The organism is Olsenella sp. Marseille-QA0557, assembly GCF_965119725.1.
GTDB lineage: Bacteria > Actinomycetota > Coriobacteriia > Coriobacteriales > Atopobiaceae > Coprovicinus > Coprovicinus avistercoris.
On the sequence record NZ_CBCPMI010000001.1, the window covers coordinates 1,556,176 to 1,613,846 of the forward strand.

General features: G+C 50.5%; 49 protein-coding genes (2 of these 49 only partly in view). 44 read left to right on the forward strand and 5 right to left on the reverse strand.

Annotation, left to right across the window (positions count from 1 at the left end):
• The 15 genes from ACQY6Y_RS07080 to ACQY6Y_RS07150 form a co-directional block, all read left to right on the forward strand.
• Positions 1-653 carry the 3' portion of a 3-oxoacyl-ACP synthase III family protein gene (locus ACQY6Y_RS07080; protein ID WP_428379611.1) on the forward strand. The gene continues 361 nt to the left of window position 1, outside the view, so the window shows 653 of its 1,014 coding nt (coding positions 362-1,014); its start codon lies off the left edge, out of view; its stop codon occupies positions 651-653.
• Positions 654-725: 72 nt separating this feature from the next.
• Positions 726-965, forward strand: a complete 240-nt coding sequence (locus ACQY6Y_RS07085; RefSeq protein WP_428379612.1) for an acyl carrier protein — start codon at positions 726-728, stop codon at positions 963-965.
• Positions 966-998: 33 nt separating this feature from the next.
• Positions 999-1,943: an enoyl-[acyl-carrier-protein] reductase FabK gene (fabK, locus tag ACQY6Y_RS07090; RefSeq protein WP_428379613.1), complete on the forward strand. Its 945-nt coding sequence runs from the start codon at positions 999-1,001 to the stop codon at positions 1,941-1,943.
• Entirely contained in the window at positions 1,931-2,863 is a 933-nt protein-coding gene (locus ACQY6Y_RS07095; RefSeq protein ID WP_428379614.1) for an ACP S-malonyltransferase, read from the forward strand. Before fabK ends, ACQY6Y_RS07095 begins: the two co-directional genes overlap by 13 nt.
• Positions 2,860-3,624: a 3-oxoacyl-[acyl-carrier-protein] reductase gene (gene fabG, locus ACQY6Y_RS07100; protein WP_428379615.1), complete on the forward strand. Its 765-nt coding sequence runs from the start codon at positions 2,860-2,862 to the stop codon at positions 3,622-3,624. Before ACQY6Y_RS07095 ends, fabG begins: the two co-directional genes overlap by 4 nt.
• A 39-nt stretch (positions 3,625-3,663) precedes the next feature.
• Positions 3,664-4,908 carry a beta-ketoacyl-ACP synthase II gene (gene fabF, locus ACQY6Y_RS07105; protein WP_428379616.1) on the forward strand — a complete coding sequence of 415 codons (1,245 nt, stop codon included), beginning with the start codon at positions 3,664-3,666 and terminating at the stop codon, positions 4,906-4,908.
• Between the two features lie 8 nt (positions 4,909-4,916).
• The gene (accB, locus tag ACQY6Y_RS07110; RefSeq protein WP_428379617.1) at positions 4,917-5,432 is read left to right on the forward strand and encodes an acetyl-CoA carboxylase biotin carboxyl carrier protein; all 516 of its coding nucleotides are present in this window, start codon (positions 4,917-4,919) and stop codon (positions 5,430-5,432) included.
• A gap of 8 nt (positions 5,433-5,440) precedes the next feature.
• Entirely contained in the window at positions 5,441-5,875 is a 435-nt protein-coding gene (gene fabZ, locus ACQY6Y_RS07115; RefSeq protein WP_428379619.1) for a 3-hydroxyacyl-ACP dehydratase FabZ, read from the forward strand.
• A gap of 2 nt (positions 5,876-5,877) precedes the next feature.
• Positions 5,878-7,215, forward strand: a complete 1,338-nt coding sequence (locus ACQY6Y_RS07120) for an acetyl-CoA carboxylase biotin carboxylase subunit (RefSeq protein WP_428379620.1) — start codon at positions 5,878-5,880, stop codon at positions 7,213-7,215.
• Positions 7,202-9,091 (forward strand): acetyl-CoA carboxylase carboxyl transferase subunit alpha, encoded by a 1,890-nt coding sequence (gene accA, locus ACQY6Y_RS07125; RefSeq protein WP_428379621.1) that lies wholly within the window; start codon positions 7,202-7,204, stop codon positions 9,089-9,091. The genes ACQY6Y_RS07120 and accA overlap by 14 nt, the downstream gene beginning before the upstream one ends.
• Positions 9,085-9,951 carry a DegV family protein gene (locus ACQY6Y_RS07130; RefSeq protein WP_428379622.1) on the forward strand — a complete coding sequence of 289 codons (867 nt, stop codon included), beginning with the start codon at positions 9,085-9,087 and terminating at the stop codon, positions 9,949-9,951. Before accA ends, ACQY6Y_RS07130 begins: the two co-directional genes overlap by 7 nt.
• A gap of 39 nt (positions 9,952-9,990) precedes the next feature.
• Positions 9,991-12,345 carry a replication restart helicase PriA gene (gene priA, locus ACQY6Y_RS07135; protein ID WP_428379623.1) on the forward strand — a complete coding sequence of 785 codons (2,355 nt, stop codon included), beginning with the start codon at positions 9,991-9,993 and terminating at the stop codon, positions 12,343-12,345.
• 136 nt (positions 12,346-12,481) lie between these two features.
• Positions 12,482-13,021 (forward strand): peptide deformylase, encoded by a 540-nt coding sequence (gene def / locus ACQY6Y_RS07140; RefSeq protein WP_428379625.1) that lies wholly within the window; start codon positions 12,482-12,484, stop codon positions 13,019-13,021.
• Positions 13,022-13,031: 10 nt separating this feature from the next.
• The gene (fmt, locus tag ACQY6Y_RS07145; protein WP_428379626.1) at positions 13,032-13,964 is read left to right on the forward strand and encodes a methionyl-tRNA formyltransferase; all 933 of its coding nucleotides are present in this window, start codon (positions 13,032-13,034) and stop codon (positions 13,962-13,964) included.
• On the forward strand, positions 13,949-15,424 hold the full coding sequence (locus tag ACQY6Y_RS07150; RefSeq protein ID WP_428379627.1) for an RsmB/NOP family class I SAM-dependent RNA methyltransferase: 1,476 nt from the start codon (positions 13,949-13,951) through the stop codon (positions 15,422-15,424). Before fmt ends, ACQY6Y_RS07150 begins: the two co-directional genes overlap by 16 nt.
• 50 nt (positions 15,425-15,474) lie before the next feature.
• Here the strand turns inward: ACQY6Y_RS07150 and ACQY6Y_RS07155 are convergent, their stop codons facing one another.
• Entirely contained in the window at positions 15,475-15,723 is a 249-nt protein-coding gene (locus ACQY6Y_RS07155; RefSeq protein WP_428379628.1) for an FmdB family zinc ribbon protein, read from the reverse strand.
• Positions 15,724-15,942: 219 nt separating this feature from the next.
• Here ACQY6Y_RS07155 and ACQY6Y_RS07160 point away from each other — a divergent pair, with 219 nt between their 5' ends.
• A complete protein-coding gene (locus ACQY6Y_RS07160; RefSeq protein ID WP_428379629.1) occupies positions 15,943-16,626 on the forward strand; it encodes an HAD family hydrolase in 684 nt (227 codons plus the stop codon).
• On the forward strand, positions 16,626-17,390 hold the full coding sequence (locus tag ACQY6Y_RS07165) for a thiamine diphosphokinase (RefSeq protein ID WP_428379630.1): 765 nt from the start codon (positions 16,626-16,628) through the stop codon (positions 17,388-17,390). Before ACQY6Y_RS07160 ends, ACQY6Y_RS07165 begins: the two co-directional genes overlap by 1 nt.
• 156 nt (positions 17,391-17,546) lie before the next feature.
• Here ACQY6Y_RS07165 and rpmB read toward each other — a convergent pair whose 3' ends face one another.
• A complete protein-coding gene (rpmB, locus tag ACQY6Y_RS07170; protein WP_428379631.1) occupies positions 17,547-17,735 on the reverse strand; it encodes a 50S ribosomal protein L28 in 189 nt (62 codons plus the stop codon).
• A 313-nt stretch (positions 17,736-18,048) separates the two neighbouring features.
• Here rpmB and ACQY6Y_RS07175 point away from each other — a divergent pair, with 313 nt between their 5' ends.
• From ACQY6Y_RS07175 to ffh, 14 genes are all read left to right on the forward strand, one after another.
• Positions 18,049-18,393, forward strand: a complete 345-nt coding sequence (locus ACQY6Y_RS07175; RefSeq protein ID WP_428379632.1) for an Asp23/Gls24 family envelope stress response protein — start codon at positions 18,049-18,051, stop codon at positions 18,391-18,393.
• Between the two features lie 84 nt (positions 18,394-18,477).
• Positions 18,478-20,163, forward strand: a complete 1,686-nt coding sequence (locus ACQY6Y_RS07180) for a DAK2 domain-containing protein (protein WP_428379633.1) — start codon at positions 18,478-18,480, stop codon at positions 20,161-20,163.
• A gap of 9 nt (positions 20,164-20,172) precedes the next feature.
• Positions 20,173-22,386 carry an ATP-dependent DNA helicase RecG gene (locus ACQY6Y_RS07185; RefSeq protein ID WP_428379634.1) on the forward strand — a complete coding sequence of 738 codons (2,214 nt, stop codon included), beginning with the start codon at positions 20,173-20,175 and terminating at the stop codon, positions 22,384-22,386.
• Positions 22,386-22,970, forward strand: coding sequence for a 16S rRNA (guanine(966)-N(2))-methyltransferase RsmD (gene rsmD, locus ACQY6Y_RS07190; RefSeq protein WP_428379636.1), 585 nt, complete (start codon positions 22,386-22,388; stop codon positions 22,968-22,970). Before ACQY6Y_RS07185 ends, rsmD begins: the two co-directional genes overlap by 1 nt.
• Entirely contained in the window at positions 22,967-23,521 is a 555-nt protein-coding gene (gene coaD / locus ACQY6Y_RS07195; protein ID WP_428379637.1) for a pantetheine-phosphate adenylyltransferase, read from the forward strand. Before rsmD ends, coaD begins: the two co-directional genes overlap by 4 nt.
• 71 nt (positions 23,522-23,592) lie before the next feature.
• A complete protein-coding gene (locus tag ACQY6Y_RS07200) occupies positions 23,593-24,090 on the forward strand; it encodes an ATPase (protein WP_428379638.1) in 498 nt (165 codons plus the stop codon).
• 14 nt (positions 24,091-24,104) lie between these two features.
• Positions 24,105-24,671 (forward strand): YceD family protein, encoded by a 567-nt coding sequence (locus tag ACQY6Y_RS07205; protein WP_428379639.1) that lies wholly within the window; start codon positions 24,105-24,107, stop codon positions 24,669-24,671.
• Positions 24,672-24,817: 146 nt separating this feature from the next.
• Entirely contained in the window at positions 24,818-24,997 is a 180-nt protein-coding gene (rpmF, locus tag ACQY6Y_RS07210; RefSeq protein ID WP_428379640.1) for a 50S ribosomal protein L32, read from the forward strand.
• 99 nt (positions 24,998-25,096) lie between these two features.
• Positions 25,097-26,080, forward strand: coding sequence for a phosphate acyltransferase PlsX (plsX, locus tag ACQY6Y_RS07215; RefSeq protein WP_428379641.1), 984 nt, complete (start codon positions 25,097-25,099; stop codon positions 26,078-26,080).
• 76 nt (positions 26,081-26,156) lie between these two features.
• Positions 26,157-26,393 carry an acyl carrier protein gene (locus tag ACQY6Y_RS07220; RefSeq protein WP_428379642.1) on the forward strand — a complete coding sequence of 79 codons (237 nt, stop codon included), beginning with the start codon at positions 26,157-26,159 and terminating at the stop codon, positions 26,391-26,393.
• Positions 26,394-26,403: 10 nt separating this feature from the next.
• Positions 26,404-27,126, forward strand: a complete 723-nt coding sequence (gene rnc, locus ACQY6Y_RS07225; protein WP_428379643.1) for a ribonuclease III — start codon at positions 26,404-26,406, stop codon at positions 27,124-27,126.
• A 3-nt stretch (positions 27,127-27,129) separates the two neighbouring features.
• Entirely contained in the window at positions 27,130-30,675 is a 3,546-nt protein-coding gene (gene smc, locus ACQY6Y_RS07230) for a chromosome segregation protein SMC (protein ID WP_428379644.1), read from the forward strand.
• The gene (ftsY, locus tag ACQY6Y_RS07235) at positions 30,675-31,580 is read left to right on the forward strand and encodes a signal recognition particle-docking protein FtsY (protein ID WP_428379645.1); all 906 of its coding nucleotides are present in this window, start codon (positions 30,675-30,677) and stop codon (positions 31,578-31,580) included. Before smc ends, ftsY begins: the two co-directional genes overlap by 1 nt.
• Positions 31,581-31,585: 5 nt before the next feature.
• Complete coding sequence (ffh, locus tag ACQY6Y_RS07240) at positions 31,586-32,995, forward strand: signal recognition particle protein (protein ID WP_428379646.1); 1,410 nt, start codon at positions 31,586-31,588, stop codon at positions 32,993-32,995.
• A gap of 80 nt (positions 32,996-33,075) precedes the next feature.
• On the opposite strand, the gene ACQY6Y_RS07245 is transcribed toward ffh, so the two are convergent.
• Positions 33,076-34,614 carry a L,D-transpeptidase family protein gene (locus ACQY6Y_RS07245; protein ID WP_428379647.1) on the reverse strand — a complete coding sequence of 513 codons (1,539 nt, stop codon included), beginning with the start codon at positions 34,612-34,614 and terminating at the stop codon, positions 33,076-33,078.
• Positions 34,615-34,884: 270 nt separating this feature from the next.
• Between ACQY6Y_RS07245 and ACQY6Y_RS07250 the strand changes: the two genes are divergently transcribed.
• A complete protein-coding gene (locus ACQY6Y_RS07250; protein ID WP_428379648.1) occupies positions 34,885-35,697 on the forward strand; it encodes a TrmH family RNA methyltransferase in 813 nt (270 codons plus the stop codon).
• Between the two features lie 127 nt (positions 35,698-35,824).
• Here the strand turns inward: ACQY6Y_RS07250 and ftsH are convergent, their stop codons facing one another.
• Both ftsH and ACQY6Y_RS07260 read right to left on the reverse strand, forming a co-directional pair.
• On the reverse strand, positions 35,825-37,735 hold the full coding sequence (gene ftsH, locus ACQY6Y_RS07255; protein ID WP_428379649.1) for an ATP-dependent zinc metalloprotease FtsH: 1,911 nt from the start codon (positions 37,733-37,735) through the stop codon (positions 35,825-35,827).
• Positions 37,736-37,875: 140 nt separating this feature from the next.
• Complete coding sequence (locus ACQY6Y_RS07260; protein ID WP_428379650.1) at positions 37,876-39,786, reverse strand: fructose-1,6-bisphosphatase; 1,911 nt, start codon at positions 39,784-39,786, stop codon at positions 37,876-37,878.
• 153 nt (positions 39,787-39,939) lie between these two features.
• On the opposite strand from ACQY6Y_RS07260, the gene ACQY6Y_RS07265 reads away from it, so the two are divergent.
• The 12 genes from ACQY6Y_RS07265 to ACQY6Y_RS07320 form a co-directional block, all read left to right on the forward strand.
• On the forward strand, positions 39,940-41,709 hold the full coding sequence (locus tag ACQY6Y_RS07265) for a hypothetical protein (protein ID WP_428379651.1): 1,770 nt from the start codon (positions 39,940-39,942) through the stop codon (positions 41,707-41,709).
• Between the two features lie 419 nt (positions 41,710-42,128).
• Positions 42,129-44,954 (forward strand): isoleucine--tRNA ligase, encoded by a 2,826-nt coding sequence (gene ileS / locus ACQY6Y_RS07270; RefSeq protein WP_428379652.1) that lies wholly within the window; start codon positions 42,129-42,131, stop codon positions 44,952-44,954.
• A gap of 10 nt (positions 44,955-44,964) precedes the next feature.
• Entirely contained in the window at positions 44,965-45,474 is a 510-nt protein-coding gene (lspA, locus tag ACQY6Y_RS07275) for a signal peptidase II (RefSeq protein WP_428379653.1), read from the forward strand.
• A complete protein-coding gene (locus tag ACQY6Y_RS07280) occupies positions 45,467-46,483 on the forward strand; it encodes an RluA family pseudouridine synthase (RefSeq protein WP_428379654.1) in 1,017 nt (338 codons plus the stop codon). The genes lspA and ACQY6Y_RS07280 overlap by 8 nt, the downstream gene beginning before the upstream one ends.
• 56 nt (positions 46,484-46,539) lie before the next feature.
• Positions 46,540-47,847 carry a glycosyltransferase family 2 protein gene (locus ACQY6Y_RS07285; protein ID WP_428379962.1) on the forward strand — a complete coding sequence of 436 codons (1,308 nt, stop codon included), beginning with the start codon at positions 46,540-46,542 and terminating at the stop codon, positions 47,845-47,847.
• 108 nt (positions 47,848-47,955) lie between these two features.
• Entirely contained in the window at positions 47,956-49,467 is a 1,512-nt protein-coding gene (locus tag ACQY6Y_RS07290) for an IMP dehydrogenase (RefSeq protein ID WP_428379655.1), read from the forward strand.
• A gap of 175 nt (positions 49,468-49,642) precedes the next feature.
• Entirely contained in the window at positions 49,643-52,213 is a 2,571-nt protein-coding gene (gene leuS / locus ACQY6Y_RS07295) for a leucine--tRNA ligase (protein WP_428379656.1), read from the forward strand.
• Positions 52,214-52,380: 167 nt separating this feature from the next.
• Entirely contained in the window at positions 52,381-52,881 is a 501-nt protein-coding gene (gene rimP, locus ACQY6Y_RS07300) for a ribosome maturation factor RimP (RefSeq protein ID WP_428379657.1), read from the forward strand.
• Positions 52,882-52,899: 18 nt separating this feature from the next.
• Entirely contained in the window at positions 52,900-54,156 is a 1,257-nt protein-coding gene (nusA, locus tag ACQY6Y_RS07305) for a transcription termination factor NusA (protein ID WP_428379658.1), read from the forward strand.
• 49 nt (positions 54,157-54,205) lie between these two features.
• Positions 54,206-56,911 carry a translation initiation factor IF-2 gene (infB, locus tag ACQY6Y_RS07310; protein WP_428379659.1) on the forward strand — a complete coding sequence of 902 codons (2,706 nt, stop codon included), beginning with the start codon at positions 54,206-54,208 and terminating at the stop codon, positions 56,909-56,911.
• Between the two features lie 11 nt (positions 56,912-56,922).
• Positions 56,923-57,354, forward strand: coding sequence for a 30S ribosome-binding factor RbfA (gene rbfA / locus ACQY6Y_RS07315; protein ID WP_428379660.1), 432 nt, complete (start codon positions 56,923-56,925; stop codon positions 57,352-57,354).
• A protein-coding gene (locus tag ACQY6Y_RS07320) for a DHH family phosphoesterase (RefSeq protein WP_428379661.1) crosses the window boundary here: on the forward strand, positions 57,351-57,671 show its start. The gene runs 711 nt beyond the window's last position; only the first 321 of its 1,032 coding nucleotides appear in the window; the start codon lies at positions 57,351-57,353; its stop codon lies off the right edge, out of view. Before rbfA ends, ACQY6Y_RS07320 begins: the two co-directional genes overlap by 4 nt.

Genomic DNA, 57,671 nt, shown 5'->3' on the forward strand with positions numbered 1-57,671 from the left:
ACGGCTGGTTCGCACGCGGTCGCGCTCGTCGAGTGTTGGTTGTAGCCGCTGAACGCTATACGCGTCTTATGGACTGGCATGATAGGTCCACCTGCGTATTGTTTGGTGATGGCGCATCGGCAGCTGTGCTTGGCGACGGTGGCGAAGGATTTATTTCGGTTCACCTATCTACAAAACCTGATCTTGAGGTGCTTGAGGTGCCAGGTCTTTCTGGATCAAGTCCTTTCAATGTCTCGGAGCCACGACCCTGCACACTCTCTATGCATGGTGGAGAAGTGTTTAAGTATGGTGTGACTTCTATTGTGCAAGAGGTTCGTAAGCTTGCTGCAGATGCAGGCATTACTCCTCAAGATATCGATCATTTTGTATTCCATCAGGCCAATGGGCGCATTCTCGATTCGGCTATCACGCGATTGGGCATAGATGGCGATCGTGTTGTTCGCACCTTGGCAGATACCGGCAACATCTCGAGTGCTTGCATTCCTTTGGCACTGGACAAACTTGTTCGTACAGGAGAGCTTGCTGCTGGAGAGTACGTTGCGATGGTTGGTTTTGGCGCTGGCCTTACAACTGGTTCTTGTTTGTTGCAGTGGGACGAAAAGAGTGCTGGTGCAGCAACGCTTGCCAAAACACCTTCAGATTTATCCGACTAATTAGGGTTCAACAGTGGCGCACCCGGCGTTGCTGTACACGACAGGGGCAGGGCCCCGGAACAGGAGTCAACAATGGCAGATCAGTCCACCTTTGAGCGCATTTGTGAGATCCTTCGCGAGCAGGACGGTGTTGAGGGCGAGCTTACCCCCGAGACCACTCTCGAAGAGGCTGGCCTGGATTCTCTGGCTGTCGTCGAGGCAGTCATGACCTGCGAGACTGAGTTTGACATCGAGATCGATCCAGATGCCAAGCCTGCCACCATTGGTGAATTCGCCGAGATTGTCGACGGCCTTATCGCCGAGAAAAACTAAGAAAACCAACAAGAGTTGAAGTAGGGAAGCGGCATGATTCGTACCCCTTTGTGTGATGCAATAGGAATTGAAAAGCCAGTTTTTCAGGGCGGTATGGCTTGGATTGCTGATGCAAGCCTGGCAAGCGCCGTGTCTAACGCCGGTGGCCTCGGCATTATTTCGGCTATGAACGCCGATGCTGAGTGGCTGCGTAACCAGATTCGTGAGTGCCGTAAGCGCACCGATAAACCCTTTGGCGTAAACATCATGCTCCAGAGCCCCTTTGTTGATGAGGTTGCTCAGGTAGTTGTTGATGAACATGTCGATGTGGTTGTTACAGGTGCTGGTACTCCCAATAAATACATGAAGACCTGGGTTCCGGCTGGTATCAAGGTTGTGCCGGTAGTTGCTTCTGTTGCTCTCGCTCGCTTGGTAGAGCGTGCTGGCGCAACAGCTGTGGTAGCTGAAGGCGGAGAATCAGGAGGCCATGTCGGCGATCTTACAACCATGACACTTGTTCCTCAGGTTGTAGACGCTGTCAACATTCCTGTTATTGCTGCCGGCGGAATCGCTGATGGTCGTGGCGTTGCTGCGGCATTTATGCTGGGCGCTGTAGGTGTTCAAGTTGGCACACGTTTCTTAGTTGCTGATGAGTGCACCGTAAGCGAAGAGTATAAAGAGCGCATTCTGAAGGCTGGTGATATTTCTACTATTGTCACAGGCCGTCGTGATGATCATGCGGTTCGTTGTTTGAAGACGCCGTTTTCCAATAAGTATGCCCGTCTTGAGCGTGAAGGTGTCTCAGCTGAGGAACTCGGTAAACTTGGCGCCGGTTCGCTTCGTAAAGCGGCTGTGGATGGCAACTATGAAGAGGGTAGCTTCATGGCTGGCCAGATCGCCGGTATGGTGAAGAAGCGCGAAAGTGCTGCAGCTATTGTTGATGACCTTCTCGATGGTGCAGAAAAAGTTCTTTCGGAGGCAGGTAAATGGGTAAAGTAGCCTTCCTCTTCTCCGGCCAGGGCGCTCAACATCCTGGTATGGGAAAGGGTCTCTACGATCGTGAGCCTGCTGTCCGTGAGTTGATGGATGCGCTCGATCATGAAATGCCTGGTCTTCTCGAGCTGTGCTTTGATGGCTCAAAAGAAGACCTGCAGAAGACCGAGAATACGCAACCTTGCGTGTTTGCACTTGACCTTGCTTGCGCGCGCGCCCTTGTGGCGCGCGGCATCAAGCCGGAAGCTGTAGCAGGTTTTTCGCTTGGCGAGGTTGCGGCGCTTACCTTTGCTGGGGCTTTGAGCTTAAGTGAGGGCTTTGCGCTTGTCAGGCATCGCGGAGAGCTTATGGCTCAGGCTTCTGAGCAAAATCCTGGTGGTATGCGTGCTGTAGTGAAGCTCGATGCCTCTACCATTGAGGAGCTTGCCGAGCGGGCAGGTGATTGTTGGCCTGTCAATTACAACAGTGCTCAACAAACTTCTGTAGCAGGTTTACCTGAGGGTTTAGAGCGCCTTGATGTGCTTGTACGTGAGGCTGGCGGCAGGAGCTTGCCGGTAAAGGTGTCCGGCGCGTTCCATAGTCCACTTATGCTTCCTGCAACCGAAGGGCTGCGTGCATGGCTTTCGGAGCATTCTCTTGCACCAACGCAAACGACGGTTATTGCAAATGTCACTGCTGAGCCTTATCCCGTCGAGATTGCAGAGATGAATGAGCTGCTTGCGTCTCAGGCATCACATCCTGTCCGCTGGCAACAAACAGTAGAAATGCTGGTTTCTCAGGGATTTGATTCATTCATTGAGTGCGGTCCTGGCAAGACGCTCACTGGCCTTGTGAGTAGAACTGCTCCTGATGTATGGGCTCAGCCTGCCGAAACACCAGAGCAACTTGATAAGGTGCTTGAGCACCTGGAGGGGAGCCAAGCATGAGTGAAGGAGCTCTTGAACGCGACACATCACGTCGCGTTGCGCTCGTAACGGGCGGTTCTCGCGGTATTGGTCGTGAAACTGCCTTGGCACTTGCTACCGATGGCTATGACGTTGCTATCGTGTATGCAGGTAATGCAGAGCGCGCTCAAGCTGTTGTGGATGAGCTTGGCGACCTTGGTGCCTGTGCTCGCGCTTATCGTTGCGACGTTTCCAATGCTGAAGAAGTGGATGCTTGCGTAAAGCAAGTGCTTGCTGATTTTGGAAGCGTTTGGACACTGGTAAACAATGCAGGCGTTACTGCAGATGGCCTTTTGCTTCGCATGTCCGAAGATGACTTTGATCGCGTTATCAAAGTCAACCTTAAGGGTACGTTTCTGATGACAAAGGCGCTTACCAGGCAATTTATGCGTCAGCGCGGCGGTCATATCATCAATGTAAGCTCCGTTGTTGGCGTTATGGGCAATGCTGGCCAGGCAAACTACGCCGCTTCGAAGGCTGGTGTCATTGGATTTACAAAATCTGTTGCCCGTGAGCTTGCTGGCCGTGGCGTTACTGCCAATGTGGTAGCACCTGGCTTTGTTCGCACAGATATGACGGCCAAACTTTCCGATTCAATTATTGCTTCTTATGAGGGACAGATTCCTCTGGGCCGCCTCTGTGACCCAGATGCCATCGCGAATGCTATTGCATTTCTCGCGAGCGACGCAGCAGACTACATCACCGGTGTGGTTTTGCCCGTCGATGGCGGAATGAGCATGTAGAGTTTTGCGGCACGGTCGCGGTAGGTTAGGAGAAAATACATGGAGCGCAGAGTCGCCATTACCGGTTTGGGAGCCATTACACCTGTAGGTAATACAGCAGCTGAGAGCTGGGAGTCGCTTAAGGCTGGTAAATCAGGTATTGGCCCTATTACGAAGTTCGATGCTTCGAATCAGCGAGTAAAAGTTGCTGCCGAGGTAAAAAACTTCGATGCTCGTGAGGTTTTTGGCGTTGCTGAGGCTCGCCGTAACGACCCCTTCGTCCATTATGCAATCGTTGCTGCCAATGAGGCTGTTGCTGATGCTGGTCTTGATGGCGAAGACGTGATAGACCGAGAGCGTCTGGGCGTATATGTTGGCTCAGGTGTTGGTGGTATTGAGTCAACGGTAGTAAACGAGGACGCACTGGTTAAGAGCGGCCCCAATCGTGTTTCTCCCTTTAGTATTCCAGCCATGATTTCCAATATGGCTGCAGGCCAAATTGCTATTCGCCATAAATGCTATGGTCCTACCCTTCCGGTAGTTACCGCGTGTGCCACCTCTACGCATGCGATCGGCGAGGCATTCCGCGCAATTAAGCATGGCTATGCTGACGCCATCATTGCGGGTGGCTCTGAGGCTCCTATCGTTCCTGTTGCGGTGGCTGGCTTTGCAAATGCCAAGGCTTTAACGCGCAATCCTGATCCTGCAACGGCATGCCGTCCGTTTGACGCAAATCGTGATGGCTTTGTCATGGGCGAAGGTGCAGCAATTCTTGTGCTTGAAGAAATGGAGCACGCTCTTGCACGCGGCGCTCACATCTATGCTGAGATTTGCGGCTATGGAAATACATGCGATGCGTATCACATTACCAGCCCCGATCCCAATGCGGCAGGTATTGCTCGTGCTATCTCCCAGGCTGTTACAGAAGCCGATTGCGATCCTTCCGAAGGCCTTTATATCAATGCACATGGCACATCAACCAAGCTTAATGATGCCTCCGAAACAGCTGGTATTAAGCTTGCTCTTGGTGAGGAAGCTGCTCATGAAGTAAAGATTTCTTCCACAAAGTCGATGACAGGTCATATGCTTGGTGCCGCCGGTGCTATCGAGGCCCTTGCATCTGTCAAAGTTCTGGAAGAAAAGATTGTGCCGCCGACCATCAATCTTGTTGATGCTGATCCAGACTGTGATCTCGATTACACACCAGGTTCTGCAGTGGAGTTTGATGCCAAGTGGGCACTTTCCGACTCCCTCGGCTTTGGTGGCCACAATGCCGCACTCGTTTTCAAGGCATTTGAGGATTAGGAGGACCCATGATCGATTCCAGCATTCTTGCAGACTATGCTCGTGTGTTACGTGAAAATGGTCTGACACGCTTGCGGGTTGAAGAGGGAGCTCAGGTGGTAGAGCTTGAGTGTGCTCCTACAGCCCCGCTTGCTGCACCATCGCTTCCTGTGGCTCCGGTTGCCCCTGCTGCACCGGCTGGAGTCCCAGCCGCTCCGGCACCCGCACCTGCAGCTCCTGTCGTCCAGGAAGAACTCGTTGCTCCTGAGGCACCCTTAGATCCTGATGACAAACCCCTCGACATGTCTAAGACAGTTGACGTCACAGCGCCGATGGTAGGCGTATTCTACGCTGCTCCATCTCCAGGCGCTGAGCCCTTTGTACATGTGGGTTCAAAGGTAAAGAAGGGTGATACCCTCTGCGTTATTGAGGCCATGAAGCTCATGAATGAGGTTGTGGCTGAGCAGGACGGTGAAGTGGTGGATATCTGTGTGTCCGATGGTGAGCTTGTTGAGTTTGGCGGCACGCTCATGAAACTTATCTAGGAGGAATCGTGGATAAAGAGCAACTTAAAGAGCTTTTGCCGCACCGCGAGCCCATGCTGCTGCTCGATGATGCTGAGGTTATCGATGGTGAAGCTATCGGACATATCACCATTACGGGTGAGGATTTTTTTGTCCAGGGACACTTCCCAGGAAATCCTGTAGTACCTGGCGTCATTCTTTGTGAAATGCTTGCCCAGAACTGCTGTGTTCTTCTCGGACAGAATGAGGCTGCTAAGGGTTGCACGCCAATGTATACCAGCCTGGATAAGGTTCGTTTTAAGAGTCCGGTTCGCCCTGGCGATACGGTCGAACTCAAATGTTCCATCACGCGCGAGCGTGGGATTTTCCACTTCGCTCATGGTGAGGCATCCGTAGATGGTCATCTTTGCTGTGTAGCGGATATGTCCTTTGCACTTGTTCCCGGTGAGAAGAGCGGCGAGTAAGTATGTTCGAAAAAATTCTCGTTGCAAACCGCGGTGAAATTGCTGTTCGCGTTATTCGCGCCTGCAAGGAAATGGGCGTGAAGACCGTAGCGGTGTATTCAACAGCTGATGCCGGTGCTTTCCATGTACAAATTGCGGATGAGGCGTACTGCATTGGTGGGCCACGCCCCCAGGAAAGCTATCTCAATATGGATGCCATTCTTACAGTGGCGCTTGAGAGTGGTGCCGTTGCAATTCATCCAGGTTATGGCTTTCTTTCTGAGTCGGCAGAATTTGCCCGTCGTTGTCGTGAATGCGGCATTGCCTTTGTGGGTCCCAGCCCCGAAGTCATAGAGCGAATGGGTGATAAGGACGAAGCACGCCGTACTGCTCGTGAGGCAAAGGTGCCCATTGTTGAGGGTTCCGACCTCCTCGTTGATGCCGATGATGCAGAAAAACAGGCCGCCCGAATTGGTTTTCCTTTGCTGATTAAGGCTCGTGCTGGCGGCGGTGGCCGCGGCATTCGTAAGGTGTCTGATCCTTCCGAGGTGCGTGCAGCATATTTAGCTGCTAGCTCTGAGGCGGAAGCTGCATTCGGTGATGGCGGTTGTTACATGGAGCGCTTTATTCATCCGGCACACCATGTTGAAGTTCAGATTCTTGCCGATCAAGCAGGAAATGTTGTGAGCTTGGGTGAGCGCGAGTGTTCGGTACAGCGTCATAACCAAAAGCTGCTTGAGGAAAGTCCCAGCCCCTCTATCACGCAAGAAGTTCGTGAGCATATGCATGAAGCTGCTCGCAACTTAGCACGTGCTGTGGGATATGTCGGTGTGGGTACGATCGAGTATCTCTACTCCGATGATGGCACGTTTGCTTTTATGGAAATGAATACTCGTCTTCAAGTCGAGCATCCTGTTACCGAAATGGTGACGGGTCTTGATTTGGTGAAGTGGCATCTCAGAGTTGCCTCTGGTGCTGAACTGCCATTCACCCAGGATGATGTGCATGTCTCCGGCCATGCCATCGAGTGCCGCATCAATGCGGAGACCCCAGAGTTTTTGCCCTCTTGTGGTCGCATCAATACCCTGCATGTGCCTGGCGGGCCATGGGTCCGTTTTGATACCGCGCTGTTCCAGGGTGCTGAGGTTCCGCCGTTTTACGACTCGATGCTTGGCAAGCTGATCGTTTCTTCACCTTCCCGTGAAGAGGCTATTCGCAAAATGCGTTCTGCCCTTGGTGAGCTTGTAATCGAGGGCGTAGAAGAGAATTCAGAACTGCAGCTTGATATTCTCTCTAACCCCGAGTTTGTCTCGGGAATCTATCACACCGATCTCATGGAGCATCTCTATGCCGAGGGATAAAAAACACAAGAGCATTAACGTTCTTGAAGGACCAGCAACTGAAGTACCTGTTGAAGTTCCTGACAGGCATCTGCTTGTTAAGTGTCCATCGTGCCGTCGTGTTGTAGATGCCGACACGCTTGCCGACAATTTAAACGTTTGTCCCCGTTGTGGGTTCCCTATGCGCGTTGGAGCTCGTCGTCGTCTTGCAATGACGGTGGACGCCGGCAGCTTTGAGGAACTCGACCACGATTTGTCGGTAAACAACTACCTCAATTTCCCCGGATACGATGAGAAGCTCGAGCGTGCTCGTCGCCGCTCAGGGGAGCGCGATGCAGTTATTACCGGCATTGCTTCTATTGGCGGTTGTTATACAGCACTCTTTATCATGGATGCCGACTTCATGATGGGCTCGATGGGCTCGGTTGTTGGTGAGAAAATTTGCCGTCTGTTTGAGCGTGCTACCAAGCTTGGGCTTCCGGTTGTCGGCTTTACCGTTTCTGGTGGTGCACGTATGCAAGAGGGCGTAACATCCCTTATGCAAATGGCAAAGGTTTCTGCTGCTGTTCGCCGTCACTCTGATGCGGGTTTGCTCTATATCTGCGTTCTCACCGATCCTACATGCGGTGGAGTTACGGCAAGCTTTGCTATGGAGGGCGACATTACTATTTCGGAGCCTGGTGCCCTTATTGGCTTTGCTGGCCCACGCGTGGTTGAGCAGACAACGCACAAGCGACTTCCCGCTGGATTCCAAAGTGCAGAATTCCAGCTTGAGCATGGTTTTGTCGATCGTATTGTCCGCAGACAAGATCTTCCGGCTACCTTGTCGGTCCTTCTTGCGTTCCACGGAGCAACACGCTATCTCGCGCCCGATACGGATGAACATCCCGAGGTAACGGCAAAACCGCTCACCGATCCACTTCCTGTGGTAACACCGCCCATTGTTCCTGAGGTTCACCCCGACAATCCTTCAGAGGCCCCCGATCCTATTCGGACGCTCCTTGAAACTTCTCCGGTAAGCAAGGTTTTGGATAGTCATCCTCAGCAAGAAGAGCCGCTGCCTGAGAAGGACACCGATACAACATCTGCCACTGAGGATGGGGCAGAGCGTCCGCGTGCATACGACTTGCTCGCAAAGGTTCGTTCAGGAGATCATGAGACGGTCCTGCCCCTTATTGAACAGGCGTTCTCTGGATTCCTCGAGTTTCATGGCGACAGGCTCTATGGAGATGATGGAGCGGTTGTAGGCGGTATTGCTTTGTTGGGTCGTCGACCGGTTACGGTTATCGGCACTGAGCGTGGTCGCAACACCAAAGATCGCGTGGCGCGTAATTTTGGTTCTGCTCATCCCGAGGGATACCGCAAGGCCTTGCGTCTCATGCGTGAGGCTGAGAAATTTGGCCGTCCGATTATTTGTCTCGTTGATACGTCGGGTGCCTACTGTGGCATTGGCGCCGAGGAGCGCGGTGAAGGCGAAGCTATTGCAAGCAATCTCATGGCAATGAGTGGTCTTAAGGTGCCCATCATTAGCGTCATTGTTGGTGAAGGTGGCAGTGGTGGTGCTCTTGCTCTGGCACTCGGTGATCGCGTCTTTATGCTTTCTGGCGCAATCTATTCTGTTGTAAGCCCAGAGGGAGCAGCTTCTATCCTTTGGAAAGATCCTAAACGCGCCCCCGAAGCAGCTGATGCTTTGCGTATTACGGCCCCTGACCTTCTTGAGCTGGGAATTATTGACGATGTGATCGACGATGCAGCACTTGGTTCTCAGACATTTGCTTCCGCGTTTGCGGCACGGCTTGAGAAGGAATTCGATGAGCTTTCAGCTCTTAGCACAGAAGAGCTGATAAACCAGCGTTATCAGCGCTACCGCAACATGGGAGCTGATCACATATGCTAAAAATTGTGACTGACTCCACCTGCTGTTTAACCCAGGCTGAAGCTGAAGAACTTGGAGTTATCGTACTGCCCATGCAGTACGTGGTAGACGGTGTTCGTCATGATGAGAAGCCTCAGGGGGAGAATGGCGACTACGAGAAGCTTTTCTCCCATGCGCAAGAAATTGCTACTGAGCCCGTATACCCTGCTCATTTTGCTGAAGTATTCCGTCAGTTGCTCAACGAGCATGATGATGTGCTTTGCATAACAATGTCAGGGCGCCTCTCGGGCGTTTACCGCGCAGCTTGTGATGCTCGTGATGCCGTTATCGCTCAGACAGCTTCCGAAGATCTTGATGCTCACCTGCGTCTTGTTGATTCTCGTCTTACGGTTGCTGCACTCGAGCAGTGCTTGCGCTATGCTCGTCGCCTTGCCGATGAGAACAAATCGCTTGAAGAGATAGCGCAAGCGGTTGAGCAGTATCGCGATGAAGTACGCATTGCCTTTGCGGTTCCAGACATGAAACCTCTCCGAAAGAGCGGTAGATTGGGAGCAACGCATCGGTCGGTTATGCGTCTTCTCGATCGCTGGCCAGTCTTCTCACTGGATGCAGGTGGCATTCGAAGTGAAGGTTCGGGAAAAGGTTCCGCAGGAGCTGCGCGAGCCCTTATCAATCTGGTGGAATCTGGAGCGCATGAAGTCATTGTCTCAACGTTTGGCGCTTCATCCGAATCCATAGCTCGCAACATCATGATTGAGCTGCGTCGCCGTTTTCCTCATACAAAAGTGCTGGTCAAAGATGGTGGACCAGTCATTGCAAGCCATATTGGCACCGGCGCCGTTAGTATTACATGGGTTGCTACGGAGTCTTTATCGCATTAAAGTTCTTCGTGCATGGCGTATAAGTGCGCGGAGGTGGTTATGGTATACGCACAGGTTGCGCTCGACATATCCACCCGCGCACTTGATTGTGCTTTTGATTATGGTGTGCCAGAAGCTTTAGAGAGCCAGGCTGTAGTTGGCGCCACCGTATTGGTTTCTTTCGGCCACCGTCAGGCCGTAGGTTATATCGTTTCCCTTTCAGATCGGCCTTCTGCCAAGATACGTGCCGATCATATTTTGCCCATTCAACAGGTGTTGGTTAGCTCTTCTTTTGACGAAGTGGCAGCTCAACTTGCACTTTGGATTGCAAAAGAATACGCCTGTCCTTTATCGGAAGCGCTTCATCCTTTTCTTCCCCCAGGCCAAAGCGTGCGTGTGCGCAAACGAACAGCCTGTCCTGTAGATACTGCAGCTCATGAAAAAGAAGATAGCCCGCATACCATGTGGGAGCTTGTGTGTGAGCAGGCAGGTCCTGTGGATGATAGATGGGTTTGCCTTACCGAGGAAGGCAAGTCGTTTGTGCCTTCGCGCAGGGCTTCCCGTCAGAGAGCGATAGTATCAGCGCTTGCCGCAGGACCGTCGCGCATGGCGGAGCTTGTGGCTACCATACCCGGGGCATCGTCGGTTGTCAGTACCCTGGAGCGTCGCGGTATCGTTGCGGTAGAGAGTCGCAGGCGTGTGCGCGGTTCAGCAGAACAAACGACGACCCTTTCAAGCGCTATAGCGCATCGTCCGGAGCATCTTACCCAAGGACAGGAAGAAGCCCTTCTTGCTATTCGCGAGGCAATTGCAGCTCAGCGAGGCGATGTGGTGCTTGTTGACGGTGTGACAGGCTCGGGCAAGACAGAAGTATATCTTGCTGCTATTGAGCATGTTTTACGCCAAGGAAAGGGTGCAATTGTTCTTGTCCCTGAGATCTCTTTAACGGCTCAAACCGTGGGTCGTTTCCGAAGCCGTTTTGGCGACGACGTGGCAGTTTTGCATTCCCGTCTTTCTGTCGGAGAACGTTTTGATCAGTGGGATCTTATCCATAGGGGAGATGTGCACGTTGTAGTTGGTGCGCGTTCTGCCCTTTTTGCTCCGCTTACCAATGTTGGTCTTATCGTGGTTGATGAGGAACATGAAGCTTCGTATAAGCAGGATTCAGCGCCACGCTATCATGCTCGTGAGGTAGCGGCAAAGCTTGCACAACTGCGTGGAGCTGCGCTTGTCTTGGGCAGTGCAACTCCTTCACTCGAGAGTCTCGAGCGTTGTCAACGTCCAACTTATCGCGATGCAGTCTGGCGTCGTGTTGTCATGGATGAACGCCCTGGAAAAGCCCAGTTACCCACCGTCAAAATTGCGGATATGACGCAGGAGTTTGCTGTGGGTAATCGATCGATTTTCTCACGAGATCTGCGCCAAGCTCTTCTCGATATCGAGGAGCGTCGAGAAAAAGCGGTGCTGCTGCTCAATCGTCGTGGTTTTGCTACGTTTTTGATGTGTCGTGAGTGCGGGTGTGTGCCCACCTGTCCCCATTGTTCAACTTCTTTGGCCTATCACGAACGTACACATGCGCTTGTTTGTCATACGTGTGGACGCTCATGGCCAACACGTGCTTGGCCTGATCCTTCGACATCATGTCCAAACTGTGGCAGTCGTTACTTGGGACAGTTTGGTGTTGGCACACAGCGTGTTGAGGATGAGTTGCAGGCGCTTTTGGGTGACGATGTTTCAATCATCCGCATGGATGCTGACACTACCCGTACAAAAGGAGCACATCAGCGTCTCCTGGAACGTTTTGATGCCAGTGATTGTGCGGTGCTTATTGGCACACAAATGGTTGCAAAAGGTCTGGACTTTCCAGAGGTTACCCTTGTGGGTGTAGTAAACGCCGATACCACCCTCAAATTGCCCGATTTTCGTGCTGCAGAACGTACTTATGATCTGCTTGAGCAGGTTGCAGGCAGAGCTGGACGAGGGGACCGACCAGGGCGTGTCATTATCCAAACGTATTGGGCTAGCCATCCCGCAATCGCTTCGGTCGCCACACACGATCGTTCGACTTTTCTTGCAAGCGAGCTGGATAGTCGCCGGGAAGCGTACTATCCACCATTTGCGCGACTAACCAATGTTGTGGTGTGGGGGCTTGATGCAAAGAAGGTAAGAGATGCGGCGAATGAGATTGCTACACAAGCTCGCCAGGAGGCTTCCCATCGAGATGGGTGGCATGTGTTGGGTCCCGCCGAATGTGCACGTGGTCGTGTAAAAGATAGAACTCGGTGGCACGTACTGATAAAAACACCTACGAATGCGGATCCGGGGCCAGTCTTGAGTGCATGCGTATCTCACCTGGGCTCCTTAGCGAAGCATGTGCGTGTTGCAATTGATGTTGATGCATACGACCTTATGTAATCCCCTCATGGTTTGGGCTTCTCAGAGTTCAGTCGCGCGTTGTGGTGCATAAGCGGGTATCATGACGAATGAATAAGTGATGAGTTGTTGTACGGCAAACGTTTTGCTTGGTGCAACACGATGTAAAGGAGCTCAGATGAGCGCAATTGACGATATTGTTCTATCTCCGGATCCTCGCCTGAAAAAGCAGTGTGCTCCTATTGAGCATATTGATGATACGGTTCGCAAACTTGCTCAGCGCATGCTGGAGGATATGTATGCAGCAGGCGGTTGCGGACTTGCTGCGCCCCAGGTAGGCGAGAACATCCGCCTGGTTGTTATCGATGTTGATTACGGCGATGCACCTAAAAATCCTTACGTTCTTATCAACCCCACAATTGTTGAGAGCTCTCAAGAACTCGTTGCTGGGAGTGAAGGATGCCTTTCATTTCCAGGCATTTCTGTAACCGTAGAGCGTCCTAATCGCGTCGTCGTGCATGCCCTTAATCTTGATGGCGACATGATTGAATATACTGCCGAGAACAACCTTATGTGCGTTTGCTTGCAGCATGAGATCGACCATCTTGATGGCACAACGATGATTGATCATCTCTCTCCAACAGCTCGCGCTCGTGCACTTCGTGAGTATGAGCAGGCGCGTGAAGCTGGTGCTCAACCAGGAGATACTGAAGTATAAGGAGGAATGCATGCGCGTTGTCTTTATGGGTACTCCTGAGTTTGCAGTACCGTCTCTGCGTGCGCTTGCGTCTGCTCATGATGTTGTGTTGGTAGTAACACGCCCCGATGCTGTGCGTGCGCGCGGTAAGCGTCTCGAACCTTCGCCGGTTAAGATTGCCGCCGAAGAGCTCGGTCTTGAAGTGCTTGAAACTTCTCGGATGACACCGGAGGTTCAAGATAAGCTTTCCGCGGCAGCGGCAGATGTGTTTTGTGTTGCTGCATATGGATGCATCCTGCCCGATACGATGCTTTCTATGGCACCTTTGGGGTGTGTTAATGTCCACGCGTCATTGTTGCCACGCTGGAGGGGAGCAGCTCCCATCCAGCGAGCTATTCTCGCGGGGGATAGTGAGACAGGCGTTTCAATTATGCGTATTGGAAAAGGGGTTGATACTGGCCCGTATTGCGCGCAAGCATCCTGCTCTATTGAAGATAAAACAACGACTGAACTCACCGATGAGTTGGCTCATCTTGGTGCCGACCTCTTGGTAAAGACCCTGCCAGCTCTCGCAGATGGCACACTCGAATGGGTCGAGCAGGATGAGGCATATGTTACCCATGCTGCTAAGGTTGAGAAAAGCGAAATGCATCTCGATCCATCTGTTACGGCGGAACAAAATCTTCGTATTGTGCGAGCTGCAACAGATGCTGCTCCAGCACGTTTGAGCGTTGGTAATCGTAAATTGCGCGCTTGTACGGCCTGTGCGCTGCCTGAAGAAGCAAGCGTATCGGTTGATGCTGGCTTCGCTCGTTTTGTGTCTGGTCATGTTTATGTAGGTTGTGCAGACAGACCACTAGAGCTGCTACGTGTTAAACCCGATGGAAAACGTGAGATGGATGCATCTGCGTGGGCAGCTGGGTTTAGAGAGCTGAAACAGGGTGTGTTGTGGGCGCGCGATTAGCTCCAGCACGCAGTGCTGCCCTTGCAGTTCTAGGAGATATTCGGAGGAATCAGGCTCATGCCCGAGATGCTCTGCGCAATTCTACGCGGCTTGGCAAGTTGTCCGTGCAAGATGTTGCACTTGTAGAGCGTCTGGTTCTTGGTGTTAGTGCAACCTTAGGTCTTCTCGATAAGCTCTACGGCGCGTATCTTTCAAAAAAGAGCAGCTTGGAGCCGCGCGTGCGCGATGCTCTGCGCCTAGCAACATTTGAGCTGTGCTATCTTTCTACGCCTCAGGCTGTTGCTGTAAGTCAGGGTGTAGAGCTGGTGAGATCAGTTGCACCGAGAGCAGCTGGTTTGGCGAATGCAGTCCTAAGAAAAGTGGGAAGTATTGAAGCTGACCGCATAACAAAAGCGCGAGAAGAGCTCTCTTCTCGGTATCTGTCTGAGAAAAATGGTTCTGGGGATACAGATTCTGCACCTGAGCAAGCGCTGTCTCTTGTGGCTGGCTGGCCTGTTTGGTTAACGCGGCGTATTGTGCAAAGCGTGGGATTTTCTGCTGCCTACAAAATGGCCTGTTGTACCTTGGATGCGGCTCCCTTGTGGGTTTCTGGCAATACAGCGTTACATACTGCTGAACAAACACAGGAGTTGCTGTGCTCACTTGGGTTAGAGCCTCTCAATACGCCACTACCCGACGTATTTCGTCTCTCATCTGCGGCAGGTCTTGGCAGGTCAGGCTTGGTGAGCTCAGGGGATCTTGTCGTCAGTGATCTGTCGGCACGTCTCATTGTTTTGCTGGCATCTCCGCGTCCTGGATCGCATGTGTTGGAAATAGGTCAGGGGCGAGGTACAAAAACATTGCTGCTTGAAGCTGCGGCATCTCAGCGGGGTGGTCCAGCAACTATTGTGGGTGTGGACAAGATACCGTTTAAAGTTCGCGTTGCAGAAAAACGCCTGCGCAGCTGGCAGCCATATGTAACTTGTCTCAAAGCCGATGCCTGCGCGCTTTTAGGTCCTGTTGCAGGGCTTCCTGCACCCGATAGAGAAGATGGTCTCTTTGACGAGGTATTTGTTGATGTGCCTTGTTCAGGAACCGGTACGCTGCGTCGCCATCCAGAGATAGCTTGGAGTCTTTCTGAGGATGCACTTGATCCTCATAACACTCATTCATTGCCGGTGCTGCAACAATCAATTTTGCGAGCTGCTGCTACTCGTGTTCGGGCAGGCGGAATACTTGTGTATTCAACCTGTTCTGTTCTTAAGGAAGAATGTGAGGATGTTGTTCAGGCATTCCTCAACGAGCAGCGCGATAAATTTGTTTTAATCCCTGCAGATGAAGCTGCACAACAACTGCCTGATGACGTACAAACAATGATATTGCGTGCGGTAACGCCGGATGGCATGTTTGCTTCACGCCCTGCTGAAGAGGGGCCTGATGGACATTTTTGTGCCCTCTTTCAAAATATTGAGAAAAAATAAGGCGCCAGTTGCGTGGCGCCTGCTTCATATACATATCTTGGTGTAGAAAACTAACTTGCACAAGACTCGCAGTTTCCACCAGAGCAGTGTGCACACGAGCTTTTGGAAGAGCTTGAAGAGGTATTGCGCTGATCAGTGTTATAAAAACCTGTGCCTTTAAATGCAATACCTGAAGGCTCGAAGACACGCTCTGCTTTTTGACCGCAGTTCGGGCATGTGATGGTGGGGCGAGCGGTCATAGGGTGCTCAACTTCAAACGTGATATTACAATTGGAACAATGGTAATCATAACGAGCCATGAACGAGAACCTCCGGAAAAGTGATATCCAATGCAACAATGTTGCCTGAGATACTGTACCCAAAATTAAAGTACTGCGGTATGACAAACAAAACCTCTCTTAGAGAAAAGATAATTACTTTGTTGTTTGTCTACAGTATTGTTCCAAGATAATGCATAGCTTTACTATGATTCGCGACAAGTTGTTCACGAGCAATGCTCTATGAGAGAGGGAAATGTTATGGCTATCGAGGGAGCCATTTTTGACTGTGATGGAACGCTGGTAGATTCCATGCCCATGTGGCATGAAGTTGTACTTCGGCTTCTCGAAAAGCATAATCTTGAGCTCAACGTTCATACACGTGAACTACTCAATAAAATTGAGCCGCTTTCAGTACCGGATAAGTGCGATATTTTTGCTGAAGAGATCCATGATGGTTCAACCGGTGAGAGTCTCTTCGAAGAATTGTGCGCACTCGTCCGATATGAATATGAACATTCTATTCAGCCATACCCTGGAGCAAGAGAGCTGTTGGATGCTTTTGAGCAGGCTGGTATTCCTATGGTAATAGCAACCTCTACAGGTGAAGCGGAAGTACGAGCACTGTTTGAAACACATGGCATGAGTAAGTATTTCAGCGGCATTGTGAGTGCTGAGGACCTTAAGCTTACAAAGACCGAACCAACTATCTACTATCGTGCGCAAGAGATTATCGGCACACCAACAAAAACAACCTGGGTATTCGAAGATGCGCCGTTCGGCTTGGCAACAGCCCAGAAGGCGGGCTTTCCAACCGTATGCATCTACAACGGGCATGATGGACGCGATGAAGCATTTCTGCATGATCATGCAACGGTTTTCTCATTTGAATATCAGAATGTATCGCTCAAGCAATTGCAGCAGATGCCTCTTGAGGTGGACTAATGGAGCGAGGTTCTTCTCCATCAGAAAGCAAGAAGCGGTTCCGCGCTCTTCTCGTTGGTGGATCGCCTGAACCGAGTTCTCTCGAGCTCGTTCGCGAGCTTGCGCATGATTCGGAAATGGTGGTAGGTGTAGACCGCGGGGCAAATGTCTGCTTAGCCGCTGGCATTGTCTGTGATCTGTTTGTAGGAGATGCCGATACTATTTCTCCTGAGGCGCTTGCATGGGTTAAGAAGACATGTCCTGATGAGGAGCTTTTTGATACCGAGAAATATGCCACCGACTTAGCATTGGCTTTTCTTTCTTTGCGAGAGAGATATGGATTGAGTGCGCCTGGGGTTACTCAGTTACGTGCTGCTGGCAACAAAGTATTTGGCGAGCGAGAAGCGGTTTCAAATGCAACTCTCGCGGGTCAGGTAGCTGTGAGTTGCGCATCTGGAGGAAAGCCAGACCACTTATTGGGCGTTTTTGGAACTTTGGCTGAAAATGCCGATCTCTCGCCAGTTCTCATCGAAGATAACTTTGAATGTCATATTTTGTCGCCCGGCGGAACAAAAGACTGGGAGATTGCTTCTACTTATGCAGGATCAACGTTTTCGCTTTTTGCCTTAGCTCCTGATACGTATGTAAGTGAGCAGGGGATGGAATGGGATCTTGAGAGGCGTTACATCCCAGTTCTTTCTGACCTAGGTGTTTCCAATGTAATAGGTCCGGATGGAGCACGCTGCACGTGTCATAGTGGGGTAGCAGCTGCCTTTTTGCGATAACGAGAAAAATTTGAAGATTTTGAACCCTGTGTCTCGAATCGTCAGAGGGATTCTGTAGATGTGTTTTGAAAGAATAGATAGTTTGCAGATAAGAAAAGACCGCCCGAAGGCGGTCTTGCAATACAAGCTCAATGTGTGCGAGCGCACGTGGAGGCGCTAGGAGCGGGCAACCTTACCAGACTTGAGGCAGGTGGTGCACACATTCATGCGCTGACGACGACCGTCTACAACAACGTGCACAGACTGAATATTGGGCTTAAACTTGCGATTTACAACGCGGTGGGAGTGGCTAATAGAGCGACCAGCAACAGCGTGCTTACCGCAGATCTCACAAACCTTGGACATGGCTAGAACCTCCGTAGATGCGGCGCAAGAGCGCCCGCAATGACACATAGCTGGATAAATATAGCACAGCTGAGCTCCTGTGCAAGCAAATAAGCCCTCTGTTTTATGGAGGTATCGTTGTGAAAATTGCACTTAGCCTGATTATTTTCTTTCAAATACTGGTAAGAGGTCTGTAGGAAATCTCCATTTTCTAACTGCATAGCCTCAACGCGTGTGCTAAGCACTCCGTGTGGACTATAATCGCGAGATAAAGCATTGAAAACGTGTCGGGCGCTTCTATATACACGTGCTGGCGCGACCGAAAGGAGCGGGTATGACACAGGCCATCCCCGGGACACTGAGGGTCTCTAACGACTGCATTTCTGATCTTGCAGGGTATGCTGCCATGCAGTGTTATGGCGTGGTTGGCATGGCTTTTACCGACGCAGATGAAGGTGTTACCAGGCTTCTACCAACCGCAGGACTGCGTAAGGGTATCGACGTTTCTCAAAACGAGAACGGTCTCATTGTAGATATGCACGTAATTGTTGAGCAGGGTGTCAACATGTCTTCCGTGGCAAAAAATCTCTCGGATGCCGTTTGCTTCCTGCTTAAAAGTATTGCTGAGCTTGAGGATGTGGATGTCCATGTTCATATTGAGGGCATGCGCGTCCACTGAGGATTAGTTTGGGAGTAGGTAAACCTCCCATGTTGCCGCATTGCGGCTATTCATTGGCATCCATAGGAACCGAGGATTCTTCACATGATTGCATCTGTCATTAGGACCTGCTTCCCTGTAGCGGCTCAAGCGGTGGCCGACAAGGCGGAGGAAATTAACAAACTCAATGTTTTCCCCGTGCCCGATGGCGATACGGGTACCAACATGTCGCTCACATTAAACACCGTGGTGAGCGAGCTTCAGGCGTTGCCTGCGGACTGTGATATGGAAGCTGTCTCTAAGGCAATTACACATGGTTCACTCATGGGTGCCCGTGGTAATTCGGGTGTTATTACGAGCCAGATTCTACGTGGCATTGCCGAAGGTCTTATCGATGCAGATCAAGAGCATCCTACAACCTCTGATCTTGCAAAAGCATTCCGTCGTGGTCAAAAAGTTGCATTCCAGGCTGTTCGAAAGCCTGTTGAAGGCACCATCCTTACGGTACTTAAGGATGTCACTTCTTGTGTTGAGAAGTGCGATGCTAAGCGTTTCTCAGTAAATGACACGCTTGCCGCTCTTGTGGTTGAGGCATACGAATCAGTTGCGCGCACACCCGATTTGCTACCAGTGCTTAAAGAGAATGGCGTTGTGGACTCCGGTGCATATGGATTTGCAACTTTTATCGAGGCATTTGTTAATGCGTGCTTAGGTAATACCGCAACCGTTTCTTTCACTCCTACGGTTGCTACAAATACGGAAGATGCCGCAAAAAGCCACGTGGATGCAAAGGTGGCGATTGAGCTCAATGATGATTGGGAGGGCTCAGAGTATCGCTATTGCAATGAGTTCCTTTTCGAAGCCAATGATGCGGATTTTAACGAGGAAGAGACGCTTGCCTTCTTGGCTTCCATGGGCGACTGCGAGCTTTTAGTAGGCGATAATCCCACCTATAAAGTGCATGTTCACTCAAATGAGCCTGATAAGGTTTTGGCTTACATGCTTGAGCGTGGTCAAATCTTTAATGTCTTTATTCATAACATGGATCTTGAAGCAGCAGATCGTACTGCCAAAATTGCGGCTGATAAGGCTGCTGAGGAGGATGACGGTCCTCAACGCGAGCGCACCGAGCTTGGGTTTGTCGCTGTTGCAGCTGGTTCGGGACAGGCAGAAATATTGCGCTCTCTCGGCGTAAATGTCATTGTCTCTGGCGGACAGACCATGAATCCTGCGACTGCAGACATTCTTGCTGCAATCGAAAAAGCCAATGCGAAGTCCGTGATTGTACTTCCAAATAACAGCAATATCCGTATGACTGCTGAGGCTGCTGCCAACGCTTGCGATGGCTGTGAGGCGGCAGTCGTTCCCACCAAAACGGTTTTGCAGGCATTTGCCGCGATGTTTGTTGCAGATCCCGAAGCATCACTCAGCGACAATGTTGAAGCTATGACCGAGGCTATCTCTGAAGTTCGAGATGGCGAGGTAACGACGGCCGTTCGTGATTCTGCTGCTGCGGATGGTTCTCCCATTCACGCAGGGGATGTTATGGGCATTGTTGGTGGAGCAATTATTGCTGTGGGCAATTCCGTTGAGGATGTCACGCTCGATATCATCAATAAAATGCAGGACGATGAGGAAGGGGATACGCTTACCATTTTGGCAGGATCAGATCTTGATGATGAAGCGTTCTCCCAGCTCTGTGATGCTATTGAAGAGGCTCAGCCCGATCTTGAGATCGATGCACACCGTGGTGAGCAGCCCCTCTATCCGGTGATTTTCTCAATTGAGTAGGCGGTTTTTGTGAGCGCTTGCAACCAGCCGGATTCTCCGACGTTAAAGGGGCAAGCTCCTGCAATTACACCTGTGGCACATCGCCTTTCGTGTACCGTAGCGCTTTCTGATAATGTCTCGCGGCTTCGCTATGTAACTGAGCCGCGAGCTGCTGCTCTCGACCGCTTAGGTATTCATACTGTTACGGAGCTTCTTCATCACGAGCCGCATCGCTACTACGATTTTTCTCATCGTGTATCCATCGGTTATGCTGATGTTGGCTCTCAGGTAACCGTTGTAGGTCAAGTAGACCGGATTAAGGTTAAGCGCCCGCGTCCACGCCTTTCGATCGTTGAATTATCTGTGATCGATGAGACAGGCGTTATGCTGGCAACCTTTTTTAAGCAACCCTGGGTAGCTGAGCAAGTACACGAAGGGGATTGGATTGCTCTTTCGGGCAAGGTGAGTTTTGCCTATGGGTTTCGCCAGATGAAGGCCCCCTTTTATGAAGTATTAGCTGCAACAGATAATCCGGAAAACTATGCTCGGGTGCTTCCGGTACATCCTGTTGGTGAGGGCATTTCTGTTGCATGGATGCGACGCATTATGGCGGCTGCGCTTGCCGATATAGGAGATATAAGCGATTTTGCGCCAGCTTGCCTTGTTGCCTCACATGATCTTATGACAGAAGCTTGTGCTTTACGGGAGCGTCATTTCCCACATTCGTTGGATAGCGCTGGAAAAGCCCGCCGTCGACTTGCGTATGACGAACTGCTCTGTCTCCAACTTGCACTGCTTGCTCGTCGGCGACTCTCACAGGGTGATGCTGCTGCCTTCACTCACTGTATTACTGGTCCGCGGCTTGCTGCACTCCGAGCTGCCCTGCCCTTTACGCTTACCGAGGAACAAGAGCGCTCAGTCATAGAAATTCTTTCAGATATGGCTGCTCCACACGTTATGAATCGTCTGTTACTTGGCGATGTTGGAACAGGAAAAACTATTGTTGCAGCCTGTGCTTTAGCCTCTGCTGTGGACAGTAATACGCAAGCAGCTATGATGGCTCCTACCTCTGTTCTTGCTCGTCAATATGCGGAGAAGTTGGGACCCCTTTTTGATGAGGTGGGCATACCGTGGGCTCTTTTGGTGGGTGCTACAGATCCGGATGTGCGCGCTCAGACAACCGCACGTCTTGCTGAAGGAATGCCAATGGTGGTCTTTGGTACCACGGCACTTCTTTCGGAAGATGTTGCATTTACGCGCTTATCCCTTGTGGTTATCGATGAGCAACATCGCTTTGGTGTAGAGCAACGCGCTGCTCTCAGAGCAAAGGGACCGGGGTGTGATTTGCTTGCTATGACAGCAACTCCTATCCCGCGAACATTGGCACTCTCCATTTATGGTGACTTTTCACTTTCGCGCATAGCAAGGCGGCCACATGCAGGGGCGGGCATCACTACCGTATCGGTAACCCCAGAAAATCTCGATTTAGCCTATGGAGCTATTCAGGATGCGCTGGCAGCTGGGCATCAAGCATATATCGTCTGTCCTCTCATTGATGAGAGCGATGCTGGCAGTGATATTGCCGATGATATGGTCCGCGATGCTCTGCAAGAGCAAAACGGCTCGGCATCCATCTCTAACATGCATGCTGCCACTACAACAGCAAAAAAGCTTTCGGAACAAGTATTTCCGCATGCGCGGATTGATGTTCTCACCGGACGCATGGCCGCTGCAGATAAAGACCGTGTGATGGAGCGCTTTTATGCAGGCACGATAGATATTCTCGTGTGCACAACGGTTGTGGAAGTTGGCGTAGATGTGCCAAACGCAACGGTGATGCTCATCTACGATGCCGATCGTTTTGGTTTGGCTACACTGCATCAATTGCGCGGTCGCGTAGGAAGAGGAACGACTGCTGGTACGGTGTATCTCGAGACGCGTGCTCGCAAAGGAACACCTGCACGGAAACGTCTTGAGGCTCTGGAAGCAACTTCTGATGGTATGAAGCTTGCACAGCTTGATCTTGATCTTCGCCATGAAGGAGATGTGTTGGGATATCGTCAACATGGCGTAAGGTTGAAAACGGTAGATTTCAGTGCTGATGAAGATTTAATCCAGGCAGCACATGATGATGCTGTTGCAATTGTCACGAAAGACGCTGAATTACAATCGGACGAGTATCGTGCTTTGCGTTTAGAAGTTCGCCGGCGTTATGCATCTTATTTTGAAGAGATGGAGGGTTGATGAGGGTTATTGGTGGACGTTGGCGCGGCAGGCATTTAGACGCTCCCGAAGGTAGGGGAGTAACTCGTCCAACGACCGATCGTGTTCGTGAGGCAATGGCTTCAATGGTGCTTGCAGCGTGTGGCCTCTCGCTCACTTCTGTCCATGTTCTCGATGCCTTTGCCGGATCCGGTGGTCTCGGAATTGAGTTGCTCTCACGTGGAGCTGCCTCAGCAACGTTTGTTGAAATGAACCGTAAAAGCGCAGCGGTTGTCCGTCGCAATCTTACTCAGCTGGATGTACGCTCTCCAGAAGCTCGGGTGCTTTCAGGAGATATATTTCGTTTGAGTGCTCGCGGTTCTCTTCCTGGTGCTCCTTTTCAAATTGTGTTGCTCGATCCACCTTACGCAACTGATCCAGAAGATCTCGCGCAACTTCTTGCTTCGCTTATGGAACATGGGTCCCTTACAGAAGGTTCACTTGTTCTCTATGAGCGTGCTGAACAAAACAAAACGCTTCAGATGCCTCTGTTGATGCCCATTTCTTCTAAGCGTTATGGCTCTACACATATCGACCTTCTCCGTGTGGAAGGAGTGGAACAATGAGACGCCCTTTGGGTTCCGATATTGTTCATGCGGTAGTACCGGGCACATTTGATCCGGTTACCTTTGGCCATCTTGATGTAATTGTTCGTGCCAGCCGTCTTTTCTCAAAGGTAACCGTGGCGGTGGCTTCCTCTCAGGGAAAGAATGGCACAGGGCCGGTATTTACGCTTGATGAACGTATGGATATGGTCCGTGAAGCTCTTATTCAAGAGGGCGTTGCTTGTGGACCCGCAGAGCGCGTGGATGTGGCACCGCTTACTGGCCTGTTGGTAGATTTTTGCCATGAGGTGGGTGCAGGAGCTGTTGTGAAGGGTTTGCGAGCAACAACTGATTTTGAATATGAATTACAGCAGGCAGATCTTAATGCCCGACTTGCTCCCGACCTCGAAAGCATTTATGTTATGTCCAGTCCTGAACTCGGATTTATCTCTTCTTCGATAGTTCGAGAGCTTGCTGCGTTTGCTGGACCGCTTGATTTGCTTGTGCCACCGGTTGTAGAGCAACGTCTACGTGAGCGTTATGGGCGAAAATCTGATACGCTGCTATCGTAAAAGAATAAGTTGGCCTGGCGCTTGTCCGGGCTATTGGATGGGTGCGAGATCCTCACGAAAGGAGACCTTCAATGCAGCCGGGTGAGGAAATCGAGAGCTTGGTTGACGAGCTTGAGGCCATTGTGAGCGAAGGCAAGACTCCGCTTACGGGTGGTGGACAGAAAAAGATCATCGATGCGCAGGATATCTATGAGATCCTGGATGAGATTCGTCGGGTATTTCCCCAGGAATTTGCCGATGCTCGCCGTATTGTAAAAGAGCAGAGCGAGATTATCGCTCATGCGCAGCAGCAGGCTGATTCTATTGTGGCCGACGCTCAGCAGCAGGCTATGATTCTTGCTGGCGATCAGGAAATCGTTCGTCTTGCGCAGCAGCAGGCTGATGATATTCGTGACCAGGCGCAGCAGTATGAGCGCGATACGCGTTATAACGCCGAGGAATATGCAGAATCTGTGCTCGAGCATCTTGAGGAAAATCTCAAGTCGCTTACCGGCACGGTTTCGAGAGTACGCCAGACATTGGATGAGAATTCTGGTCCGCGTAATACTTCCAACAATGTGCCCTGGTAGGGGTTGTGTTTGCTATGGAGCCTATCATTGTTCGTGTGGATGAGCGTCTAGAAGCGCCTGGTGAGTCGATTACCGTCTCGGGCACTTTGGATTTGTCGTCGTACGAAATGGGCGGTCGTACCTTCACTTTGCCCGATGGGGCATCGTATAACCTCGTGCTTACCAATGCTGGCGATGGTATTTTGGCCACTGGTATTTTGCATGCACATGTAGAAGGTGTTTGCGACCGGTGTCTCGATCCTGCTGCCTTTGATGTTTCTGCAGAGGTGGATGAATACTATCTCTTTGAAGAGCCTGAAGAAGCTTTTTCTGAGGATGAAGAGGATGATGTCGATTATTCGCTCATCTCAGATGACGATACGATCGACCTGTCCGAAGCACTTCTCAGTGCCTTGCTCATGGAAACGCCCTATATCGTTCTTTGCCGCCCAGACTGTAAAGGTTTGTGTCCAATTTGTGGAGCAAATCTTAATGAGGGCGACTGTGGGTGTGCCAAGCAACAAGAAGAGAAGGAGCTCGAAGAAAGTCCATTCGCAGTTTTGCGCAATCTTCAACTCGGTGAAGACGAGTCAAACGAGTAAAATCGTGCTTGTTGTGTGAAGCTGGAGATTTGTGCTGAGAAACACACAAATACCGCAATATGTGGTACTATTGTCCGCTGTGATTCGTTGCGGGCGTGCGCATCGTCCGCTCGCTATCTTCAAGGACGTTGTTAGAGAGGTTCATGATGGCAGTTCCTAAGCAAAAGAAGGGCCGCGGTGCCACTCACACTCGCCGTTCGGCTAACAGCAGGCTTGATGCGCCCGCTCGTTCTGTTTGCCCGCAGTGTGGTGCTACAAAGCTCCCGCATCGCGTATGCCCCAATTGCGGCCACTATCGCGACCGCGAGGTAATCGTTACTGAGTAACGAAAACGTATGCACGGCCCGGGAGGCCGGCCCTTCTGGGGTCGGTCTCTTTTTTGTATGAATTGTTCGCGTACATAACGCGAGGAGGGAAGGAAAGCCATGACCACCATTTGCGTAGATGCTATGGGCGGAGATGAGCGTCCTGAGGTTGTACTTGAGGGCATTGCTCGTGCTCTTGAAGCAGATTCAGATCTCGAGGTTTTGGTAGCTGGAAATGAAGAGGTTGTCCAACCCTTCTGCGCCTCTCATACGAAGGCTCGTGCACTTGTAACTACTGAAGTTATCGGCATGGGGGAGCATCCTGCTGAGGCTGTACGCACAAAGACCGATTCAAGTATTGTTCGTGCATGCGAGGCAGTACGTGCCGGTGAGGCAGATGGCTTTTTCTCTGCAGGTTCTACTGGCGCTATGCTTGTAGCTTCCACGCTTAAAGTTGGCCGCATCAAAGGTGTTAAGCGACCTGCTATTGCTGTTGCATTTCCTGCAGCTGCAGGTCGAGAAAAGGTAGTGCTTGACCTTGGAGCAAACGCCGATTGTCGTCCAGAGGTAATTGTTCAGTTTGCACGCATGGGAGCCGCCTATGCACATGTTGCACTTGGTATAGAAAATGCTCGTGTTGCTCTGCTCTCAAACGGATCCGAAGATACAAAGGGTTCTGAAACAGTTATTGCTTATCATGAAGCACTTGCTGCTGCAGACTGTGGTTTTGTGGGCAATTGCGAAGGCAATGATCTGCTTATGGGTGATTTTGATGTTATTGTCTGCGATGGATTTACGGGCAATATTGCTCTTAAAACCATCGAAGGTACGGCAAAGTACCTCATTGGCCGCCTGCGCAATGCAGCGAATGAATCGAAGCGCTATTTATTGGGAGCAGGTCTTCTTAAGCCGGCAGTAAAAGACATTGCCAAAGATCTTTCTGGAGATGCTCATGGCGGTGCCATTCTTCTTGGTTTGAAGGCTCCCGTTTTGATCGGTCATGGCGCCACTAGTGCAACGGCTGTTATGAATGGCACACTCGCTACTGCCGCTGCCGTTCGTAATGGGCTTGTTGAGCGCATTGCAGCATATATCGCTTCCTAGAGTTGGGTATGAGTACAATCGGGAAGTAGAACCTGACATTGCTGCATAAATGTGCAGAAAGAAGGAGGGAGCGCGTATGGATCGCGCAGCCATACTTGATACGGTTATCCAGCTTGTTTCCGAGACGTTGGGCGTAGATGCCTCATCGGTAAACGAAGACACTACGTTTGCCAGTCTCAATGCGGACTCATTTGACATGTTGGAGCTTGTCACCAGCATGGAAGATGAATTCGGCATGGCCTTTGATGAGAGTCAGCTTTCGTCGATCATAACTGTTCATGATGCAGTAGACGCTATTGCTGCGGCTCAGTAAGGAGTCGCTTGTGGCGTCACGTATTTCACAGATCGATCGGCTTGAGCAGATTACAAACTATGTATTTAAAGACAAGGCCCTTGCACAGAGTGCCATTACGCATCCTTCGGCTGTAGAAGGTGAGCCTATTTGGTGCTCTTATGAGCGCCTTGAATTTCTTGGCGACTCCATTTTAGGTGCCCTTGTTGCGACCGACTTATTTGAGCGCTATCACGATATGGACGAGGGCTGTCTTACTCGTATGAAAATAGCGCTCGTTTCAGGAAACATGCTTTCTGAGGTTGCAGGTGAACTGGGGCTTGGCGAATGCATTATTTTTGGCGGGTCAGAGCGCGGTACTCATGCCCGCGGTATGCATTCAGCTCTTGAAAATGTCTATGAAGCGGTAGTCGGCGCTTTGTATCTCGATGGTGGTGCTGAGCCAGCACATGCTTTTGTCGAGCGCACCTTAGAGCCGCGCATGTCTCGTCATCTCGCAGCGACGGCGGAAAGTCCTAAATCCTTGCTGCAAGAGGTTACACAGCGGGATTTTAAATGTGCCCCGTCATATAAGCTGATAGGCCAAGAGGGGCCTGCCCATAGCCCAACATTCACCTCTGTCGTTCTTGTGGATGGCAAACGCGTTGGTCGAGGAAGCGGTTCATCTAAAAAGGAGGCTGAGAGCATGGCCGCGCTTGCAGCGCTGCGCCACTTGGGCTACGTTCCGGCGGCTGATGAGGAAGCAAGGGAGTAGTTCGTGTATCTCAAGTCCCTTACGCTCAAAGGCTTCAAGTCCTTTGCAAACCGCACGCATATGTCCTTTGACCCGGGCCTTACTGTTGTGGTTGGGCCCAACGGCTCTGGCAAATCCAATGTTTCCGATGCTATTTTATGGGTGTTGGGTGAGCAAAGTGCTCGTATGTTGCGCGGGCAAGTTATGGAAGATGTTATTTTTTCAGGCTCTTCGGCTCGTCAGCCCGTTGGCGTTGCTGAGGTAACGCTGGTCTTGGATAACACCGATCATACCTTGCCGGTGGACTTCTCTGAAGTTGGCATAACACGCAGAATGTATCGATCAGGGGAGTCGGAGTACCTCATCAATGGAGCGCCAGCACGCTTGCGCGACATTCAGGATATTTTGCATGACTCTGGCCTTGGCAAAGAGACCCATTCAATTATTTCGCAGGGCAAGCTCGATTCAATCTTACAGAGTCGTCCTGAGGAGCGGCGCGAACTCATTGAGGAAGCTGCGGGTATTTCCAAACATCGCCGTCGTAAAGAGCGCTCCCAGCGCAAGCTGGTAAGTATGGATGACAATTTGCGTCGCGCTAAAGATGTTGCTCGAGAAATTACTCGGCAACTGAAACCGTTGGAGCGTCAGGTTGATAAGGCTCGTCGTGCAGAAGACCTCACCACGCGTCTTTCTCACCTTGAAACAACGCTTGCGGTTGATGATTTAAGAAATCTTCAGACCGAGTGGAATAAGCTGGACACTCGTGGTCGTGAAGCATCCGCTGAGCTTGAACTTGCAAATTATCGTTTTGAAGAGCGATCACGCGAGCTGGAAAAACTCCAGTCTATGCTCGAAAAGAAAGGTCTGTTTGTAGGCGATTTAGGCGAGCAGCGTAGAAGAACGCAAGATATGCTTGGTCGTCTTGAGTCTGATATGCGTTTGCTTGAGGAAAAAGGACGCAATATGGTTTCGCGCCTTTCTGAGGCGCGTGCGAGCTTGTCTTCAATCGAGCGTCAGCGCAGTGAAGCTGCCGAGCAGCTGGAACATTCCCAAGATGATCTTGCAAGTTCGGCAGCTATGCTCTCTCAGTTGGAAGAAGACGTCGCAGATCTAGGCCCTAAGGCAGCTGAAGCGCGTAAGGCTTTGCAGGAAAAAGATAGTCGTATCGAGCAACTCAGTACCGAGCAGCGTTCTTTGCAGCGTGTGGCTGACGAAGAGACGCTTGCCTATGCTCGTTTGAGCGAGCAGGTATCAAATGCTGAGGTTGAAGACGCTATGTTTGCAAGTCGTATCTCTCAGCTTGAAGAGACCATTGCTACCTGTGATGAAGCTCTTGCAGCACGCCGTTCAAGGATTCAAGGGCTTGGCGAGGATATTGCTGAGGCAGAAGATGCACTTGCTGATACCTCGAAATCAATTGATCGTCTTCGCACGGAACTGAATGAGGCTACGCAGGTAGAAGACCGAGCTCGTCGTGCGCTTTCCGAAGCTCAGGCATCGCTAGCAGCATTGCGCTCTGTCGACGAAGCACAAGCGCTTGCAAGTCCGCTTGTGCAAGCACTTTGCTCCGACGAAAAGGCATCTGAGCTGGTGCAGTGTCGTCTGAGTGATCTTATCGATGTTCCTCCTGAGCTCGAAGAGCTGGTCGAGAGGTTATTAGGCGATGACCTCGCAACGCTTGTGGTTGCCAATGAGAGTTCGCTTGAGCGCGTTGCTGATCGCGCTCTGGATGCTGCCTCTCACGGTGGACGCGCTGTTATTGCAAGCCTTGCATGCTCGAATACACCTAAGGACAACGATGGTGGTGCGCTTGATCTTCTCATCAATCACCTTGGGGTGAGTGACGGAGCTCGCGGACTTGTTGAGGCTTTGCTTGGCGATGTGGCTTTGGCTTCCAACCTTGCAGAGGCGCTCCACAACCATGAAACGAATCCGGGCTTTTGCTTCGTAACACCGGATGGCGTCACCATTCTTGAAGATGGCAGATGCGTCGTGGGTACTTCTGGTGCCGAAGCGGGTGCCCTGGAGCGTAAGCGTAGAATACGCGCCCTCGACGACGGTATGGATGAATTAGAAGCTCAACTGGAAGATGCTGGTGCTACTCACGAACAGCTCACCCAGTCGCTTGCTGAGGCTCGTGAGACGCAAGCACAGGCTTCTGGAAAGCTTGCAACGCTCAAAGGTGAACTTTCATCGGTTACCTCTGACATTGGCCGTCTTGAGGCCCAGCAGACACAAGCACACGACGAGCTTGCTCGTTTGCAAAAACAGCGAGAAGAGGCGAGTGCGAAAGCGGCTGAGGCTCGCCCTCAGCTCGATGCTCATCGCCAGAAGGCTCAAGAGGCTCAGGAAAGTGCAGGCGAGATCGCACAACTTCTTGAGGATCTTACTGAGGAGCGCAAACAGGTTGCAGAGCATGAGGCGCAGGCAGCCGCTAAGCTCTCCGAGGCTCGTTTGTCGCTCGCTACCGTGCGGGAGCGTAAGCGCCACGTCGAAGAGCGAGCGGATGAGTTGAGCAGGCGCCTTACTTCTCTTGAAACACGTCGAAGTGCATTGGAAGATTCTGCGCGGTCGTTAGATGTCTTGCGCCTCCGAGTGGATCCTCTCCATGAGCGTTATGATGCCATTCGCGAGGTGGCACTTGCTTGGGCAAGTCGCTTGCGTGATCGCGCCAGCCTTGCCGAGGCCGATTCCGACTCTTTGAAAAATACTATTGGAGAAGCAAAAACACGGCTGCAGGAAGCTGAATCGGCGCGCGATGCCGCCCGAGAGACACTCAACGAAGTTCGTGTTATCTCAGGTAAGCTTGAGGTACAGGTGCAGGCTGCCGTAAGCGACATAACTGAAAGCAGCGGCATACCGCTTGAAGAAGCACTCACGCTGCCAGCTCCGGAAGACCGTGAGGCAATGGAGCAAGAGGTTGCCACTATTAAGCGCAAAATTGCCGACATCGGTCCCGTTAATCAGGTAGCTATGGAAGAGTATGCTCGCCTGAAAGAGCGCTCTGATTACATTGCTGAACAAGTTTCAGACTTGGAACAGGCACGAGGAGCGCTTGCAAAGATTGCGGCGGCCATTGATAGAAAAATGCGCAATCAGTTTTTGCAAACGTTTGCAAAAGTTGATAAGAACTTCCAAGAAGTTTTTGCTCTTCTCTTTCCTGGAGGTAGGGCAAATCTTGAGATGACTGATCCCGATCACCCCTCAGAGACTGGCATTGAAATCGTTGCACAACCGCGTGGTAAACGACTGGCTAAAATGACCCTCATGAGCGGTGGCGAGAAGTCACTTACTGCCCTTGCTTTGCTCTTTGCGGTATATCGGACGCGCACGGTTCCGTTTTACGTATTTGACGAGGTTGAGGCAGCGCTCGATGATTCCAATCTTGATAAGTTGTTGGGTGCGATTGAGAGTTTAAAGGAAACAACACAGCTTATCGTGATCTCTCACCAGAGAAGAACCATGGAACAGGCAGATGTGCTCTATGGTGTTTCTATGCAAGCAGATGGTGTGAGTCGTGTTGTATCACAGCGTCTTGATCATACAACCGGAAAGGTGGTAGACGCCTGATGGGTATAGGTTTGAAGGAGCGCCTTAAGCGTGGACTTGAGCGTTCTCGTGCAGCGCTTAATGAGATCTTCTATATGGGTGGCGAGGTTGACGAGGAATTTTGGGATGATCTTGCCGACACACTAGTTTTGGGAGATATGGGCGCTGAGGCTGCGCTCGAAGTGAGTGATTCGGTAAGGGATTGTGCTGCTCGTGAAGGCCTGAGAACTCCTCAGCAAATTCGTCGTGTGCTCGCACAGCGTATCGCAGAGCTCTTTCCTGTTCCCGAGCGCGATCCTTTTGAGGATCTTCCCAGTTGCGTGCTGTTTGTAGGTATCAATGGTGCCGGTAAAACAACAACTGTTGGAAAGCTTGCGGGCGTTGCTCAATCTGAAGGCCATCGCGTGCTTATCGGAGGGGCTGATACGTTCCGCGCTGCTGCCATCGAGCAGCTTCAGGTGTGGAGTGATCGTGCTGGCGTGGAGATGATCACTCGCGATCGTGGTGCAGATCCTGCAAGTGTGTGCTATGACGTGCTGGAAGAGGCGGAGAAACGGTCTTCCGATCTTGTGCTGATAGATACAGCGGGACGCCTTCATACTTCTCCTGAACTTATGCGTGAGCTAGCAAAAGTTGTATCAGTTACGCGTAAACGCGCCACTATGCCAGTCTCTGTCGTATTGGTTATCGATGCCACAACTGGTCAAAATGGCTTGTCCCAAGCAAAAGAGTTTAACGAGGCCTTGGATATAGACGGACTTGTTGTTACTAAACTTGACGGTACTGCCAAGGGTGGTATTGCGGTTGCTATTGCACACCAACTGAACTTGCCTATCTACCGTATTGGAGTGGGCGAGAGCATTGAAGATTTGCAGACTTTCGATGCCCTTGCATTTAGCGAGGCGCTTGTCGGTGAGGGAGCGTAAGCGCGATGTTTAACAACCTTTCGGATAGACTTCAGGATGCATTCGACGGTCTCAGGGGAAAAGGACGCCTTACTGAGGCTGATATTACTTCTGCCATGCGAGAGATTCGCATGGCGCTTTTGGAAGCCGATGTAAACTTCAAGGTTGTCAAACAGTTTGTTGCGAATTGTAAAGAGCGCTGTCTGACATCAGAGGTGCTTGACTCCCTGACACCCGCTCAAAATGTTGTAGCAATCGTACTCGATCAGCTTACCGAGCTCCTTGGTTCTACCGAATCGCGTCTTACGCTCATGCAGAACCGCACACCCAATGTCATTATGCTTGTGGGTTTGCAGGGTTCAGGCAAAACAACGGCTGCAGTAAAACTCGCTTATCTTCTCAAGAGCCAGGGACATAGCCCCTTGCTTGCTGCCTGCGATACCTATCGTCCTGCTGCTGCGGATCAGCTTGCAACGCTTGGCGGCGAAATTGGTGTTTCAGTCTTTCGCGGTGATGGCGCTCATCCTGTTGCTATTGCACAGGATGCTGTTCGTGAAGCAATAGATCACCTCAACGATATTGTTATTGTCGATACGGCTGGTCGTTTGCAAGTTGACGAAGACATGATGCGTGAGGCCGAGGAGATCAAGGCGGCTGTTAAACCTGATCAAGTACTCATGGTTGTTGATGCCATGACAGGTCAGGATATCGTTAATGTTGTTATGGAATTCGCACGCCGCGTTGATTTTGATGGCGTCATCATGTCCAAGCTTGATGGTGATGCACGTGGCGGCGGTGCACTCTCTGTGCGTGCGGTAACCGGTAAGCCAATTAAATTTGTTTCAATGGGGGAGAAACCCGATTCTCTTGAGGTGTTCCATCCCGATCGCATGGCTAAGCGCATCCTCGGCATGGGCGATGTGTACGGCATTATTGAGCAGGCTCAGCAGACAGCGAGTGAAGAAGAGGCGGCAGCAGCAGAGAGAATGCTGCGTGAAGGCTTCACCATGGATGACATGCTCAGCCAGATGCAACAAATTAGACGCATGGGCGGGCTTGCAAAGATTGCTTCTATGATTCCTGGTGTGGATCGTGCTATGTCGCAGCAAGGAACTTCTGTAAATGACGAAGCTCTCACTCGCATCGAAGCAATGATTCACTCAATGACAAAAGAAGAGCGCTCGCGTCCAAAGATTATTAATGGTCAACGTCGTAAGCGTATTGCCAAGGGTTCTGGAAGAACAGTGCAAGAGGTAAACGCACTCATTAAGCAATGGGGCGAGATGAATCGTATGATGGGCAAAATGCGTGCGATTGCAGGTGATGCGATGGGCGGACGTGGTAAACGTGGACGCAAAGGTAAGGGTATGGATCGTCGTGCTATGCAATCCATGATGCGCCAAATGGGAATGGACCCCAGAAAAATGCGTTTCTAAACGAGTGTCTGGAAAACATATTTAGTGAGAAAAACGCGCGTCCGGCTGGGCGCGCGTTTCGCTTTCTCTGAAGTGCTGATTTAGTCGTGAACTACGACTGTTGTGCCCACGTCGGCAAGGTCGTAAAGTGCCTGAGCTTTATCGTAAGGCAGGTTGACACAACCATGTGAGCCATTATAGGTATAGATATCGCCACCAAAGCTGCCGCGCCAATCGGCATCATGAAAGGCGATGAGATTATCAATAAAAGGAATCCAGAAGTTTACATGACTTCTGTAATCGGGTTCGCCATCTCCATCTTCATCAAAACCAATAAGCGTTTGATCGGTGCCTTTATTGGAGTTGACTGCATATACACCAGTGGGTGTGTAACGTCCCTCTGAGGTGTTGCCGGTTACACAGGCGGATTCCCAAACAAGCTGTCCGTCTTTATAAAAACGCGCATATTGTTCGCCAATTGAGAGGTCGATATAGGTATTGCCCCAGTCTTGTGCGCCTTGTCCCGACCATACGGCTGCCGTTTGTTGGGTGGGAATCTCCAGAGCTGCATTTGAGCCTTGTTTAATTTGCTCTGAAAGCGCCTTAGCAAGTGCGCCAGCGTCAATTGCCCATCCATAGGTACCACCGGAGACGCTCAGCTGAACACCATCGGGTCGTGTATAGGTTCGTGTTGTCCCCACGGTGTTGAGCTTCGGAGCTAATTCATTTGTAGCCCACGTAGAAACGGCATTTTCATCGAGAGAAGCTGTTCCATCATCTGCAACAACAACCCAATTACCGATCATTTCGTTTGTTACTGTGGCAGCTTCTGTGCCATTAAATGTGAGCTTAATATCTCCTGTGAGAAGTTTGTTGGCGTTCTCAATACCAGTTGCAAGCGTTGGATCGTCAGACTTCTTTGCCGGCTGTTTGAGACAGGTATCATCGAGCACAATATCGCTCTCGAGATTTTCAAGAGCCGATACTACGTAGGCAACGCAAGCTTCTTCATCTATTGACGTGCCATATGTCTCAGGAACTACCGTAAAAGAAGTGGATTCTGCATCATAGGCAACTTTTGCATCCACTGGATCGGTTCCGTTGGCATTAACGTTTGCTATGGGCTCACTGAGAAGCTCTGATACACGCTCCTGATCAACAGTGGCGCCAAAGGATGTGTCAAACGTGTGCTCCTGGAAAAGCCCAATAGGCCATGCCCAGGGGTTCTCGGAACCATGAGCACCTGATACAAAGGCACGAGCATCAATGCCTAGTCCAACATCTTCGCCGGTAAAATCAACTTGGATGTTATCTCCGGTTACCGTTGCAGAGAAATTATCTACCGTGCTATTTAGATCGTTTGCAAGATCATCAACTGATTGCAGTGAGACATCTTTTCCTGCAAGCGTTGTGTGCGGCATAAAGTGAGATGAAAAAAATGCCACTCCAGCTAGGTAGATAATAAGCAGAACACCAACAATTATGCCGGCTACGATACCAGCTCGTTTGTAGTGTGTTTGCTTGTTATGCGAGTTATCAGAACTCTTCTTATTTTGTTGGTTTACATGATTTTGACTGGAGTGCTTGCCGTGCCCTCCGTGTTTAGATGTAGCAGCCATATGCATATTATGAATAGGCATCGAGCACAAACCCCTCTCGCTCGATGAAGCGAACATTTATATCCGCACACCATAATACCTAGAAAAGAGGTGGACGCAAAAAAACAATGTGTAAGATTGGGCAATTCATGAACAGCCCAAGATGTCTGTTGGTTTCGTTATTTGTCGAGTTATCTGGGAAGTTGACTCTGATAGGGTCTATATAAGACTGTGAAATGGCCAGAAGAATTTTGGATGAGTAAAAAAATACGAAAGAACGGCTTATCCGAAACGAGGAGAGACCATAAATCTATGACGATAGAACGCGTAACTACGCTTGAAGATTCTCGCTTAGATGTATTTTGCCGGCTGACTTCTCATCAGTTGCGAAATGCGCTCGACCCATCCAGAGGAATAGCTATTGTTGAGTCTGAGATAGCTATTCGTGTGGCTTTGGAACATCACTTGGAGCCAATAGCATTGCTCCTGAGTGAGCGACGTCTTGTTTCAATGGCTGATGTGTTAGAAAAGCTTGATCCCACCGTTCCAGTGTTTGTCTTGCCACCTGATAAGGCAGAACAGCTCACAGGCTACAGAGTTACCCGTGGAGCTCTGGCGGCCGCGCGTCGTCCACAGGAACCTGATCCTCGACACCTCTTGCAACAAGCTCGGCGCGTTTGTGTCCTAGAAGGAATAACCGATACGTCTAATGTTGGAGCAATATTTCGCTCGGCGGCAGCTTTAGGGATAGATGCGGTGTTTGTTGCTCCTACGTGTGCCGATCCACTGTCCCGTCGCGCCATCCGCGTCTCTATGGGAAACGTATTCCTTGTTCCTTGGGCTCATTTTTCTGGTGTGTGGCCACAAGATGCCTTTGATCTTTTGCATCAAGAGGGCTATTACACGGTCGCCTTGGCGCTTTCCGATCAGTCGATGAGTCTGGACGATCCAGTGCTGAAAGAGCATGAACGTCTCGCTCTGTTGTTTGGAACAGAAGGCGATGGTCTTACGAAAAATGCGATTGATGGCTGTGATGCGACGGTTCGAATTCCTATGGCACACGGTGTTGATTCACTCAATGTAGCAGCAGCTTCTGCTGTGGCATTTTGGGAATTATGTCGATAGGGATAACTACAGGCAATGTGACAAGTAGACCTGTTCTGAAAGACCGTTTGAGACTTAGAGGCACTAGATAGAAAAAGCCCATTGCATAGAGTGCAATGGGCTTAATGAGTACTACGTACGACTGCTTTTACTTTGCAGTACTTCCGTCAGATCGACGAGGAGCAAAGCCATCATCACGTGTGAAGATGTCCATAAATTCTTGGCCGGTAATGGTTTCTTTTTTCTGTAGATAGCGGGCAAGCTCATGGAGCTTAAAGCGGTTAGCTTTCAGCGTGGACAGAGCTTCCTGATGTCCTTTTTCAATCATTTCAATTACGACATCATCAATCTTTTGAGCGGTGCCTTCAGCACAGGTGAGCGTGCTGCCATCGTTGAGATATCTATTGCGAACCTGGCCAAGGGCAACCATACCAAACTCATCACTCATGCCATATTGGGTGACCATATTGCGAGCAAGCTCAGTGGCTTTCTCAATATCGTTTGCTGCTCCGGTGGTCATCTCGTTAAAGATAAGTTCTTCTGCTGCACGACCACCACAAAGGACTGCGATTTTATCTTCGGCTTCTTGACGGGTAGTGAGGAAATGCTCGTCCTCCTCCACCTGCATGGTATAGCCGAGAGCTCCGGATGTGCGAGGAACAATCGTAATCTTCTGTACTGGAGCACCTTCCTTACGAGTTGCCGCAACGATAGCATGGCCAATCTCATGATAAGAAACCACTTGCTTTTCGTGCTCAGAAAGTACTGTTGACTTGCGCTTTTCTCCCGCAATTACCACTTCTACGGACTCTTCCAAATCCTCCTGTGTAACGCGTGAGCGTCCCATCCTTACTGCACGAAGAGCGGCTTCATTGATGATGTTAGCGAGGTCTGCGCCGGAAGCACCTGGGGTAGAACGCGCAATAACATCGAGGTCAATATGGCCCTCCATTTTTACATCGCTTGCATGGAGCTTAAGAATGGCTTTGCGGCCAGCAAGATCTGGAAGCTCCACAGGAATACGGCGGTCAAAGCGACCAGGTCGAAGCAATGCGGGATCGAGAACATCAGGCTGGTTTGTTGCAGCCAAAACGACGATACCTTTGTGATTGTCAAAGCCATCCATTTCAGTGAGGAGCTGGTTGAGCGTCTGCTCGCGCTCGTCATTGCTATTGATACTCATGCCGCGTTTTTTACCGATAGTATCGATCTCATCGATAAAGACGATGCAGGGAGCTTTCTCATTTGCTTGCTTGAAGAGGTCGCGCACTTTTGCGGCACCTCGACCAACAAACATCTCAACAAATTCAGAGCCTGAGATAGAGAAGAAAGGAACTTGAGCCTCACCAGCAACAGCCTTGGCAAGGAGGGTCTTACCAGTTCCCGGAGGGCCTACCAACAATGCGCCATGGGGAAGCTTGGCACCAATTTGTGCGTAGCGATTGGGGTTTTCCAAGAAGCTAACAATCTCAGCAAGTGACTCTTTTGCTTCGTCTTGGCCTGCAACGTCTTTAAACGTCACGCCAGTCTCTTCGCCGTTAACAACTTTGGCGCCTGATTTACCCAGGCCGCCCATACCGCCCATGCCTCCGCCGAAGGTCATAGATGGTCCGTCGCCGCCCATTGCTTTTTTAAGACGTCTATTCAGCCACCAACCTGCAAGCAGAAGAAGTCCAATGGGAAGCACATAGCTCAGCAACATGTAAAAAATGAGCGATGAACTGTCGTCTGAGGACTGCGTAACGGCAGAGTACGTTACACCATGATCTTCCAAGCGCTGAACGAGGGTGTCATCGCCAGGAAACTGTGTGCACGTCCAAGACTCTTTATTGTCCCCATCGCCAGTGGTGAACTGAATTTCTCCTGATGTGGTATCGAGAATAACATCATCGACTTTGTTGTCGTTCACCATCTGGATAAACTCACTGTAGCTTGCCTCTTTTGGAGCATTGGCTGCTCTCGAGGGTGAGAACAGTGAGTTGATGGCAATGAGGATGGCGCAGGCGATAATCGCATACAAGATCATCGATTGCCGTCGCTTTTTTTCATTCATTTCCATAGGTATACGTCTCTCTAACGTGTGGCCTCTCGTAAAGTTCCTGCATATTGCGCAGCTGACTTCTCGTCAGGATACCCAACCCCGTTCTTGTTATTCGCTTTATATATACAAAAACGTTCGGTGGTGTTTCATTATGCAATCTAATTGCTGTGCTCGGCAATGGTGCCATCACGGTAGGCCTCAAGAAGCTGCTCAAGTTCATCAATTTGCGAGCGAATTTGGTTGCCCGTATCGGTATCAGCAATCTTAAGAGGCCAAGGCTCCGTTTCAAGAATACGAGTATTGCTTTGAATATCGGCATTGCGATCGAGTGCCGCACTCACTCCTAAGAAGGGGCGATGCGCTTTTATGCGCATGCCTGTGGAGCTTGTTACCAAGGTAAAGCCTGCAATACCGGTACGTTCATGGTATGCGCTACAGAAACCACCATCGATAACCAGAAGTTTGCCACCAGCATGAACGGGCGTTTCTCCGGAACCAAGCCGCACGGGTGTATGACCGTTAACAATGTGGCCATGTTTAGAATCAAGACCAAACTCTTCGAGTATGGCGTTCACCACCTCCGGTGCATCAAGGAGGCGATAGTAGGGATCTTGCGGTTCTACCCAAGAATCGAGTTCACAGACAAATGCTCTCTCAAACGTTTTGACAAGTCTGCCCGAAAGCGTCGATCGTCTGCCGCACCAGAGATACCACATCCAATCAAGAGCATTGCGATCGCCGTTTAGCCAGGCCTGCCGTGCAATTTTGTCGCAAAAATCAAGATATTGCTTGCCGGAGAGATAGCCTGCTTTACCGCAATTTACCGAAGCAAACGATCCATCTTCATTGAGTGGGATGCAACCATGAAAAAGCAGATTGCCGTTGTAGAGCAGATATATCGAACCGTGCTGATACAAGAATTCAACATGTCGGCGAAGTCGTGTACTCTCGCGGAAAGAGGTAACAAGGTCGTCGAGCACTTCCTGTTCATCCTTGGTGAGCGCGTAGGGATCCTTCGGATCGACCGTGGGAAAGTCCTGGGTTTTTAAAGTTAAGAGGCGTCCATCAATCTGAACTGTGCCCTCACGAATGCGCATAGCACCAAGAGAAAGTCTATCTTCCATGGCAAACTCAGGATGGCGGCCAATAATGTGGCCCTCGAGCTTAAAAAGAATGACCGAAATCGCTTTATCAACAGGATCACGACCATCATCTTTGCCATAGGTGCGTTCAGCAAATAAGGCGAGCTTTCGTAGAGAGATGCCATACGTTCCCTCAAGAAGAGCATATGATCCGTAGCGTACATTGTTACGCACGACAGAAGCGACACAAGCTTCGGAGCCTGCTGCAGCTCCCATCCAGCAGACATCGTGGTTTCCCCATTGAATATCAAGGGAGTGGTAACTCATAAGACGGTCGAGAATACGATCGGCATGAGGACCACGGTCAAAGATGTCACCAACAATATGCATATGATCAACGGCAAGTCGCTTTACCAGTGAGGATAAGGATTCAATAAAGTCGTCTGCGGCGCCTTCCTCAACAATTGAACTGATAATGCGCACGTGATAGTCATGGCGCGCCTGCTCGCCAACACCGGAGGCATGAAGTAATTCATCAATGATGTAGGCATACGCTACAGGCATAGCCTTACGAACTTTTGAGCGGGTGTAAAAGCCTGACAAATATCGTGCAAGCCTCACAATGCGAAAAAGCGTGTCATAGTACCACTGACCTGTTGCGATTCCTTCGGCATGAAGGCGAGCAAGTTTTTCACGTGGATAATAAATAAGCGTACAGAGATCATCGCGTTCGCTTGCTGAAAGTTCATCCCCAAAGGTAGCGTCAACACGTTCACGTATAACCCCAGAGCAGTTGTTGAGAATGTGTTCGAAGGCCTCGTACTCACCATGTAGGTCGCTCATAAAGTGCTCTGTTCCTTTTGGGAGGTTGAGGATTGCTTTGAGGTTGATTATTTCTGTATACGCACTTTGACGTGTGGGAAAATGCTCTGCTAGGAGTTCTAAAAAACGCTGATTCCATCGATTGTTCTGTATATCAGTATTCAATATTGTCTCCTCAAAAGGCTTTGTGCGCCTCATGTATTCAACATGCATGTTTAATCAAGCATTTGTCTAATTTATTCAGTATATGCTTCAATTAATTATCGGTTGGTTGATTGCGTCATCTCTTCTACTCAGTGGTATGAAATTGGAGATTTCATGACAAACAATGGGGTTTGTGAGAAACAGTCGGATGCAGAAAGTATCTCGTTTGAAGCTCTATCCCAAGCGCCGGTACACAAGTTTTCATGGCGACAGCTCGTTGGCATATGGGTGTTGTGTCTCGCTGTTGTGGTTATTGTCTGCCTTGTGCAGGTTCCAAAATATGCAACGCCAGACGATTTTATGCAGGATCTATACGCGCGAGGAGCATATTTTCATACGCCTGGCTATTTGATGCTCTATTCAACCATACCTTTTAGTGCACCGATCTGTGCGCTTTATCAATTGCTGCCCAGCGTGCCGTGGTTTCCGCTTGTACTGTTCTTCATGACAGCGGCTTCGTTTGTCATCATACATTGTCTTGCCTGGCAACTGAATGTGCCGTGTATGCAAAAACTCGTAATTGGTTTTGCGCTCATATGTTGCGAGGTAATGACGTGTTTGTACTTTACATATACGGTTGTTGCTTTCCTTGCATTTGCAGCAGGTGCTGGATGGGTGGTCGCGCGCGCAGCTTTTGTGCGTCCCGACCATTTCTTTCTGGGCGATTTAAGTGCTTACCTCTTGCTTTTTGAGGGTTTTTCACTGCGTCCGGAATCTGGCCTTTCGACAGCAGTGATGTTTGCTCCATTTGTTGTGTGGGCACTTATAAAAACGCGTAATAAACGCACCATGATTATGGCAGCTGCTGTAATTGTTCTTATGGCGCTCTCGTATATAGCAGGGCATATAGCTTGGAATGTTACTGAAGGGTGGGAATCGTTTCTCGCGCTTTCCAACGCAGCACGCTCAATTGCGGATTATCCCCAACTATCCCTCGAAGCTGCCTCGCATGCGGTGCCCGAGATTTCTCGCAATGACTTAGCGATGCTTTATGAGTTTTGCTTCGTAGACTCCGATGTGTATACATTGCCTTTATTTAATGAATTGGGAGATGCGGTATCCTCCTACGGGCTCTCCTCAATTATTGCTGCGGTGATGTCAAGAAAGGCATATACCCTCTTCATTTTGTTCCTTGTTATGGTGATAACAGCAACGGCGCTGCTGCTTACTCATTTGTTGGGACTGACTAAATCTCGTCGTATTTTTGTCCTTTCGATTCCGGGCATGCTTTTGCTTGAGTATGTGGTGGTATATCTGCGCGCTCGCGTGCTTATGCAAGTGGTGCTTCCTCTGTTCGTTATTGCTCTTTTTGCAGTTATTGCTGCTTGTTATGTGGGATGTACGGAACAGGCTTCCGTTCGTGCAGAGCATAAAACGTCCCGTGCTGTTCAGCTGTTTTCTTATGCCGGTGTTGTTGCCTATGTAGCAATAACCGTGTTCATAGAGATCCAATACGCTTTGCCTTTACAGCGCGAGTTGAATCTCGACCTTACTCCACGGGCCCAACAGTATGTAGACAGCCATCCAACTCAAGATGTGCTTTTTACTCACACGCAGGGAGTTCTTACCAACTATGATGTATTTGCTTTTGAGACGTGGGATCATCCGGACAATGCAATTTTCTTTGGCGGCTATGAGCAATACACACCTGCTTGGCAAAACATGCTCTCTGAGCGTGATCTCACGAATTCCGATGGCTTTATCGCCCAGCGTCTGCTTGAGTCGGATGCAGTGAGTGTGAGCACCGCAGATCAAGCGGAAATGATTCGAACATATCTTGAAGAACACACCGGTTTATCTGTGAAGCTTACGCAGGTAGAAAATTTGGGAGAAGGCAGCCAAACTGAAGGACCTGTCTCTGTATGGTCTTATCAGGTGGTGTAAATTGCTGCTTGAAAGCAAATAACGTTTTAGCCTAGAGGGTGAACAAACTCTCTGTTGGGTTGAAACATTGTTTGTTTGTAACCAGGTTCGTAATGATGGCATAAACGTGCTACTATGCATCGACAGGCAATGATGGGGAGAGTAGTTAAGGTTGCACAACCTCCAGAGAGCGAGGATGGTGGGAACTCGCGGTTGTGTCTTAATGAAAATCACCCCTGAGCTGCGGCCCGAAAGCACAAATACGTGCAAGTAGACGTCGCCGGTGTGGCCACCGATACAGGCCAACCGAGTATGGCGGTTTTCCGCTCGCTGGGTGGTTCACAAGCGAAGTTGCGCAGGCGCTTCGTCCCAGCAGGAGGGACGGGCGCTTTTTTAGTGCCCGAACATAAAGATCGTTGAACGATCGGAAGGGAACAGGCGTGGCAAACAAGTACAAGGAGACAACTAATCTCCCAAAGACTGGTTTCCCCATGAGGGCAAACCTTGCTCAAAATGAGCCAAAGCGGCTTGCGATGTGGGATGAGAATCATGTCTATGAGCAAATGATTGCCAAAAACGAAGGACACGACAAGTTTGTGCTGCATGATGGTCCTCCGTACGCTAATGGCCCCATTCACCTTGGTCACGCGCAAAATAAGATCTCAAAAGACATCATCAATCGCTATTGGTCTATGCGTGGCTATCAGACGCCTTACGTTCCTGGCTGGGACTGCCATGGTCAGCCCATCGAACACAAGGTGGAAACCATGCTTGGTACCGAGAAGTTCAATGAGCTTCCCACTGAAAAAATTCGTGAGCTTTGCCGCAAAATGGCAGTTGAGCAAGTGGATACGCAGCGTCAAGGATTTAAGCGTCTGGGCGTGCTTGGTGAGTGGAACAATCCGTATCTCACCTATGTGAATGATTACGATGCGACCGATATTGAGATTTTCAAAGCTATCTATGATGCCGGCGCTATTTATCGTGGATCAAAGCCGGTTCATTGGTGCAGTCACTGCCATACGGCTCTTGCGGAAGCTGAGATTGAGTATGGCGATGAAGTAAGCCCGGCCATTTTCGTACGTTTTGAGATGACCACCGTTCCTGAAGGCCTCGAGGCGTGGGCTGGTCGTCTCTGGGTTGATATTTGGACCACGACACCTTGGACGCTTCCTGCAGACGATGCAGTGATCTGTCATCCAGAGGCTACCTACGTTGCACTTATCCATAACGATCAGGCTGAGATTGTGGCAGAGGCTCTCGCCGAGCGTCTGGTAGAGAAATTCGGCTATGGTGAGCTTGAGCTTGTACGTATGGAGAATGGCGAGCCATGGCGTGCCACGGGCGAACAGCTTGCCCACAATCGTTATAAGCAACCGATCTTTGGCGATCAGGGCGAGACGGGCGAGTTTATCTACGCCGATTACGTCACACTTGATGATGGTACAGGCATTGTTCACTGTGCTCCTGGTCATGGTGTGGACGACTATCTGGCAGGCCAGAAGTTTGGCATTCCCACGGTAATGCCAGTTGATGATGATGGTCATTTCTTTGTGGGCGATACCATGGGTACCGGTGGCCCTTGGTCTGGCATGGAGGTTAATGAGGCTAACCCCCAAATCATTGCGTGGCTTAAGGAGCGCGGTACGCTCATTCTGCATGAGGATATTAATCACAGCTATCCACACTGCTGGCGCTGCAAAGAGCCAGTTATTTTCCGCGCTACAAGCCAGTGGTTTGTTTCCATGGATAAACCTCTTCAGAATGGTCGTTCTTTGCGAGAGCAATCGCTGTCGGAGCTTGAAAAGGTAGCGTTCTATCCTTCTCACGCCATCAAGCGCATTGGCTCGATGGTTGAAGGTCGTCCCGACTGGTGCATCAGCCGTCAGCGCAACTGGGGAGTTCCTATCCCTGCCTTCACCTGTGCCGACTGTGGCGAAACTGTCATGAATGACGACACGCTCGATGCGGTCATTAAGCTCTTCCGTGAGAAGGGCTCGGATGCTTGGTTCACCGAGGATCCGGCCGAATATCTTGGCGAAGCTGGTGTTTGCCCGAAGTGTGGCTCTCATCACCTCAAGGCAAACTCCGACATTCTTGATGTGTGGTGGGACTCCGGCGTTTCTCATACTGCTGTTTGCCGTCATCGTGATAACCTGAAGTTCCCGGCAGACATGTATCTTGAGGGCTCTGATCAGCACCGTGGTTGGTTCATGAGTTCTCTCATGACATCTGTTGGTGCGTATGGTGTGGCGCCGTACAAGTCGGTAGTTTCGCAGGGCTTTACGCTTGATGGTCAGGGCCGCAAGATGTCTAAGTCCCTTGGCAATGTTATTGATCCAAACAAAGAATGCGATACGCGTGGTGCTGACGTTTTGCGTCTCTGGGTGGCATCAGTGGACACCTCAACCGATGTTCCGTGCGATGACACCATTCTTAACCATGTGGGCGAGGCATACCGCCGCTTCCGCAACACGCTTCGTTTCCTCTTGGGTGAGATTGAAGATCAGTTTGATCCTGCAGTTGATGGCGTGCCGTTTGACGAGCTTATGCCCTATGACAAGCTCGTGTTGGCCCGCATGTGCCAAGTGCACGATCAGGTGAGCAGTGCCTACGAGGCATACCGCTTCAACCAGGTTTACCGTACGCTGTATGACTATGTCATCGGCGACCTCTCCAATGGATACCTCAACGCTACAAAAGACCGTGTCTACTGTGGCGAGCGCGATGGTTTTGAACGTAAGAGTGCACTTACTGTCTGGGCTCAAATTCTGATGATGCTCGTGCACGATTTGCAGCCCATTCTCGTATACACCACCGATGAGGTGATGGCACATCTGCCCGAGTCCATGCGTGACGGCCAGACGTATGCTGCGCTGCTTGACTGGTATGTTGCTCCTTGGACTGCTGAGGAATACGAAAAGTATTTACCTGCTTATGAGGCTGTAGTCGAGGCTCGTGCCGCATTTACTAAGGCTTATGAGACTGCTCTTGCCGACGGTATTCTTACTGAGAAGACCCCGCAGGCTGCACGCGCGGAGCTGGTTGTGCCTTCCGATCTTTATGAGCTGCTGACAGGCGAACTTGGCTGCAATCTTGCAGAGCCTTTTGTTGCCTCAGAAGTAGTACTGAACTGCGGCGATGAGCTCAGCTGTGTCGTTGAACCGGCGCACGGTGAGAAGTGCCCGCGTTGCTGGAACTTCCGCACGCTCACAGAAGATGGTTTGTGCGAACGCTGCAGCCATGCAGTGGCAGATCAAAAGTAGGCAACCTTTGATGGCTAAACGTCAACATGCTTTTGTCCGTATTGCCGTTCTGGTTGCAGTAGCACTGGCTGTACTTGTTCTCGATCAGGCAAGTAAAGAGTTCATGAGAAGTTATTTGGCCGATGGCCCTCGGGAGTTTATCCCGGGGGTTCTCGGTCTTCGTCTTACGGAAAACACCGGTGCTGCTTTCAGTATGGGCGAAGGATCGCAATGGCTCTTTGTTGGCATTGCGGTACTGGTATGTATGGCTGTCCTTATCTGGGTTGCGCTCGATAGCTCACTCTCTTTGAGTCTGGTATGTAGTCTTGGTCTTGTGGTGGGCGGCGGCCTGGCCAATCTCATTGATCGGGTCTGTCTGGGAGCCGTTACGGATTTTTTTGCAACAGAGTTTATTGATTTCCCTATATTTAATGTTGCAGATATTGCTATTACCTGTGGAGTTGTCCTTACACTCCTGCTTTGGTGGCTGCAGTCAGAGGGATCGGATAGTAAGAAAGACAGCGGAGGTCAGCGTGGCTAGCCGTACGGTTGAGCTTCTTGTTGGTCCTGAGAGCGATGGAATGCGTCTCGATGCGTTCCTTGCTCATAAAGAAGGCCTGCCATCAAGAAGTGCCTGTGCACGCTTTATTGAAGCTGGCGATGTCACGATTAACGATACCCTTGCCACATCAAAAAGTGAGCATGTGGTTCTCGGGGATCGCATTCGTGCAACGTGGAGTGTTGCCGATGAGCCAGAAGGTCCACTGCGTCCCAATCCCTACATTCCATTAGATATTCGTTTTGAAGATGATTATTTATTAGTCCTTTCAAAACAGGCGGGGTTAGTATGTCATCCCAGCCCTGGACATATTGACGACACTCTTGCAAATGCGCTGGTTGCTCGCTGTGGGTATAACCACCTTGGCAAACTTCAAGGCGAAGATCGACCTGGCATTGTGCATCGCTTAGATCAAGATACTTCAGGTCTTATGGTCGCTGCTAAAGATGATGAAACCCAGCGCGCCTTACAGGATCTCATTCGTCTGCGCACATTGGATCGCCGCTATGTAACCTTAGTGCATGGCTATGTAGCTGCGGATGAAGGAACTATCAACACCGGTATTGCGCGCTCTTCTCGCGATCGATTGAGAATGGCCGTTTCAGATGATGTAAGTGCGCGGGAAGCAATTACCACGTTTCGTGTGCTTGAACGCTATGAAGCGCTCAGGCGTGACGATGGATACACCTTGCTTGAGTGTCATCTCTACACGGGACGCACACATCAAATTCGTGTACACATGCGTCATATTGGTCATCATGTGGTAGGAGATCAACTCTATGGTCGGGGCGATCGCATGCGTAACCTTGGCTTAGAGCGGCAGTTTTTACATTCATGGCATATTCGCTTCGACCATCCGGTAACAGGTGAGGTCGTGGAGCTTGCAGACTGTCTACCGTCTGACCTTCTGAGTGTATTAAAATCACTTTCTGTCAGGTCACTTGGACGCACTGAGGTGGGGGAGCAAATCGTTCCATTGCTCGGTGTGTAGTACAAACCCGGATTCTAAGCCTGATGAGGGGGCTGGTTGTGTTCGAGTTCAACCGTATGGCAATCACGCCAATTGTTATCTTTAACTTCGTACTCTTTTTGTTCTTTACGTTGGCGTATCTCTATCAGTTTATTTACATCCTGTTGGTATTTAAGCGCGGAGATGTAAAGCTTCCGCCTGCAAAAAAGCAGCATAGCTATGCCTTCTTTATTGCGGCGCACAACGAAGAGGAAGTTATTGGCAATCTGGTGCGCTCCATTAAGGCTCAGGATTATCCGGCTCACCTTATTGAGACTTTTGTTGTAGCCGATGCCTGTACTGATAATACGGCAGAAGAGGCGCGTAAAGCCGGAGCGATAGTCTACGAAAGGAATGACCTAGCGCGCAAGGGAAAGAGCTGGGTAATGGACTATGGCTTTAATCGCATTCTCAATGAATATGGTGATCGCTTCGAGGCGTTTTTCGTGTTTGATGCCGACAATATTGTTTCGCCAAACTACGTGAGCATCATGAACCAAGTTTTTGATATGGGATATCTTGTTGCAACAAGCTATCGCAACTCTAAGAACTTTGATTCAAGTTGGATTTCTTCGGCGTATGCTACATGGTTTATCCGCGAGGCTAAGTTCCTTAACAATGCTCGTATGCAATGTGGAACAAGTTGCGCTATTTCAGGTTCTGGCTGGATGGTATCCGAGCGCATTGTTCGCGGTATGCATGGATGGGATTTTCATACACTTACAGAAGACATTCAGTTCTCTACATTTTGCGCGGCCAATGGCATCCGAATTGGGTATGCTCCCGCCGAGTTTTTTGATGAGCAACCCCTCACATTTAAGGCATCTTGGACTCAGCGTATCCGTTGGACTAAGGGCTTTTATCAGGTATTCTTCTCGTATGGTCGCGACCTTCTTAAGGGTATGGGGCGCGGGCTTTTCAGCTCCTATGACATGCTTATGACAATTGCGCCCGGCATGATCTTGACCCTGCTTTCGTTCTTTGTGAACGCAACATACCTTGTTGTGGGATGGCTGAGCAGCGGCTTTTTAGTAACCCCTGCTGAGGTATCTATGTGCTCTGGCTCGCTCATTATGATGTTCGTCTCTATGTATTTCGTTTTCTTTATTTTGGCGATTATCACTACCGTGTCAGAACGTAAACATTTCCACTGTACGAAGCGGTGGCGTCTCTTTACTAATCTCTTTACTTTCCCGCTGTTTATGATGACCTACATTCCAATTACGGTTGCGGCGCTGTTTATGAAAGTTGAGTGGGTCCCCACGAAGCATTCTGTGGCCGTAACGTTTGATGAGGTTATGTCCGAAGGCACTTCTGAGGAAACGGGCCCGGCTGCCTCGGTATGAGTGCGTTACAATCGCCTGAAACTGTTGTTCAACAAACTGTGCACGATGCTTCTATCAGTACAGTTTTGATGTAAGTGCATGTATTTTCTTTAGTGAAAGGGAGTGGGCATGGCCACATTCTTCGAAGGGGAGTCCCATACGTTCTCTGAGTATCTACTCGTTCCAGGTTACTCCTCGGCGGAGAATATTCCCGCCAATGTTTCTTTACGCACGCCTCTTGTGAGATATAAGCGTGGTGAAGAGTCGCCTATTAGCCTGAATATCCCTATGGTATCCGCCATCATGCAGTCTGTTTCAGGCGTCGATATGGGCGTTGCGCTTGCAATGGAGGGCGGTTTAGCTTTTATCTATGGCAATCAGACACCCGAAGCTGAGGCTGCTATGGTAAAGGCTGTCAAGGATTTCAAAGCAGGCTTTGTTCAGTCTGACTCAACACTTACACCAACCATGACCATGGAGCAAGTCATGGATCTCAAGCTTAAGACTGGCCACTCCACCATGCCGGTAACTGACGATGGAACCCCTCATGGCAAGCTTCTGGGCATTGTTACGAGCCGCGATTATCGTCCTACACGTGATGACCACTCCGCTCTTGTAGAGACGTTTATGACCCCTCGCGAGAAGCTCATTGTTGGTGACAAGGACATTACCCTTAAGCGTGCCAACGATGTCATCTGGGAGAATAAACTCAATGCACTTCCGGTGGTTGATGAGAACGACCACTTGATGGGTATCGTATTCCGTAAGGACTATGATCAGCATAAATCCAACCCTGACGAGCTGCTTGATGCCAACAAGCGTTATATGGTTGGTGCAGGCATTAATACGCGTGACTATGAGAAGCGTGTTCCGCTGCTGGTGGATGCCGGTGCAGACATTTTGTGTATCGACTCTTCCGAGGGTTTCTCGGAGTGGCAGAAGCGCACCATTGAGTGGATACGTGCTGCCTATGGCGATTCAGTCTATGTTGGCGCTGGCAATGTTGTAGATGCTGATGGCTTCCGTTTCCTTGCTGAGTGTGGCGCTGACTTTGTAAAGGTTGGTATTGGCGGCGGTTCCATCTGCATTACGCGTGAGACCAAAGGTATTGGTCGCGGCCAGGCCTCTGCCGTTATTGATGTGTGTCGTGCACGTGATGAGTACTATGAAGAAACGGGTATTTACGTCCCAGTTTGTTCTGACGGCGGCATTGTCTATGACTATCACATGACGCTTGCTCTGGCTATGGGCGCTGACTTTATGATGCTTGGACGCTACTTCGCTCGCTTCGATGAGAGCCCAACCGAACGCGTTAATGTCAACGGTCAGTATATGAAAGAGTACTGGGGCGAGGGTTCCGCACGTGCTCGCAATTGGCAACGTTACGACCAGGGTGGTGCCAGCAAGCTTGGTTTTGTTGAAGGCGTTGATTCCTACGTTCCGTATGCTGGCTCGCTTAAAGAGGGCGTTCGCAACACGCTGTACAAAATTAAGTCCACTATGTGCAACTGTGGTGCACGTACGATTAAAGAGCTGCAGCAGAAGGCGCGTCTTACCCTTGTTTCAGCAACCTCTATTGTTGAGGGTGGAGCCCACGACGTTGTGGTAAAGGATTCCCAGCATAGCGTTACCTATCACTAAACCAACAGCACATACTTATATTGCCGCTCTCATCTCCACAGGAAATGTTCCTGAGGTTGTGAGGGCGGCTTTTCGTATAGCGGTATCATTTCTATCTTGATGCTTTTCAGCAAAAGACAACGTATTGCTATACAATGACCCGGTTAAACGTTTGCACGAATAAGGGAGTGGCACTATGTGCGACGGCGCTAAACATACCAATTCCTTTGAGATTCCTTCTTACGATGCCGAGAAGATCGAGACATCGTGGCAGAAAATCTGGGAAGAAGAAGAGCTCTACAAGACCGATGAGGATCCCTCTAAACCCAAGAAGTATGTGCTTGAGATGTTCCCGTATCCTTCGGGAGACCTGCATATGGGTCATGCACGCAACTACACCATTGGTGATGCAATGGCTCGACAGGCTCGCATGCGCGGTTTTGATGTGCTTCACCCCATGGGTTTTGACGCCTTTGGTCTCCCTGCAGAAAACGCTGCAATTAAGCACAATACTCAGGCTAGCGTCTGGACGCATAAGAATATAGAGCAGGCAGTTAAAACTATGCGTCGCATGGGCTTTTCCTACGACTATGATCGTATGTTTAATACCTGTGACCCTGAATACTACAAGTGGGGCCAGTGGATTTTCCTTAAGATGTGGGAAAAGGGTCTTGTTTATCGCGACAATTCTCCTGTCAATTGGTGTCCTGGTTGCCAGACAGTTCTTGCAAATGAGCAGGTCGTTGATGGTAAATGCTGGCGGTGTGGCTCCGTTCCTGAGAAGCGTGCTCTTTCTCAGTGGTATTTCAAAATTACTGATTATGCCCAAGAGCTTCTCGATGATCTTAAGAAGCTTGAAGGTAAGTGGCCTGAGCGTGTTCGTGCTATGCAGGCAAACTGGATCGGGCGTTCAGAGGGTGCAGAGATCGACTTTACCCTTGCTGATACCGATGGCATAACTCCCACCGATACCAAAATTACCGTCTTTACCACACGTCCTGATACGCTCTTCGGTGTTTCGTTCTTCTTGCTGCCGCCCGAGAGTCCGCTTGCGGCAGAGTTGGTTGCTGGTACGGAGTATGAACCTGCATTCCTTGAGCTTAAAGCTGCGGCTGAGAAGGTTTCCTCCGTAGATCGACAGGGCTCCGAACGCGAAAAGCACGGCGTATTTACTGGCTGCTATGTAATCAACCCCGTTAATGGCCGTCCTGCCCCTATCTGGGTCGCCGATTATGTACTCATGGATTACGGCACCGGTGCCGTCATGGGTGTTCCGTGCGGCGATCAGCGCGATTTCGATTTTGCTAAAAAGTATGGCCTGGAGATCGCACCGATTATCTGTGAGAAAGACGATCCGCTTTACGAGGAACTCAAGGATGAGCGTGAGCTTAAGGTAACTTCGGTTGACTGGGATCATGCAATGGAGGCCGAAGGCTATCTGGTGCAGTCCGGGCAGTTTACCGGCATGAAGGGCGGCAAGCATTCCGAGGCTGTCGATGCAATTATCGATTGGCTTGGCGAGCAAGGTCTTGGTCGTAAGACGGTGCAGTTCCGTTTGCGCGACTGGCTTATTAGCCGTCAGCGTTACTGGGGAAACCCCATTCCTATGATCCATTGCGATTGCTGTGGTGACGTTCCCGTTCCTTATGAAGATCTTCCTGTTACGCTGCCTGACACACTTGATCTGGGTGCCGGCGAGACACTTGCTCAATATGCACCCTTCTATGAGACGACCTGTCCAAAGTGCGGACGTCCCGCTAAGCGTATAACCGACACAATGGATACCTTTACCTGCTCAAGCTGGTATTATCTGCGCTATTGCGATCCTCATAATGAAGAGCTTCCGTTCTCTAAGGAAGCAGTGGATCGCTGGATGCCGGTGGATAACTACATTGGCGGTATTGAGCATGCTATTTTGCATTTGCTCTACAGTCGTTTCTTTACCAAAGTCTTGCGCGACCTTGGCATGATTGATATTGATGAGCCCTTCGAGAACCTCCTTTGCCAGGGTATGGTGAAGGATGCCAATGGTGACACCATGTCAAAATCCAAGGGTAATGTTGTGCCACCCTCTTCGGTGATTGAGCCCTATGGTGCGGATACCATGCGTCTTGCAATTCTCTTTATCGCTCCGCCCGAGAAGGACTTTAACTGGGACGAAGAGGCTGTTGCTGGCGCTAATCGCTTTATCAAACGTGCTTGGCGTGTAGTGTGGCTGCTCTCTCAAAACGCATCAGAGGGCTCGGTGGACGTCTCTAAGCTCGATGCAAGCGGCAAAGAGCTGTGGCGCACACTTAACGCTATGGGCATAAAGTGCACAACAGACTTTGATCGTGGTCAGTTTAATACGGCTATATCTGCTGTGATGGAGATTACTAACGCTGCTTCTAAGTATGTAAATGAGGTAGCTCTTGATAAACGCAATCCTCAGCTTTGCTTTGCTGTTGCACATGCAATCGTGACGATGCTTGCTCCGATTTGCCCGCATTGGGCTGAAGAGCTCTGGCATAAAGCGCTTGATCAGGAGGGCTCTGTTTACAATGCAGCCTGGCCTGAGTTTGATGCTGAGGCGGCTAAAGCCGATGAGGTCGAGATTGCTGTTCAAATTAAGGGTAAGGTCCGCGCACGTATCACAGTGAGTGCTTCAGCCTCTGATGAAGAAGTTGGCGCTCTTGCACGTGAGGCAGTTTCTGAGCAGCTCGCAGGTAAAGAAATCAAGAAAGTGATCGTCATTAAAGGCCGTTTGGTGAATATTGTGGCGGTTTAGTTTATTTCGATAATTACCTGCACAGATAACCTGTGCAGGTAATAAGTAATCTTGACGCACGTTCTTTTGTGCGTGTATATTTACACACAATAGCTTGTTGGATTAGGAGGAAGTGGGGTGCACGTTTGCCCTGCTTCCTTTTGTCTGTAAGGCCGAAAGGAGTGCATGTGGCCAACGAGAGTCTTGTGAAACGGCTTCTTACCGAGCTCGAACAAGTTGCACCGGAACATAATGCCGACATTGTAGATGTTGAGGTTGTGGGTGCTACTAAGGCGCCGTGTGTTCGTGTGCGGATTGATCATGCACAAGAAGATGCTGCCCCAATAACCCTTGATGAAGTTTCTGCCCACAGTTCATGGGTTAACGAGGTTATTGATGAGGTTGATCCGTTTCCTGGCTCCTATACCGTTGAAGTATCTTCTCCGGGCTTAGATAGGCCGCTTCGTCGTGCTTGCGATTTTGAGCGGTTTGCTGGCGAACGTGTCTCTCTGGTGCTTCGTGCACACGAAGGTCGTCGTCGCTTTACAGGTGAGCTTGTCGGCATGCGCTCTGGGCAGGTTGTACTGAGCTGCGACGACGGTGAGCATGCATTTAATCTTGATGAAATTGGTCGTTGTACTATCAAACCTCAATTCGACGCCTCGGGTTCCCCCGAGGGTCGCAAGTAGACCAGGAGGGGAAATATCATGGCATCCGAAATGATGGAAGCGCTCATGGCGCTGTGTCAGGAAAAGCATATAGATCAGCTCTACTTGCTTGACTGTCTCGAGCAGTCGCTCGCAAAGAGCTATGCAGATATTCTGCATCTCGACTGGGGCGCCAAGGTTACTATCGATCGCGCTACAGGCAGGATTTATGTCTACCGTCTTGAGCCTCGTGACGAATCATTTGATGAGGAAACAGGCGAATTTACTGAATATGATGAGATTGATGTAACGCCTCCCGACACCAGTCGTATTGCTGCCCAGCATGCTAAGGCGGCCATCAACGCAATTGTGCGCAATGCTGCTCGCCAGCAGATTTATGAGGAATTCTCTGAGCGCATTGGCGACATTATCACCGGTACGGTACTTCAAATTACCAATGAGTTCACAATTGTAAAGATCCGCGAAGGTGTCGAGGCTGAGCTGCCTTATTTCGACCTTCGTCGTCATCCCGAGGAGCGCAATGAGCGTCCTCAGGGCGAACGTTATTCTCACAATCAGCGTATTAAGGCCATTATTGTTGATGTGCGCGACCCGAATAGCAATGCACAGCCCATTCGCGGTGAGCATATGCGTCCTTCAATCGTAATCAGCCGTACGCATCCCGATCTTATTCGCCGTCTGTTTGAGCTCGAGGTTCCCGAGATTTACGACGGTGTCGTTGAGATTCGTTCAATTGCCCGTGAGCCTGGTGCGCGTTCTAAGGTCGCTGTTTCTTCACTCGATAGCCGTCTCGATCCGGTTGGCGCCTGTGTTGGACCGCGTGGTAGCCGCGTGAGAACAGTCGTATCCGAGCTGCGTGGCGAGCGTGTAGATGTGGTTCTTTGGAGTGACGATCCTGCAACGTGTGTCGCCAACGCACTATCGCCGGCTAAGGTTAGCCGCGTTATTGTCGACCCTGAAACTGGTCATGCAACGGTTATTGTGCCTGACGATCAGCTTTCCTTGGCAATTGGTAAGGAAGGTCAGAATGCTCGTTTGGCAGCCCGTCTTACTGGTTTGCACATCGATATCAAGAATGAATCGCTGGCTGCCGGTATTCTTCGCGGTATGGCCGCTGCTGAACCTGAGCATGAGGAAGTCAGTGAAGATGAAGAGCATCGTTGCGAGTATGTGGGCCCCAATGGTGTCCGTTGCCGCAACATGGCTCGTCCTGGTTCTCCATATTGTGGCATCCATGAGAAGATGGCTGAGCTTGCCGATGTGGAAGTATCAGACGATCCAGATTCACTGATTTAAGCCTGGGCAGATGCCCCGAATTCGATGAGACATAGAGAAGGGAGTGCCCATGGCAAAAGTTCGTGTTCATGACCTTGCTAAAGAATATGGAATGACAAGCAAGGAAATGCTTGGTCATCTCAAAGATATGAAGATTCCAGCCAGCTCTGCATCATCTGCACTGGAAGAGGCGTATGTCTCAATGGTGCGCAAAAAGCTGGCCCCCATTCTTGAGGCGCGTAAGGCTGAGATTGAAGAGCAGAAACGTCTTGAGAAAGAAGAGCACGAGCGCGAGGAGCAGGAAGCTCGCGTTAAGGCCGAAGAGGAGCGCCTTGCAGCAGAGCGTCGTCGCGAGGTAGAGCGTGCCGAGGAAGAGCGTCGTCGTGCTGCCGAAGAGAAGGCTCGTGCTAAGGCAAAGGCAGAAGAAGACGCGCGCCGCGAAGCTGAGCGCAAAGCAGCTGAAGAGGCTGAGCGAAATCGCGTGCATGACAATGCTCCCAGCTCTGTTCCTTCTATGGCGAGCTTGTTAGAGCAAATCGCTCAGCAGGAAAAGGTCCTTGCGGAGACCAAGGCTCACAAGGAAGAAGAGCGCAAGGCTGAACGTGAAGAGCGTCGCAGCTCACGCAATTCGCGTGGTTCTCGCAATTCCCGTTCTTCGAACAATGATGCTCCAAGCAGCGAGCCGCAGCATCGCAGGAGCCGCAATAACACGGTGGGTGCCGCTGCAATGGATGTTGCAGGTGAACAGGCCCGTGCTGAGGGAGCTGGAAAGAATAGGCGTGGTCGCGGAAACAAGAACCACCACAATGAGAACTCCAGCGAGGATCGTTACAGCCGTATGGCGCGTGCAGCCGAGGAATATAATCGCGAGCATGTTCTCGAAGAGGCTCGCGCTGCAGTTGAAGAGGCAACCCGTGAATCCACAGGGCGTCGTCGTAAGCGCAAAGAGCGTCGTCAAAAGCAAGCTAAGGAAGCAGCTGAACAGCAGCGCATAGAAGAAGCCATTGCGAACGACCAGGATCTTTCGCAGCTCGATACGGTAAAGGTTCCGCAGGGTTCTACCGTAGCTGAGCTGGCAGATCTTCTGAATGTGTCCGCTAACGACATTATTAAGCGTCTGTTCTTGTTGGGCACGCCTCTTACCATGACGCAGAGCATGACTGACGATCTCATCGAGCTTGTGGCTGATGACCTGGGTCGTAAGGTTCGCGTTATGACCAAGGAAGAGGAGAATTCGTTCACCTTCTACGACGATCCGAAAGATCTGCTTCCGCGTCCTCCAGTGGTTACGGTAATGGGACACGTTGACCACGGTAAGACGTCGCTTCTCGATGCTATTCGTCATACCGGTGTTGCTGAAGGCGAAGCTGGCGGTATTACACAGGCTATTGGTGCTTCCCAGGTGCTTATCAACGGAAGGCCTATCACCTTTATTGATACGCCTGGTCACGAAACCTTTACTGCCATGCGTGCACGCGGCGCTAAAGTAACCGACATCGTTATTCTTATTGTTGCTGCTGATGACGGCGTTATGCCTCAGACTGTTGAATCTATCAACCACGCAAAGGCTGCTGGCGTGCCTATCATCGTTGCAGTCAACAAGATTGATAAACCCGGTGCAAACCCGGATAAGGTCCGCCAGGAGCTCACGGAATATGGCATTATTCCCGAAGAGTGGGGCGGCCAGAATATGTTCGTAAATATTTCTGCCAAGAAGAAGATCGGTATCGACGAGCTGCTTGAGACCGTTCTGCTTCAGGCCGATGTTCTCGAGCTCAAAGCCAATCCCAACACCTTTGCTTCCGGCAACGTACTTGAGGCAAAGCTGGATCGTGGTCGCGGTTCTGTAGCAACGGTTCTCGTAACGCGCGGTACTCTGCATGTGGGCGATGCGCTTGTTGCGGGACTCTCTTTTGGTCGCGTACGTGCTATGGTCGATCCTAAGGGCAATTCCGTTGAGGAAGCTGGCCCTTCGGATGCTGTTGAGATTTTGGGTCTTCAGAGCGTTCCTATGGCAGGCGACGAATTCCGCGTCTTCCAAGACGAGCGTGATGCACGTGATTTGGCCGATCAGCGCGCCCTCAAGGCCCGTATTGAAGAGCAGAACCGCGTGAAGCATGTCACGCTTGAGAACCTCTTTGACACCATGGCATCTGCTGATGTTAAGGAACTGAATCTCATCATCAAGGCTGATGTTCAGGGCTCTATTGAGGCTCTTCAGGATTCTCTCAATAAGATGGATCAGTCTGAGGTACGCATCAATACCATTCACTCTGCTGTTGGTGCTATTACCGAAACCGACGTTATTCTCGCCGATGCCTCCAATGCAATTATCATTGGCTTTGGTGTGCGCCCGGAGGCCAAGGCACGCAATGCTGCCGAGCGTGCTGGCGTTGAAATTCGTACCTATAGCGTCATTTACAAGGCCATCGAAGATATCGATGCCGCTCGTATTGGCATGCTCAAACCCACCGAAGAAGAGCACCAGACGGGTGTGGCAGAGGTTCGCGAGACCTTTAAGGTGCCCAAAGTCGGCGTTGCTGCTGGCTGCATGATGAGCGAAGGCGAAATCTCTCGCGACGATTCCGTGCGCCTTGTTCGCGATGGTATCGTGGTCTTTGAGGGCAAGATCGCTTCACTCAGGCGCTACAAGGATGACGTTAAGAGCGTTAAAGCAGGCTTTGAGTGCGGCATCAGCCTTGAGAACTATCAGGACTTCCACCCCGGTGACCTTATCGAGGGCTTCCGGATCGTGGAGGTTGCTCGTACAGAATAGCGAGGTGGACCATGAAGCAGAACTCTGGATCACGTCGATCAAATGAGTTGGCACGTGAGAAACTTGCGAATATTTTGCTGTATGAAATTGCCGACCCTGACCTCGCGTTCGTTACCATAACGGGCGTGGAGGTCTCGGTTGACCGTTCCTTTATGCGTGTATACGTAAGCTGTGAACCCGATCGTTACGATGAGGTTTTGGCTGCGCTTGCACGCGCTAAAGGGAGGATTCGCTCATTGCTTGGCCGTAGTCTCGGTTGGCGAGTAACGCCTGAAATTGCGTTTACCATTGATACAACCACCGATGAGGCTGAGCGTATCGCTCGGGCACTCGAAAATGTTCCAGAAACCATGTCAATCGAGAAAGACGAGCAAGGTTATCCGGTTGAGCATGAGGATGGATCTGAAGAGGGTGTATCCGAGGAGGGAGGCGAGGCTCGTTGAAACCATGCGAGCCCATGCCTGCAGAGGTATTTGAAGCGCAGATCGCAGCGTTTGACGAACTTGCTCATGAGATTGAGCAAGCAACAACAATTGCGCTCTGCGCTCATACAAACCCTGATGGTGATGCACTTGGATCGGTGCTTGGTTTAGCTCGTATCATTCAGCATCGTTGGCCAGGCAAACGAGTTGCATGCCTTTTGGCTGACCCTGATCCAGTGCCACGTCTCTATCGCTTTTTGCCAGGGGCCGATACTTTTATACATGTTGACGAGTATGTCGAAGATCCTGATTTATTTATCATGGTCGACTTACCGCAT

Coding starts and splice junctions, on each gene's coding strand:
- coaD (WP_428379637.1), top strand. CDS start 22,967: ATGAGACGCCCTTTGGGTTCCGATATTGTTCATGCGGTAGTACCGGGC.
- fmt (WP_428379626.1), top strand. CDS start 13,032: ATGCGCGTTGTCTTTATGGGTACTCCTGAGTTTGCAGTACCGTCTCTG.
- ACQY6Y_RS07120 (WP_428379620.1), top strand. CDS start 5,878: ATGTTCGAAAAAATTCTCGTTGCAAACCGCGGTGAAATTGCTGTTCGC.
- ACQY6Y_RS07220 (WP_428379642.1), top strand. CDS start 26,157: ATGGATCGCGCAGCCATACTTGATACGGTTATCCAGCTTGTTTCCGAG.
- ACQY6Y_RS07180 (WP_428379633.1), top strand. CDS start 18,478: ATGATTGCATCTGTCATTAGGACCTGCTTCCCTGTAGCGGCTCAAGCG.
- ACQY6Y_RS07205 (WP_428379639.1), top strand. CDS start 24,105: ATGGAGCCTATCATTGTTCGTGTGGATGAGCGTCTAGAAGCGCCTGGT.
- lspA (WP_428379653.1), top strand. CDS start 44,965: ATGGCTAAACGTCAACATGCTTTTGTCCGTATTGCCGTTCTGGTTGCA.
- accB (WP_428379617.1), top strand. CDS start 4,917: ATGATCGATTCCAGCATTCTTGCAGACTATGCTCGTGTGTTACGTGAA.
- rpmF (WP_428379640.1), top strand. CDS start 24,818: ATGGCAGTTCCTAAGCAAAAGAAGGGCCGCGGTGCCACTCACACTCGC.
- ACQY6Y_RS07265 (WP_428379651.1), top strand. CDS start 39,940: ATGACAAACAATGGGGTTTGTGAGAAACAGTCGGATGCAGAAAGTATC.
- priA (WP_428379623.1), top strand. CDS start 9,991: ATGGTATACGCACAGGTTGCGCTCGACATATCCACCCGCGCACTTGAT.
- ftsY (WP_428379645.1), top strand. CDS start 30,675: ATGGGTATAGGTTTGAAGGAGCGCCTTAAGCGTGGACTTGAGCGTTCT.
- fabK (WP_428379613.1), top strand. CDS start 999: ATGATTCGTACCCCTTTGTGTGATGCAATAGGAATTGAAAAGCCAGTT.
- def (WP_428379625.1), top strand. CDS start 12,482: ATGAGCGCAATTGACGATATTGTTCTATCTCCGGATCCTCGCCTGAAA.
- infB (WP_428379659.1), top strand. CDS start 54,206: ATGGCAAAAGTTCGTGTTCATGACCTTGCTAAAGAATATGGAATGACA.
- ACQY6Y_RS07155 (WP_428379628.1), bottom strand. CDS start 15,723: ATGGCTCGTTATGATTACCATTGTTCCAATTGTAATATCACGTTTGAA.
- ACQY6Y_RS07130 (WP_428379622.1), top strand. CDS start 9,085: ATGCTAAAAATTGTGACTGACTCCACCTGCTGTTTAACCCAGGCTGAA.
- ACQY6Y_RS07165 (WP_428379630.1), top strand. CDS start 16,626: ATGGAGCGAGGTTCTTCTCCATCAGAAAGCAAGAAGCGGTTCCGCGCT.
- ACQY6Y_RS07200 (WP_428379638.1), top strand. CDS start 23,593: ATGCAGCCGGGTGAGGAAATCGAGAGCTTGGTTGACGAGCTTGAGGCC.
- rsmD (WP_428379636.1), top strand. CDS start 22,386: ATGAGGGTTATTGGTGGACGTTGGCGCGGCAGGCATTTAGACGCTCCC.
- ACQY6Y_RS07245 (WP_428379647.1), bottom strand. CDS start 34,614: ATGCCTATTCATAATATGCATATGGCTGCTACATCTAAACACGGAGGG.
- ACQY6Y_RS07290 (WP_428379655.1), top strand. CDS start 47,956: ATGGCCACATTCTTCGAAGGGGAGTCCCATACGTTCTCTGAGTATCTA.
- plsX (WP_428379641.1), top strand. CDS start 25,097: ATGACCACCATTTGCGTAGATGCTATGGGCGGAGATGAGCGTCCTGAG.
- leuS (WP_428379656.1), top strand. CDS start 49,643: ATGTGCGACGGCGCTAAACATACCAATTCCTTTGAGATTCCTTCTTAC.
- ffh (WP_428379646.1), top strand. CDS start 31,586: ATGTTTAACAACCTTTCGGATAGACTTCAGGATGCATTCGACGGTCTC.
- fabG (WP_428379615.1), top strand. CDS start 2,860: ATGAGTGAAGGAGCTCTTGAACGCGACACATCACGTCGCGTTGCGCTC.
- nusA (WP_428379658.1), top strand. CDS start 52,900: ATGGCATCCGAAATGATGGAAGCGCTCATGGCGCTGTGTCAGGAAAAG.
- ACQY6Y_RS07095 (WP_428379614.1), top strand. CDS start 1,931: ATGGGTAAAGTAGCCTTCCTCTTCTCCGGCCAGGGCGCTCAACATCCT.
- ftsH (WP_428379649.1), bottom strand. CDS start 37,735: ATGGAAATGAATGAAAAAAAGCGACGGCAATCGATGATCTTGTATGCG.
- ACQY6Y_RS07160 (WP_428379629.1), top strand. CDS start 15,943: ATGGCTATCGAGGGAGCCATTTTTGACTGTGATGGAACGCTGGTAGAT.
- ACQY6Y_RS07175 (WP_428379632.1), top strand. CDS start 18,049: ATGACACAGGCCATCCCCGGGACACTGAGGGTCTCTAACGACTGCATT.
- ACQY6Y_RS07250 (WP_428379648.1), top strand. CDS start 34,885: ATGACGATAGAACGCGTAACTACGCTTGAAGATTCTCGCTTAGATGTA.
- ACQY6Y_RS07285 (WP_428379962.1), top strand. CDS start 46,540: ATGGCAATCACGCCAATTGTTATCTTTAACTTCGTACTCTTTTTGTTC.
- accA (WP_428379621.1), top strand. CDS start 7,202: ATGCCGAGGGATAAAAAACACAAGAGCATTAACGTTCTTGAAGGACCA.
- ACQY6Y_RS07085 (WP_428379612.1), top strand. CDS start 726: ATGGCAGATCAGTCCACCTTTGAGCGCATTTGTGAGATCCTTCGCGAG.
- fabF (WP_428379616.1), top strand. CDS start 3,664: ATGGAGCGCAGAGTCGCCATTACCGGTTTGGGAGCCATTACACCTGTA.
- rbfA (WP_428379660.1), top strand. CDS start 56,923: ATGAAGCAGAACTCTGGATCACGTCGATCAAATGAGTTGGCACGTGAG.
- rpmB (WP_428379631.1), bottom strand. CDS start 17,735: ATGTCCAAGGTTTGTGAGATCTGCGGTAAGCACGCTGTTGCTGGTCGC.